Raw genomic sequence first — 47,734 nt, 5'->3', positions numbered from 1 at the left:
AACGTCCGGCGGCGACCACTAGGACCGTCTGGCTCGCGCCGGCTGGGCAGCGCCTCGCGATCCATCAGCCCAGACGCCGCTCCCTGGTCGAACGCCCTCCGGCCAGGGCCGCCCAGTGGCCAGAGCGAGGATCGGAGGGCGGGCGATGGTGCTCAGGTGACGTCGAGGTGAGCCGCGTTCGACGGTGCGCTGCCGGTGCCCACGGTGGTTCCCACCGGGTCGCCACCGCCGGAGCGTTCGTCCGGACGCGCTGGCGCGTCCGGACGCGGGAGATCGTCGAAGTCGAGCGGTGAAGCCTCGTCGTCATCGAGATCCGCGTACGGCGATGTGTCGCCACGGCGGGCCCGGCGCCGGTCATTGACCCAACCGATAATGAGCGCGACCTCGTACAGCAGACACATCGGCAGGCCGAGAGCAATCATCGTGAACGGGTCCTGGCTCGGTGTGACCACGGCGGCGAACACGAACACGAGGAAGATCTCGGCACGGCGCCACGCGCGCAATGTCCGCGTGGGGACCACGCCCGCGAGATTCAGCATCGCTACCAGCAACGGGACCTCGAACGACAGCCCGAACACAATGAGCATGGCGATGACGTAGGAGAGGTACTTGTTGACGTCGAGCAGGCTGACGAGACCGTCTCCGCTGAAACCGAGCAGCAGCTGGAGGCCCTTGTTCAGGGTCAGATAGGCGAAGTAGCCACCGAGGGTGAACAGCACCAGGGACGAGCTGACGAACGCCAGTGACCAGCGGCGCTCGTTGCGGTGCAGCCCTGGCGTGATGAACGACCAGAGCTGGTAGAGCCAGACCGGGGACGAGACCACGGCTCCGGCGATGAGCGAGATCTTCAATCGGATCATGAAAGCGTCGAGGATGCCGAAGAAGTACAGCTGGCATTCTCCGCCACCGGCGCGGGACTTCGCCGGCAACGAGCAGTACGGCTCCTTCAGGAGGTCGAAGATACGCGGTTCGAAGATGAAGCAGACCACGGTGGCGATGGCCAGCGCGATCAGCGCCTTCGCCAGCCGGTCGCGCAGCTCACGAAGGTGCTCGGTGAGCGACATCCGGCTGTCTTCGACCGTCCTGGTACGGCGGAACTGCACCGCCTGCACGATCCGCCGCGGTGTGGGCAACCGGGGCACGGGCGGCGACTCCTGCTCGTGGACGAGAGGGTGATGGATGTGTCAGCGCTGGAGGCCGCTGTCGCCTGCCGCGGCGGAGTGGCCGTTGACCGACGGCGCGCCAGCCGTTGCCTGCTGCGGAGCCGCAACCGCCTGGGCGGGCTCGATCGGCCGCAGTGCCGGTGCCGGTGTCGGCTGGGCCTGCGGTGGCGCGGTCACGGTGGGGTTCTCATCATCCTGGCTGAGGCCCCTGGTTTCGGCCTTGAAGATCCGAAGTGAGCGTCCGACCGAGCGTGCCGCGTCGGGTAGTTTCTTGGATCCGAACAGCAGGATGACCACAAACGCGATAATCAGAAGCTCGGGGGTACCGAGATTGGGCATGGCGTGCCTCCTTCACTTCGATGTCCGGCCCCAACGACCGGTGCGCGCCTGATACTACGTCGGCTTGATGTTACGTCGGCTAGCCTGGCCTCGTCAGACAACGCCCTGATGTTATGCACGTGACGGGCTCATAACCAGGATCTGTCGTCTCGTGACCGGCTGGCCGATGCCCGCTCACCGAGTCTCGCGCTGGCCTCGGCGGCGTCGAGCCGCCCAGCCAACGCGGCCGTCTCGTCGGTGAGGCCGGCCAGCCGGTCCCGCAGCTTCCCGACCTCACTGGTGACCAGGCGCACCCTGCTGAACAGGCGATACGCCAACGCGCCAAGCGCAACGCAGGTCAGCAGGACAACAGCACAGTCGATGAGCAGCCAACGCACGGGATCAACCTACCCCGCTCCCGGCCGGGGCTGGAGGCCGTAGGCCGCCAAGGCACGGACAGCGACAGCGTGCACCTCGGCCGCGAGCTCCGCCGGCTCCACCACCCGTGCCTGATCCCCGAGACCCAGCACCAGTCTGCGTAACCAGCCTGTTTCCGACACCCGCAGTTCGATCAGCAGGCAGCCGGCTCCGATCTCCCGCTGGGACTCGACCGGGTAGTAGTCGGCAACCCAGCGGGCCCCCGGACGCAGTTCGAGCACAGCCCGAAGATCGTACGGCCCGGGCTGGTAGAGGCTGCCCGTGGTCTCGCGCGGCGCCGCCGCGGGCGGCGGTGCCGCCGGGAGGTCGAGAACGGTAACCTCCTGGGAACCGTCGATCCGGTCCAGCCGGAACAGCCGGACCGCCTGCGACCGATGGCACCAGCCCTCCAGGTACCAGCGGCCGTCACGGGCCAGTACCCGCATCGGATCGACATCACGCTCGGTGAGTTCGTCGCGGGACCAGACCAGGTAGCGAAGGTGCAGCCGCCGCTTCCGGGCGACAGCGTCCTGGACGATGCGCAGGACCTCGTCCTGGGCATCGAGCTCGACCCTGACCCGTTCCGCGGGCAGGGCCCCGACCGCTTTCTCCAGTTTCGCCACCGCGCGGTCGAGAGCGTCGCGGGCGGACAGCCCAGGCACCTCGGCGAGAGTGCGGGCCGCGACAACCAGCGCCATGGCTTCGTCCGCCGACAGCCGCAGCGGCCGGTCAAGGGTCTGCGGGTCGACAACGGTGACCTGATCGGCGGAGTAGCTCAGGTCGATGAGGTCACCGGGCGCACCGCCGGGCAGGCCGCAGACGAACAACAGGTCAAGATCGTCCCGGAGCTGCCGTACGCTGATCCTGAAGGTCGCGGCGGCTTCGTCGAGGGTGACGCCCGGGTGCGCCCGCAGCCATGGCACCAGGGCGAGCAGCCGGCTCAGTCGATCGGTCGAGGCTTCGGCGGCCGACGGGCTCACGGTGCCGCCGGTCCCGCGGTCGGCGCCCGCTCCGTGCACGGCCGGGGGGCCAGGCCGCCCGGTGCGCTGTGCGCCCGCGCCGCGTCGGCCAGCCGGCGCACCACCTCGGTGCGCAGCTGCCGGGGCCGTACCACCAGGACGTCGTCGCCGTACCCCACCACCCAGCGGGCCATGCGCTCGATATCGGAGTAGTCAATCTCCACGATGTCCATCCCGGGCATGCCCGGCACCGTGTCCTGCCCGGTCGCCGCGGACAGGACACGGGCGTGCCGGCGCAGCGCGTGGCCCGTCCCCGGACGTATCTTCAGTACGGCGGTGCGGGTCCGTTCCGGCGGCGCGGACGCCGACACCAGCGCCCGCAGATCGACGGTTTCGGGCATCCGGACCACCCCGGGCGGTCCGACCGGGCGAACGGTGCCGGTCACCCGTGACAGCCGGAACACCCGGGCCGCGGCGCGGTCCTGATCATGCCCGGCCAGATACCAACGTCCCCGCCAGGACACCACACCCCACGGTTCGACCCAGCGTTCACTCGGTTCGGTCTCCGTCGGTTTGCGGTAGGGGAAGCGGATCGCCTGCCCGGCCTGGACCGCCGCGAGGCACGGCGCGAACGCCGGTTCGGTCGTGCCGACGCGGGGTTCCAGGCCGTCCGGGCCAGGCAGCGTAGGAGCGCCCCCGGCCGCGAGCTTGAGCAGTGCGCTTGCGCTCGCGGCCGCCAGTGACGTGCTTGACCACAGCCGCGCGGCGAGCCCGAGGGCAGCCGCCTCATCCGGGTCGAGGGATATCTCCGGCAGCGCGTAGTCGCTGCGCCGGATGCGGTACCCGACGTCATCGCTGAGGAACGAGTTCGATCCGGTCTCCAGCGGGATGCCGAGGTCGCGCAGGTACTGCTTGTCCCGCTCGAACATCCGGCGGAACGCCTCCTGCTCCTCGGCGGTCTCGCCCGGGGCGAAACCGTCCACGAGTTCGCCGATTTCGGCCACACTGAGAAAACGTGATGTTGCCATCAGGCACATCGTAAGGTTCAGCAGCCGTTCCAACCGCCGACGGGACACCGTATGAGGCTAGGCCATCCGCGTTGGATCTTCAGGAGCGGCCGGCGAGAGCGACCGCGACAGGAATTGCGCACCTCACACCCCCGCGATGCCGCACCCCTCCTGTCGGTCGCTCTGAGTCAGCGATTCGTCGCCTGCAGCCCGACCAGGTCCACGACGAAGACGAGGGTCGAGCCGCCGGGAATCGGCCCCTGGGCCGTTGAGCCGTAGCCGAGGTCCGGCGGGATCACGATTTCCCGGCGGCCGCCGGTCTTCATGCCGGCGATGCCCTGCTGGAAGCCTGGGATGACACCGCTCAGCGGGAAGATCGCGGCCTGTCCGCGGCTCCAGCTGGAGTCGAACTCCTCACCGGTGGTCCACAGCGTTCCGACGTACTGCACCGACACCGTGCTCTGCGTGGTGGCGACCGCTCCGGTACCGACCACGAGATCCCTGGTCAGCAGCTTGGTACCGGGTGTACCGGAGCCGGCCGCGATCGTCGGCTTGGCCTTGAGGTCGGTCGCGCCGGTGACCGCGGGCAGCCCCACGCCGCTGGCGGCGGGGCCGAGGGTGTCCGTCAGCCGTACCGGCGCGGCCTTGGTCCCGTCGGGCGCGGTGGAGCTGCTGCAGGCGGCGAGTGCGCAGGCAAGCAGAACCGCTGACAGCGCGACGGACAGACGCCTGGCCGCGGCAGGCGTGATCGGCGCTTCCCCCGGTCCGCCGAAGGCCCGGGAGAGGGAGAGCTGGACGCCCTTGACGGGGCGGCGAAGGTCGGTCACAGGCGGGTGGTCCTCACATGCTGGCGATGAGCTTGTCGACTCGGTCGTCGACGGAACGGAACGGATCCTTGCACAGCACCGTGCGCTGAGCCTGGTCGTTCAGCTTGAGGTGCACCCAGTCAACGGTGAAGTCACGTCGCTTCTCCTGCGCACGCTTGATGAACTCACCACGCAGCCGTGCCCGGGTAGTCTGCGGCGGGATGGACTTCGCCTCGAAAATATCAAGGTCACGGCTGACCCGCTCCACCAGCCCGGCCCGCTCCATCCGGTAGTACAGGCCTCGCTGACGGTGGATGTCATGGTACTTCAGGTCCAGCTCGGCGATCCGGGGTGAGGCCAGGGACAGGCTGTGCCGGTGCCGGAACCGGTCGATCAGCACGTACTTCGTCACCCAGTCGATCTCGCGGGCGACCAGCTCCAGATCGTCGGTCTCGATCGCGAGAAGCGTTCTGCCCCACAGGTCCAGGACACGTTTGGCGATCGCATCCCCGCCCCGGCGCTCGATGAACTCGACCGCCTTGCTGAAGTACTCACGCTGGATCTCCAGAGCGCTGGCCTCGCGCCCGCTCGCCAGTTTGATCTTACGCTGGCAGGTCATGTCATGACTGACTTCCCGGATCGCCCGGATCGGGTTCTCCAGGGACATGTCCCGTAGTACCACGCCAGCCTCGATCATGCGCAGGACGAGATCGGTCGAGCCGAGTTTGAGCAAGGTGGTGGTCTCGCTCATGTTGGAGTCGCCGACAATCACGTGCAGGCGCCGGAAACGCTCGGCGTCCGCGTGCGGCTCGTCCCGGGTGTTGATGATCGGGCGGGATCGGGTTGTCGCCGAGGACACCGACTCCCAGATGTGCTCGGCGCGCTGCGAGATGCAGTACACGGCGCCGCGAGGGGTCTGCAGCACCTTGCCCGCCCCGCACAGGATCTGCCTGCTCACCAGGAACGGCACCAGGACGTCCGCGAGCCGGCTGAACTCGCCGTGCCGGCCGACGAGGTAGTTCTCATGGCAGCCGTAGCTGTTCCCGGCCGAGTCGGTGTTGTTCTTGAACAGATGGATGTCCCCGGCGATGCCCTCTTCGCGCAGGCGTCGTTCCGCCTCGACCAGCAGTCCTTCCAGGATGCGCTCGCCGGCCTTGTCATGGGTGACGAGATCGGGAACGGAGTCGCACTCGGGGGTGGCGTACTCGGGATGGCTGCCGACATCGAGATAGAGCCGGGCACCGTTCTTCAGGAAGACGTTGCTGCTGCGGCCCCAGGACACAACCCGCCGGAACAGGTACCGCGCCACCTCGTCCGGAGACAGCCTGCGCTGCCCGCGGAAGACACAGGTGACGCCGTACTCGTTCTCCAGGCCGAAGATGCGGCGATCCACACCGACGACCCTATGCTTCGTACGCGCCGCGGTGTGGCCGGACGCCCGCACCGGCGCTTTCGTCGTCGTGGCGGCGGTATGCGGCAACTGCGCACAGCCGGCCCAGGAGCCGCCGGTCGCCCGGTATGTTCGAATCGGCTAGCCGTGGGCAGGATGGCGGACATGACGTCGGAGATCAACCAGTCGGAGAACGGCCAGCTGCGGACTGTGGCGATGCTGGGCGGCGCTGTTCCCGCCACTGTGGTGGCGCCGGCCGCGGATGACCCGCCGTACGGCGGGGTCATCGTGGTGCACGACGCTCGGGGCATCACGTCCTACCTCACCTCGGTCTGCGCACGGCTGGCCCAGACCGGCTGGCTCGCCGTGGCACCGCACCTCTACCACCGGGACGGCTTCGCCGAGGTCGAGCCGGCGGGTGGCTGGCCTACCGCGGCCGCGCGGATGGGTACCCTGACCGGCCCGGCCATCGCGGCGGACATCGACGCGTGCCTGGCCCATCTCGCGCACAACGGCTTTGGCCCCGAGCGGACAGCGGTGATCGGTTTCTGTATGGGCGGGACGGTGGCGCTGAGCACCGCGGCCCGTCACAGCATGGGCGCGGCTGTGTCGTTCTACGGCGGCGGCGTGAGCACGCCGTACTGGGAGGGGGCCGCGCCCCTGGTGGAGATCGCCCCCTCGCTGCGCACGCCGTGGCTTGGTCTCTACGGTGAGGACGACGCGCTGATCAGCCGGGCGGAGATCGAGGCGCTGCGGGCGGCGGCCACGAGGTCAGCGGTACCGACCGCGTTGATCGTTTACCCTGGCGCGGGACATGCCTTCCACAGCGACGACCGTGCGGAGGCCTACCGCCCCGAGGCGGCCGGGGACGCCTGGAGCAGGACGCTGAGCTGGCTCCGTAGCCAGGTGGCCCCGGGATAGCACTGGGACCGTCGGCGGTGGTGCAGGCACACCCGCCCCTGCACCACCGCCGCCTGCACCGCTGCCCGCCGTACCCCAGCCACCGCTTCGCGCTGGCTGGGGAGCCCGTTGCCCGCCGCCCCGCGGGCCACTTCCCGGATCATCGCCGCTATCAGCCGCATTGGCCGTTGTCGGTGGGCCGGGCACCAGTGCGTGTTGCGGAAGCCCGGCATCCCGGACCGGCCGGTGCCGACAGGCCAGGCGTACGCGATGGCCTGTCGGTGTGCCGCAACATGATCGATTGCGTGAGGCGGCTTTCGGAACCCTTCCTAGCGGCCGTCCTTGTCCGCGGTTTCGGCGAGCAGGACGTCGAGCTGCGTGCCGGAGATGCGCTTGAACAGCCGGCGATTGCGGGTGCGGTCGAGCATGGCCACCTCAAGATTCGCCGAGGACAGGGCGCGGTCACCGTTACCGCCCGCGGGCGTGCCGGCCCGCAGCGCGTTCACGGCTGCCCGCAGCGCGGTGGCAAGCGGCTGGCCGTCCGCGTGATGTTCCTTCAGGGATGCGCTGACCTGCTCGGACTGCCCGCCGATGGCCACGAATCCACGTTCGTCCGCGATCGACCCGTCGTAGGTGAGCCGGTAGATCTGGTCGTCCTCGGCCCGCTCACCGACCTCCGCGACCACGATTTCCACCTCGTACGGCTTGATGCTGTCGGTGAACAGGGTGCCGAGTGTCTGGGCGTACCAGTTGGCAAGCGCTCGCCCGGTCACGTCGCGGCGGTCGTACATGTAGCCGCGGACGTCCATCATGCGCACGCCGGCAGTCCGCAGGTTCTCGAACTCGTTGTACTTGCCGACCGCGGCGAACGCGATCCGGTCGTAGATTTCGCTGATCTTGTGAAGGGTCGACGAGGGGTTCTCGGCGACGAACAGGATGCCGTCGGTGTAGGTCAGCACCACGACGCTACGGCCGCGGGCGATGCCCTTGCGGGCGTACTCGGACTTGTCCCGGACGAGCTGTTCTGGGCTGGCGTAGCCGAAGGGCATGGTCATGTCAGCCTCCCGGGTTCGTCATGCGGTCGGCGACGACGGCCTCGACGACAGCGCCCACCTCGTCGTCGAGGAAGCGGCGGAAGCCATCCGCGGTAACCGAGGCGACCACCGGGTAGAGACGGCGGACGAGGTCGGGACCGCCGGTCGCGGAGTCGTCGTCGGCGGCGTCGTACAGGGCCTCGACACAGACCCGCACCGCCTCGGTCGCGGTCAGGTCCGCCCGGACGAGTTTTTTGAGCGCGCCGCGGGCAAACACCGAGCCGGATCCGATGGCCTGGAAGGAGCTGTCCTCGGCCCGCGACCCGGTGATGTCGTAGGAGAAGATCCTCCCTTTGCCGGTGTCGAGGTCGTAACCGGCATACAACGGGACGACCGCGAGTCCCTGCAGAGCCATCCCGAGATTATTTTTGATCATGAATGACAAGCGGTTGGCCTTGGCGTCCAGGCTGAGGGTCGAGCCCTCGATCTTCTCGTAGTGCTCGAGCTCGACCTGGTACAGGCGGACGAGGTCCGCGCCGATCCCGGCCGTGCCCGCGTATCCGACACAGGAGTACTCGTCGGCGTGGAACACTTTTTCGACGTCACGTTGTGCGATCACATTGCCCATGGTCGCGCGGCGGTCACCGGCCATGATCACGCCGCCGGGAAACGCCACCGCCACGATCGTCGTGCCGTGGGCCACCTCGGTGGCGGCGACCGGCAGCCGCTCGCGCGCGCCCGGCAGCAGATCGGGCGCGGCCGTGGCCAGGAACTCGGTGAACGACGACGTTCCCGGTGTCATGAACACAGACGGTAGACGCCCCGCGACTCCCGCTGGATCAGCCACAAATCCCCCTTCAGATAGTTGATTGCTCCGGCCGGCGGTCGCCGGTCGTCGGTGCGGTTCCCGAGACCAACGGTGCCGTTGCCGCACACGATGTCACGTGATCCAGCCAGCGTCGGAGCCGGCATGTCAGCAGGCTCATTCCCGTGCGGCCTGCTGTGATCAGAGAACAGGTGCCGCTTGCGGGCTCCGGCAGGAGGCCGTTCGATCAGGAAGCGGTGTCCGGGTGGATGGGTCGCGAAGCGGCACAGAGACTCACCGGAGGCGGTAGGGTGGCGACCGACGAGCCGTACCGTGCATCGCGCGGCAACGGACGGGCAGCGATGGCGCGAGGCGCCGACCGGGCGGCGCGAGCCGGACAGCCCTGTTGCCGGAGCCTCTTACTCCCCCCCTTTTTGTACGTAGCCCTTCACGAATTCCTCGGCGTTCTCCTCGAGTACGTCGTCGATCTCGTCGAGCAGGGAATCGACGTCCTCGGACAGCTTCTCGTGCCTTTCCTTGAGGTCGCTGGCGCTGGACTCCTCGACCTCGACCTCGTCGCTCTGGTCCGCCCTGCGCCCCGAGCGCTGCTGGCCGCCGCCGGTGTCCTTGGTAGGCATGAGACCTCCTTCGATCGTGATGAAGCGACACTATCCCCGGGCTCCGCCATCCTGAACCGCTCGCGGGCGCCGCCGTCAACCTCGCCATGGCGGCAGCGACGTCGAGGACTTCACGGGGCCACGTCGAGCACCACTTCATCACGATCCGGCCCGCACGTCGCGACGTCCGCCCACGGCGCAATACGCCGCTGGCCACCTCCCACGCCACCGTGCGGAGGCGCAATCTCCCTTGTCAGGATATGACCGGTTGCCGATGCCCCCGCGGGGCCACGAGGCCGTGGGTCAGCCCTTGGCGAGCGCGTCCACGAGGTCCAGCGCGGTCGGGCAGCGGGCCAGCAGCTCGCCCACGTGCGCCCGGGTTCCGCGCAGCGGCTCCAGGGTGGGTACCCGTTGCAGGGAGTCACGCCCGACATCGAAAATGACCGAGTCCCAGGACGCGGCGGCGACCTGCTGCGGATACAGCGCCAGGCAGCGGCCGCGGAAGAACGCCCGGGTGTCGTGCGGGGGCTCGGTCATGGCACGGACGATCTCGTCCTCGTCAAGGAGCAGGTCGACCCGCCCGCGGGCGGCCAGGCGGTTGTAGAGGCCCTTGTCGGGCCGGACGTCGGAGTACTGCAGGTCGACCAGCTGCAGGCGCGGAGCGTCCCAGCCGACACCGTCACGGGCCCGGTAGCCTTCCAGGATGGCGAGCTTGGCGACCCAGTCCAGCTCCCGGGAGCAGCTCATCGGGTCGTCCTCAAGACGGACCAGGACTGATTCCCAGCGTGCCAGCACGTCCGCGGTCTGGGCGTCCAGGTCGGTGCCGAAGCGGTCCTCGACGTACTTGCGGGCCTGTTCCAGGTACTCCATCTGCAGCTGGACGGCGGTCATCTTCCGGCCGTCCCCGAGGGTCAGCAGGTGGCGCAGGGACGGGTCGTGGGAGACCGCCCGCAGGCCGGCCACGGGGTTGTCGACGGTCAGGTCGACATCCAGCCAGGAGCTTTCGATCATCGCGAGGACAAGCGAGGTAGTTCCGATCTTGAGGTAGGTCGAGATCTCGCTCATGTTCGCGTCGCCGATGATCACATGGAGCCGGCGGTACTTCTCCGGGTCCGCATGCGGCTCGTCCCGGGTGTTGATGATCGGACGCTTCAGGGTTGTCTCCAGGCCGACCTCGACCTCGAAGAAATCGGCCCGCTGGCTCAGCTGGAAACCGGCCTCCCGGCCGTCCACGCCGATGCCGACCCGGCCGGCGCCACACACGACCTGCCTGGAAACGAAGAAGGGCACGAGGTGGCGGACGATGCTGGCGAACGGTGTGGAGCGGGCCATGAGGTAGTTCTCATGGCAGCCGTAGGAGACGCCCTTGTTGTCCGTGTTGTTCTTGTACAGGTGCACCGGCATCGTGCCCGGGACGGACAGCGCCCGCCGGGCGGCCTCGGCCATGACCCGCTCCCCGGCCTTGTCCCACAGCACCGCGTCGCGCGGGTTCGTCACCTCGGGGGTGGAGTACTCGGGGTGGGCGTGGTCGACGTAGAGGCGCGCGCCGTTGGTGAGGATGACGTTGGCGAGCCCCAGGTCGTCCTCGTTGGCGGGAGCCGACGGATCGACCGCGGGTTCGCGGGGAAGCTCGAAGCCGCGTGCGTCGCGCAGCGGTGACTCCTCCTCGAAGTCCCACCGGGCCCGGCTCGTGCCGGTTGCCTGTCGGCTGGCGTAGGAGTTGACCACCAACGACGAGGCAAGCATCTGGTTGGTGGTTGGCTGACCGGGCACCGACACGCCGTACTCGGTCTCGGCTCCCATGATCCGGCGAACGCTCACACTCTCAGCGTAGGTGTTTTGCGGCCGTACCGAGACCTGGATTCGATGGCTGACTGTGCGTGACGGTCTGGCGGATCTCCGGAAACAGGCCGAGCGGCATGCTGCCAACGACATACGAGCCGTTGACAGTCCTGCCCCGGGCATATAAGCGATCAAGGGCGGACGCAAAAATCATGGTCTGCGCGATGCGATGCGATGCGATGCGGCTGAGGGCTGCGGCTGACGAGGGACCGTTGAGCGGCTTCGGCACAGGGGAAATAGATCAACGAGCGGGGCTGGGGGCGCGTCACGAGACGGAGGCAGCGGGGAACACCGGTGGTGGGCAGGACGGGAGGTCCCGTCCTGCCCACCACCGGCACAGCGCCCTGTCACCCGGCGTCCGGGCTTCCACCGCGAAAATCGGTTACAGATACTGGCCCGTGTTGGCGATCGTGTCGATGGACCGGCCGGCTTCGGTGCCCTTGGTGCCGGTGATGAGCGTGCGGATGTAGACGATCCGCTCGCCCTTCTTGCCGGAGATACGCGCCCAGTCGTCCGGGTTGGTCGTGTTGGGCAGGTCCTCGTTCTCCTTGAACTCGTCGATGCAGGCGTTGAGCAGGTGCTGCATGCGCAGCCCCTTCACGCCTCCCTCGATGAGCTGTTTGACGGCCATCTTCTTGGCGCGGGCGACGATGTTTTCGATCATCGCGCCGGAGTTGAAGTCCTTGAAGTACAGGACCTCCTTGTCGCCGTTGGCGTAGGTGACCTCGAGGAAGCGGTTCTCCTCCGTCTCGGCGTACATCCGTTCGACAACCCGCTGGATCATCCCCTGGCAGGTCGCCTCCCGGCTGTCACCGTGCTCGGTGAGATCCTCCGGATGCAACGGGAGATCCGGCGTCACATACTTGGCGAAGATGTCCTTGGCCGCTTCGGCGTCCGGGCGTTCGACCTTGATCTTCACGTCCAGCCGCCCCGGCCGCAGGATCGCCGGATCGATCATGTCCTCGCGGTTGGAAGCGCCGATCACGATCACGTTCTCCAGCTGCTCGACGCCGTCGATCTCACTGAGCAGCTGCGGAACGATCGTGTTCTCGACATCCGAGGACACTCCTGAGCCGCGGGTCCGGAAGATCGAGTCCATCTCGTCGAAGAACACGATCACGGGCATGCCCTCGGACGCCTTCTCGCGCGCCCGCTGGAACACGAGCCGGATCTGCCGTTCGGTCTCGCCCACGTACTTGTTCAGCAGTTCCGGGCCCTTGATGTTCAGGAAGAACGCCCGTCCGCTGCCCTGGCCGGTCTGTGCCTCGACCTTCTTCGCGAGCGAGTTCGCCACCGCCTTGGCGATGAGCGTCTTGCCGCAGCCGGGCGGGCCATACAGCAGGACGCCCTTCGGCGGCTTCAGCTTGTGTTCAAGGAAGAGATCCTTGTAGAGGAACGGCAGCTCGACGGCGTCACGGATTGACTCGATCTGGCCCTTGAGGCCGCCGATCTGTTCGTAGCCAATATCCGGGACCTCCTCGAGAACCAGCTCCTCCACTTCGGACTTGGGGATGCGCTCGAAGGCGTACCCTGACCGGGTCTCGACCAGCAGTGAGTCACCGGCCCGCAGCCGTCCGTCCAGCAGTGGCTGGGCGAGCATGACCACGCGCTCCTCGTCGGTGTGGCCGATGACCAGAGCCCGATCGCCGCTCTCAAGAATCTCCTTGAGCAGGACGATCTCACCATGGCGTTCGAACGCCCGTGCGTCGACGACGTTGAGGGCCTCGTTGAGCATGACCTCCTGCCCAGGGCTCAGATCGACCACGCCAACGTTCGGCGACACCGTTACCCGCAACTTGCGGCCCTGGGTGAACACATCGACCGTGCCGTCGTCGTAGGACCCGATGAAGATCCCATAGCCGCTCGGCGGCTGGGCAAGCCGGTCGACTTCTTCCTTCAGCGCGATGATCTGGTCGCGAGCTTCGCGCAGCGTGGCCACGAGCTTGTCATTCTGCCCGCTGACACCGACGAGATCCGCCTGTGTCTCAGCCAATCGTTCCTCAAGAGCACGGACCTGCCGCGGGGATTCGTTGAGTCTCCGCCGCAGCATGGCCACCTCCTCCTCAAGGAAGGCGACCTGAGTTGTGAGCTCGTGCACTTCCTTCTCGTATGCCGACGCTCGTGAATCTCCATCACCTGGACGACCCGAGCTCCCACCGGAGCCAGAGCCCGAACGGGGACCGGACACCGCGCCTCCACCTCCCCCGTGCTGACCGGGACGCACCCAACACTACCGTTGTGACCGCCGCTGGCACGCCTGTCTGACGACTACGAGCCTGCTTTGCCGTAAACAGCGAGTTACGGTGCCATGGTGACAGAAGATCGGAGCTCTGTGGCAACGCCCAGGAATCTCACCGGACCAACAACAGCGCCGGCGTTGCGGGTGCGCATCGACCAGGACGCCTGTACCGGAGACGGACTCTGCGTCCAGTTCGCTCCGACCGTCTTCGAGTTCGATGTTGACGGGCTGGCGTACGTGAAGGGGCCGGACGGGCTGCTGCGCACGAAACCCGGTGAATCGGTACCGGTACCACTGCCACTGGTAGGCGATGTGGTCGCGGCAGCGGACGACTGCCCGGGCAGCTGCATCTACGTGCAGCGTCCCGACGGCACCCTCGAGGCCGGGCCGGGCAGCTGAACCGTCTGTTTCGCAACGCGCTGTCGCGCGACGCGCTCCCCGGCGGGGAGCCGTAGCGTGGATCAACTTACGACAGATTCTGCCCCCTGTCGGGAATCCGACAGCGCGGAACCGGGCGTTGGGGACGTCTGCTCGGTCACGTCGGGTCGTGCGCCCTTCGCCGGGCGCCGTCGCCGCGGTGGCGGGGTGACCCCGTCCGCGAGCCGCCGGGCTGTCACGAGGAAGCCGGTGTGCCCGACCATCCGGTGGTCCGGGCGTACGGCCAGCCCATCCACATGCCAGGTGCGCATCATCGATTCCCACGCCGCCGGTTCGGCGAACGTGCCGTACTCGCGCAGTGCCTCGACCACCCGCGCGAGCTGGGTGGTGGTGGCCACATAGACGCAGACGACCCCGCCCGGCACCAGCGCGGCGCTGACCGCGTCCAGCACCTCCCACGGGGCCAGCATGTCCAGCACCGCCCGGTCCATGTCGCGCTCGGTCGCCTCGGCCAGATCCCCCACCCGCAGCGTGTGGGCGGGATGCGGCCCGCCGAAGAAGGCCTCGATGTTCTTCTGGGCGATCTCGGCGAAGTCGGGCCGCCGTTCGTAGGAGACCAGCTGCCCGGTATCGCCGACCGCCCGCAGCAACGAGCATGACAACGCGCCCGAGCCCACCCCGGCCTCCAGCACCCGCGCGCCCGGGAAGAGGTCGGCGTACGCCACGATCTGCGCGGCGTCCTTGGGGTAGACCACGGCGGCGCCGCGCGGCATCGACAGGACGAAGTCGGTCAGCAGCGGACGCAGCGCCAGGTACGGTGTCCCGCCTGTGCTCGTCACGACCACGCCGTCGTCCCGGCCGATCAGGTCGTCGTGCTCGATGGCGCCGGAGTGGGTGTGGAACTGGCGGCCGGGCTCGAGCAGGACGGTGTGGCGCCGCCCCTTGGGGTCGGTCAGCTGCACCCGGTCGCCCTTGGTGAATGCGCCGCGGCGGTGCGCCGCGCCGGTCGGCGGCCGGTTCACGAGCGGACCGCCGACCGGGCAGCGCTCGCTGGGTCGATGCGAGCGACCAGATCGACCATGGCGAGGACGCCGACCGGGCGGCCGCCCTGCGTCACCAGGTATTCGGACGCCGGTGTGCCGCGCACAGCTGCCAACAGATCCTCGCCTTCCAGCTCAGCGTCGAGCACCATGCCGGGCTCAAGCGTCCGGCTCACCTCGTCCACGGTCATCCACGGCCGGCGATGCTCGGGCAGGGCGTCCACGGCCGACCCGTTCATGACCTTGAGCGGTGTCCCGTCGGAGCCGACGACGGCCACCGCGCTCGCGCCGAGCTCACGCGCCCGCCGCAGTGCCTCGGCGAGCGGCACGGCACCCTCCACCGGCAGCGTGCGACGCGCGAGCCGGCCGGCGGATACTCCGGGCAGGCGCATGTGGATCTGAGCCTGCCGCAACAGCTGATACGCCCCAACCGCGATGAACGCGCTCACGCCGAGCAGGTAGACACCGCCGAAGTCGCTACCGGGGGCGAACAGGCCCCACAGCGCCAGCAGGACGGCGACCAGGAAACCGCCGTAGGCGCCGACCCGGATGCCTTGGAGCTTGTTCTTGGTGGCGCCCCAGACGGCGGCCACGACCAGCCGGCCTCCGTCCAGGGGCAGGCCGGGCGCGAGGTTCAGCACGCAGAGAGCAAGATTCGTCACGGTAAGGTCAAGGATGACGACACCGGGCTGCGTACCGCTGTCCACCACCGTCAGCAGAGCGAAACCCACACCCGCGAGCAGACCGTTGGTGGCCGGACCCGCACCGGCCACCAGGAATTCACGGACCGGTGTCTGCGGCTCCGGCGATATCTCGGTGAACCCGGCGAATCCGTGCACGGTCACCGCCCGGACGCCGAGACCGAACCCCAGCGCCATGAGGCAATGGCCGAGCTCATGGATGACCAGGGAGGCGACGAATCCGGTCGCGGTGATAGCGGCCAACAGATACAGGCGGCTGTCGGCGACATCCGGCAATCGGTCCCGATTGGGACCGATCAGCAGCCAGCAGATGATGACGGCGAACACGAGCGCCAACGGAGACAGGTACACCGGTACGCCGCGGACCCGCCCGATGAGCAGACCGGGTGCGTGACGGGGCTGGTCACCACCGCTGCCGCTGCCTGCGGCAGGGGGGGTGACACGGTGGATCCGGTCCGGCTGATCGGCCATGTGTGCGATGCTACGGCCTCCCCCGGATAGCGGCTCCGCCGCGATCCGGGGACCCCGGGCTTGATGGTGGGTCGTTGTTCGGGGGGCGCGTCATCGCCGTTGGCGATGGCGCTTGATCGGGTTGGTGGTGGGTGGGGGCTCCGCCGCGATCCGGGGACCCCGGGCTTTATGGTGGGCCGTTGTCCGGGGGCGCCGGCTGAGCGGGCTGCCGCCCCAGACGGCGGCTGGATTGTCGGAGCGGCGGCTTATGGTCCACAGCCATGAAGCCTTCTACGGCGGCTGCCGGCACATCCGGTGGGCAGACTCCGTCTCCATATGATCATTCCTCGCCGGATCAGGTTCGCGTCGTCGGTTCGCTTTCGCCCTCGCGGGCGGGTGACTTCATGAGCTGCCCGCTGCGTTACCGGTTTCGCGTGATCGACCGGCTGCCCGAGCCCCCGAGCTCGGCCGCGGTGCGCGGAACGGTCGTCCATTCCGTGCTGGAGCGGCTGTTCGATCATCCTCCGGCCGGTCGCACGATCGCCACGGCCGAGGCGCTGCTGGAGCCGGCCTGGCGTGATCTGGTCACTCGGGAACCAGAACTCGGCGGTTTGTTCGCCGACGACGCCGAGCGGGCGGTGTGGATGGATTCGGCCCGGGTGCTGCTGGCCGGGTACTTCAGCCTGGAGGATCCGGCCCGCCTGGCGCCGGCCGCCCGGGAGCTCTACATCGAGCACGTGCTCGATTCCGGAGTACGCCTGCACGGATATATCGACCGGCTTGACGAGGCGACGACCCCGGACGGGGTGGCGCTACGGGTCATCGACTACAAGACCGGGCGCGCGCCGGGGCAGGCGTTTGAGGGCTCGGCGTTGTTCCAGCTGAAGTTCTACGCCTACCTGGTCTGGCGGATCCGCGGTGTGGTCCCTCGTGAACTGCGGCTTTACTACCTGGCGGACCGTACCTGGCTGCGGGTCGCCCCCGATGAGGCGGACCTGCGGGCGACCGAACGGAAGATAGGCGCGCTGTGGTCGGCGATCAGCCGGGCACGCCACACGGGTGACTGGCGGGCAACCCCGAGCAAGCTGTGCGACTGGTGCGATCACAAGGCCCGGTGCCCGGCGTTCGGTGGCACGCCACCGCCGCTGCCCGTATCCGATGGCGAGGGCGGCGCGGGTGCCCATGAACCCGCGCCGACGGTGTGTGAGGCAGCTGGCTGACAGTGGGGGGACAACGACGCGCGGCGGGGATTCACTGAAGTCCGCGGCAGGCGAATCTTCGGTTCTTCTGCCGTCTGGCGGCAATGCGGATCCGCCTCTGCCGGGGCAACGGTGAAGCGGCTGACGGGACGGGCGGGCGTGGATGGGACAGTACCGGGGACGGCGGTATCGCGGTGGTATTGATGATCCGCCGGACAGGATCTTGCGCATAATCGGCCAAAGGTGGCGTCACCGTGGCTTTCGAAGGGAGCTTTTTTCATGAGCCGAGCGGGCCGGGCTTCCGGCACTGATCCTTCCGCTCCTTCCGCCAGGCCGGTGGCCTCCTCGAATCCGGCCCACGGCGGGCTCGGTACGGGAATGGAGGCGGTTCCCGCGGCGCGGGCCGCCGGGCTGGTCAAGATCTATGGATCCGGGCAGACCGCGGTCACCGCGCTGCGGGACATCGATGTCTCTTTTCCCCGCGGGCGATTCACCGCGATCATGGGGCCGTCCGGGTCGGGGAAATCGACTCTGATGCACTGCCTGGCAGGCCTTGACACCGTGACCCGAGGCCAGGTCTTCGTCGGTGATGTGGATCTGTCCCGGTTGTCGGACAAGCAGCTCACCCACCTTCGCCGTGACCGCATCGGCTTTGTGTTCCAGCAGTTCAACCTGCTGCCGACGCTGACCGCCGCGGAGAACATCACGCTTCCCCTCGACATCGCCGGACGCAGGCCCGACCAGGCGTGGATGCGGCAGGTGATCGATGCGATCGGCCTCGCGCCACGTCTGGGACATCGCCCGTCCGAGCTTTCCGGCGGCCAGCAGCAGCGGGTCGCGTGCGCCCGCGCGCTGGTCACCCGGCCGGATATCATCTTCGCGGATGAGCCCACCGGCAATCTGGACTCCAGGTCCGGCGCTGAGGTGCTGTCGTTCCTCCAGCATTCCGTGCGTGATCTCAAGCAGACCGTCGTGATGGTCACCCACGATCCCACCGCGGCTTCCTTCGCCGACGAGGTTGTCTTCCTCGCCGACGGAAAACTCGTCGGCTCGATGCCGGACCCGACCGCCGAAAGCGTTCTTGACCGGATGAAACACCTCGACCAGCTCCAGCAGAAGGCCGATACGGGGGAGGATGGCCGGGCGGACCAGGCCGCGGGGCAGGCCTGGCCGGATGAGGAACCGGCGGCCCTGGACGGAAGTGCCGGCCACGGACCAGCGGGCAGGGCCTGAACAATGTTGCGTACCACCCTCAAGATCCTGCTGGCCCGCAAGCTCCGATTGGTGTTGTCCGCCCTTGCGGTCGTGGCCGGGGTCAGTTTCGTCACCGGCACGCTGGTGCTCACCGACACCCTCAACCACACCTTCGACACGCTGTTCGCCAACGTCACCAAGAACATCAGCGTGTCGGTTCGGACGATCAACGCAGTGGACGGTGATTCCGCTGGGAACAGCCCCAACCGGCCTGTTCCCGGCTCCCTGCTGGAAGTGATCAAAGGCGTGCCGGGTGTCCGGGCGGCCATCGGCGATGTTGATGGAACAGCCGTGTTCGTCAACCCCCGCACCGGCAAGGTCCGTGACACCGGCGGCGCGCCTGGGATCGGCACCAGCTGGGATGGTGGCACGCCGCTGTCCGCGGTCGACATCGCCTCGGGCCGGGAGCCGCACGGCCAGGAGATCGTCGTGGACAAGGGCAGCGCGGACAAGGCAGGGCTGGTGATCGGCGACCAGGTGACGGTGCTGACCAAGGGCACGCCCGCCGTCTACACCCTGGTCGGGACGTTTCGGGTGTCCGGGCAGGACAGCGTCGGCGGTGCTACGGTGATCGCCTTCGACACCCCAACCGCGCAGCGCGTGCTGCTGGCTCCGGACGAGTTCACCTCGATCAGAGTCGCCGCCGTCGCCGGGCTGTCCCAGACCGAGCTTCGCGATCGGATCGCCAGGGTCCTGCCCGCGGGCGTCGAGGCGATCACGGGCAAACAGCTCGCCGATGAGAACGCGAACGCGGTACAAAAAGCCGTCGGCGGTTTCTCCACGTTTTTGCTGGTGTTCGCGGGAATCTCGGTTTTCGTGGGTGCCTTCATCATTTTCAACACCTTCACGATGCTGGTGGCCCAACGGGTCCGGGAGCTTGCGTTGCTGCGGGCGCTGGGCGCAAACCGGCGCCAGGTACGGCTTTCAGTCCAGTTTGAGGCGGGCGTCGTCGGGTTCGTCGGCGCGACTGCCGGGCTGCTGCTCGGTGCGGTGCTGGCCCTTCTGCTGCGCGTGGCGATCGCGGCGTTCGGGGTGTCACTACCCAGCGGAGGGCTGGTCTTCCGGCCCCGAACAGTGATCGTCGCCTATGCTGTCGGAATTGTCGTCACGGCGGTCGCCGCCTTCATTCCCGCGCGCAAAGCCGCGTCGGTCCCGCCGGTGGCCGCGATGCGCGAGACCTTCGTCCTGCCCACGCGTTCCCTGCGTATCCGTGGCATGGCTGGGTGCGCCCTGAGCGGGATCGGCGCGCTTCTTCTCGTATACGGGCTGACCGCTGTCACCGGGAAGTCCGGGGCCGCGGTGGTCGGCATCGGTGCCGGATTGTGCTTCCTCGGTATCGCCACCCTCTCCCCGCTGCTTGCCAGGCCCATCACCAGGTTCATCGGCGCTCCCCTCCCCCTTGTGTTCGGTGCCACCGGCCGCCTCGGCCGCGAGAACGCGATGCGTAACCCGCGCCGCAGCGCCTCGACGGCATCCGCGCTGATGATCGGCCTTGCGCTGGTCAGCGCTTTCTCGGTACTCGGCGCATCTATCAAGTATTCAGTCAAGGAAACGGTCAGTAACAGCCTCGGTGCGGACTTCTACCTGGCTGGTTCGGGCTTCGGTCAGGGGTTCAGCCCCGAGATAGCCCGTTCCCTGCGGGGCAGGCCGGGTATCGACCTGGTCACGGGGCTGCGGTCGGACATCGCTGAAATCAAGGGGAAGAAGACGACGCTCCTGGCGGGTGACCCGGTCGCCCTGCCGCAGCTGCTCGCGTTGCACCAGGTGAACGGGGATCTCGCCAAGCTTGGCAACGGGACCATCATCATGGATAGTGACACCGTGACGGCTGACGGGTTCGCCGTCGGTCAGCAGGTTCCGGTGCTTTTCCCGGATGGCCCGACCACGCTCACCCTCGCCGGGACGTACAAGAAAAGCCAGGTAGCTGGCAAGTACCTCGTCTCCCTGAGTGAGTTCAGCCGACACTACAATTCCGACCTCGACATGTTCGTCATGGTCAGGATTGCTTCGGACGCGAAAATCGACCAGGTGCGGAATGAAATCAGCTCCGTTACTCGGTCGTATCCCAACGTGCAGGTGCGTGACCAGTCCGAGTTCGTCCGGCAGCAGGAGAAGCAGGTCGACCAGTTGCTGGGCTTCGTCTACGTCCTGCTGGCGCTAGCCGTCGTGATAGCGCTGTTCGGGATCGTCAACACGTTGGCTCTCTCCGTCATCGAACGGACCCGGGAGATCGGGCTGTTGCGCGCCGTCGGCATGAGCAGACGCCAGCTACGCAGGATGGTACGGCTCGAGGCGGTGGTGATCGCCGTGTTCGGAGCGGTGCTCGGGGTCGCCGTCGGTAGTTTCTTTGGCTGGGCGTTGACCCTTGCTCTCAAGGATCAGGGTATCAACGCGTTCGCCTACCCGCTGGGGACGATCGTCACCGTCGTGATCATAGGCGGTCTACTCGGCGTCCTCGCGGCCATCTTCCCAGCCCGCCGGGCCGCGAAGATGGACATCCTGCGGGCAATCGCGACCACTTAGCGCGCCCGAGGATGGGACTGTCCGGCTGTGTCATCGCGCCACTGGGGCGGCGCGATGACACAGACAGGATCCCACGGGTTGCCCGAAATTCATGACGTCATAGGGCAGCCTGCGTCCAGGAGGCTTCTATACTGACCTGTCGCCGGACGAAATAGTCCAAGGCATCGCAGACGACGTCGACACCGTCGAGGAACTCGTCGACCGTCTTCTTGGAAATGCCCTCGAGCTTCCGGATCCGTAATTCCGGGTTGATGGACAGGAGACGTTCCTCAAGCACGTCCGCCTTACGTGCTCCCACCGTGTGCACGGTGGCGCCGAACTGGCGGCTGAAATTCTCCGGGCCGAAAGTGTCGAAATCGGCGATGTGCACCCCGCCGACCCCCATGCGTACCAGTGTCTCGGCATGGGTATAACCGACACCGCCGCAGCCCGGTACCGCGATTGTCTTCGTGGCCAGGGTCTTCAGTTCGGTCTCGTCGATGATTCCCAGCATCCGGCTGAACAGGACGTCACGCGCATAGGGGTTCGCCGTGGCGGTCGGATCGGTCATGATCTCGGCCTTATCATCAGTTGAAGTCAGGTGAAGGCTGCGGACAGTTGTGTTCGAGACATGCTTGTCGAGGTCGCCGCGTGGAGTGTCGTTGTCTGACGTGCTGGGTGCCGCACCGAGTCCTCGGCGCCGTATGCACGGATCAACGGGTATCCGCAAGGCAGCTCAGGACGTCCTGTTGCCTGCCCACAGTGGGGCCACGGGCTTGGTTTTGTTGCTTGCCAGTGGCGAGGCCGTGGGCTTGGTGAGGTCCAGGACGAAGTGGAGGCCGACGTTTTCGAAGCCAGCACGATGCCCGAATTTCTGCCCTCTTTCGTTGGCGATGAAGGAGTCGAAACAGGCCGTTTCGCAGTTCTCGTCGCGGGCCCGCTGCAGGAGGTGGTCGAGCAGCGCTCTGCCGACCCCCAGCGAACGTCGTGATTTGTGCGTCACGAAGTGGTCAAGGTACATGTAACGCCCGCACCAGAAGCGAGTCTGTATCCAGTAGCCCCCGAGCGCGGTCGGCACACCGTCAACGAGCACCACTGTGCAGTGCCACCCGGCGGAGGAAATAGTGCTGAAGCGCTTACGTAGGACCGCCTCGGACACCATCGGGTAGAGTTCGACGAGAAATTCGATGACCAGGTCCTCGTCATCGTGTGCCAGATCCTGGAATTTTATCTCCATATTTGTCATCCCGTCAGTGGAATTTTGCCGTCTTCCATGTGGGTAAAAATTGCTATCAGGACATCCCGATGCCCTTCGGTTGGCGGCGAGATGTTGTTGATAGGCGTAACGGCGTGCAGGGTCGTTTTGTCGTTGTTGAATAAAAATCTGCCCGCTTCGTCGAGCTCTAGCTCCAGGAGCTTTCTGTGGTCGCTGTCGTGGTAAAGGACACTGACACCTCCCACTACCTGGTGGCGTTCGACCATAACCGTCAGGACGTAGTCGACACCGTCATGGTGGGCGCCTTCTGGCGTTGGCTTACCGATGAGTCCGGGGCCGCAGATGATCCGGTTCTGGAAGACCTGGGCGAACCAGGCCGGGTGGCCTGTCAATGCCTGCAGCTCGCCGCAGGCCCAGCAGAGCGCTGTACGAAGCACCGGGCTGCTGGCTGTTACGGCTTTCATGGGCGCGAAAAGCCGTTCAATCCCGCCGTTAAGATAGTTCGTCGTCGTGGTCTGTGTGTAGGCGCGGCGCGGCAGCAGCTCGACGGTGCCGCTGACCGGAACGACGTGGAACTCGGCGTATCGACGCTGCCGGTAGCGGCCGTGGTCGGCCATGTAGCGGTCGAAGGGCAGGTCGTTCCAGGACCGTGCGAAGGAGTCCCAGGGTGACCCCGGCGTGGCGGTGACCCCGAGCTCGGCGGCGATACTGCCGTGTGCGTAACCGACCGTACCCAGCTCCCGGGTGACAGAGCGGACCGGTCCCATTATTGTGGCCTCACGGATACATACGCCGAGACAGATCTCCCGAAGGACCGCCGGTGACGTGCCGGCGAGCGCTAGAAGCACGTTCTCAAGCCATTCTTTCCCATGGTCCGCGTCGACATTGATGTGTAGGCGCTGGTATTCGATGGCCGCATCCGGCACCCCGGCCCGAGCACAGCCGCGGACCATGGCCTCGAAGCGCGGCGACGCGCTCTGTTCCAGCACTCCCATCGCGCCCAGGCCACGCGGGATGAGATGGCGGTGGATGCCATAGGACATCAGCAGGCAGGCGTTCTCGTAGATTTCGGCGCACTCCAGATCATCGATGCCGGCGCCGTGGGCGGCAAGCAGGCTCGACATGTAGGCGCTGGAAGAGGCGAACAGGCGTGTGTGGACCTGGCTCGGATCGCCACGCCCCATCTCGTCCCAGTAGTTCTCCGCGATGGTCATCTTTGCCGCGCCTGAAAGACCTACCTGAGCCAAGGCGACCAGATCGTCGAATCTGCCGTCGACCAGTTCCTCGGCCGCTACGAAAAGCGCGATCTCGGGCAGGCTGGCCTCATGCTCGAGGTAGCGGCAGAAGTCGGGCTGCTCGTGGTTCCTGGCGGTGGTGAGAAACCACTCCTGGAACTCGTCGACCGAGCGGGGTAACCTCGCCAGGTCCACCCGCGACTCACGCGACGTGTGCCAGGCCCGTTCGATCTCCCGAATCTGTGGATCGGTGTTGAGGCACGGGACGCGCTCGAAGTCCTGCGCGCCAGCGAGGTAAGCCGTGTAGTAGGCATGCAGATGCCGCAGTATGTCCAGTCGGCTGGCCGGATCACCGTCACCAGCTGTTGGGAATGCACGTTCGATGACATCGGGCCGGGCTAGCGGCGCGGTCAGGACGTGCCGGGGCGATGCTGAGCCAATTAGCATAAAAAATGTCATTCCGATCCGCGTTGATCGAGCATAGAGACAGACACGATTCACCTCCTTGGCGCGGCGCGCCGGATGATGCGCACCTGTTCGACGCTCTTCCTTTGCTGCTCTTCCTTTGCTGAGGTAGTGGACACAGGCCTACTACGTCCCTGTCCTGCCTATCCATAGTGGAAGAAAATCGTCTCAGACGCATCAGAAACCCGTGACCAGCGGCATCACCACCAGCCCGCTGGCAGGTAACTGTGTCAGCGGGCTGGTGGGGCATGGGTTTCCCGGTGGCTGTCGACCGTATCCCACGGCGGGAACACGGGCGTGGGCATGCCGGGGTGACCGGTTGGCGGCACGGATGTGACTACCGGGGCCCTTAGCTTAAAAATCAGTATAAGAATATTTCTTATATAAGAAAAAGTGTGCGAATAAAAAATCGCGTTACGACTCGGACGCCTGCCACGCGAGGGGTACCTGCCAGGTCAGCGTGCTTCCGGTGCCGTTGTTCCCTGGCCCGAACTCCATCCGGCCACCGAGGCCAAGCGCCCGTTGGCACAGGTTCGCGAGACCGCCGGTGCGGGCCGCCCTGCCCGGTCCGCGTCCGTCGTCGTGGACCTCGACCAGGACGTCATCGCTGCTGACGCTCACCCGGACGGCGATGTGGTCGGCCTGCGCATGGCGGGCGATGTTGGCGAGTGCCTCGCGCAGCGCGGCCAGCAGATGCTGATGTATCGGCCTGGGCACGCCGTCATCGATCGGTCCCTCCAGACGGACGATGGGCGTCAGGCCCAGGTAGGCCTCCGCCTGTGTGACGATCCGCTGAACTTCGGCCCGCAGGTCACCGATGTGTGTGCTCAGCGGACTCAGCGCGAAGATGGTACGGCGGATCTCGTCGATCGTTTGATCCAGTTCCTCGACCGCCCCGCTCAGGCGCACGCCCGGTTCACCCGCGACAGCCCTCCCGACCGCCTGGAGCTGCAGCCCGGTCGCGAACAGCCGTTGGATGACGACATCGTGCAGATCTCGGGCGATACGGTGCCGGTCCTCGTAAACCGCGAGTCTCTCCCGATCGTTTTGAGCGCGGGACAACTCGACGGCCAGCGCGAGCATATTCGCCGCGGCCTGGACGAAGTGCACTTCGTCCAGCATGAACCGCCGTGGCGTGGTGCTGTGGACGGCCAGCACCCCGAACGCGCGCCCGACCGGGCCGATACGCGCCCCGACGGTGGCGCGGCAGCCGTCCATCCACGGCCACTGCCCGTCTTCGCTGTTCCCGCGGGTGGTGGGATCCGACTTGTCGATCAGCAATGGCTGATCCCCGCTGAGGATCTGGCCCAGCAGCGATGTCGGGGCAGCTGGCAATGAGCCGAGGGATCGCGCGCCCGCCGGCCGGCCGACGGATACCCGGGCGGTCATCCTGGCTTCGCCGTCCGTGGCCTCCTCAGTTTCGAGGAGGTCGCACAGCGCGGCATCAAGGGTCGACGTGACCAGTTCGCCGGCTTTGACGAGCAAGGCCGGCAGACCGAGACCGGACAGCGCGTGCTGGCCCAGCAGAGCCAGACCCGCCTGGTGGCGCTCAGCCCTGCGCAGGTCGCTGACGTCCGAGAAGATGACTGCCAGCGCGATCTTCTCCTGATAGGAGAACGGGATCACTGACAGCCGCAGTGACCGGCCTGTTCCAGCACCGTGGATCAGGTCGAAGTCACCGAGCTGAGGCATGCCGGTTTGCAGCGCGACCGCAACCATCCCCCAGTCGCCCCCCAGCGTCTGCCCCTTGTTGTCGCTCGGCCGCAGGAGGTCAACGAGCTGCTGGAGCGGGTCGCCGCAATCCTGCGGGACACCAAGAAGCTGGTTGACCACCAGGGAGCTGCGCGCTATCCGCAGGGTATGGTCGTAGATGATCACCCCTACCGGCACCCCGTCGAGCCGGAGATTCTGGGAGACCAGCTCCAGCATGGCATTGTGCTCACCGATCGCCACCGAGCCGGCTCGAGTGCCGGTGGTGTCTATGATTGTCCCGACGTTGCCGATCACTTCACCGTCGGGGCCGCGCTGAACGCTGGCCCGTATCTGCACCCACCGGTAGCTTCCGTCCCGGGTGCGGTACCGGGTCTCATGATGGCAGTGATCGGCTCCGCCCTCGACCACCGCCATGAACAGCGCGATGGTGTGCTCCACTTCGTCTGGATGGACGTACTCCAGGAAACCGGTGCCGAGGCTGGCATCGACCTCGAACCCGGTCAGCGTCGTCCAGGCCTGGTTGAGGTAGGTCCAGTGGCCCTGCGCGTCGGTCCGGAACACAACCTCACTCAAGGTGTCCAACAGCGGAGGAGCCGTGGCCTGTTCGGTGGTGTGGCCCTGACCGATCGCGGCTCCGCCACGGTCACCTATGCCACCCGCGTCCGCGGAGTGATTCGATCCAGGCTGATTTAAGACAGACACTGCGCAACACCGTCCCCCATGTCATACGGACCTCTACACGGATTCTCCGACATCCGCGCAACTGCGTGTCCCACCCCCGTGCACCAGGCGTCGCAACCAGCCAGGCAGCGCAACCAGCCCAGACCGGCGGGGTCAGCCGTGATGGACAGCGCAGTAGGAATCGCGGCTGGTGCTGCTGGTCAGGGGCGGATGGTACGCGTAGGTCGCCTTGACGGTGGCGGCTGTCGTCGCCGCCGTGGCCTCGATCTGATTGGCCACGGCTGCCCAGTCCTGCGGAGTCTGCGCTCTGACGAGCCGCTCGGCGTTCGTCCACGCGGACTCTCGCCATGTCTCCAGAATCTGCATGAGCGCCGTCCAGCTGATCCCGAGCGGAGTGGACAGATCGTTGGTCGACGGGTCGAAGCGGGCCGCCAGTTCGTCCAGCAGCGGTTCCACGACCTGGTTGAGGAAGACGTTGACCTTGTCATGATCCGGTTTGCGGCTCGCGCCATCCGGCGTGACCAGGCCCAGCGCGGCCAGTACATATGGCAGGTCGCGGTTGACATGGGCGTTCATGCCAAGAAGAAGGTCGCCGGCACCGGACACGGCGGAGGTGTCAGCGGCATCGAAGGCGATGCGCCACGCGCGTGGCACCTGTGCGGTGTCGCCGCGGGCCCAGGCGTCGTAGGCATCGAAGTACTCCCCCGCGAACATTGTGTCCTCGGTGGTCACATAGGCGACGTCGGCGAAGAATCCGGGCTGGGCCGCGGCTCGCCGGTATTCCTCGGTCGTACGCAGATAGGCGAGTGAGAAGACGGCGCTGTGGGCGCATCCGGCGGCCAACGGCGCGAATCGATTAATCATATTACTTATTGTGGTGTCGACGCAGCTGAGGCTGCCATCCGCGCAGGCGGTCGGGTGCGGCGATGTGTAGGGGATCGGAAGCGCTGGCAGCAGTGCCGGCGTGTTGACAAGAATCGGTGCGGAACCGCTTATGTCCACCGGCCCCACTGTCGAGGCCGCGGCGGGCCGGGCGGCTGGCACTATGGTCGCGACCAGGGCGACCGGGAGCAGCCCGATCGTGCATATCGCGAGGGCGAGCGCGCGGAAACCGGCCGCTATATCCGTTAAGCGAGGTAAGGATGGCATGGATCAAGTATAGGATTATTTGTCCGTAAAAAGTCGTGATTTTCCAGCTGGTGGCGCGACCAGCCCGCCGAGCAGGCCCATGGTGACTTCGTGCAGACTCGACAGCACGGTCGAGCGGGCGGTGACCGCTGATGGCGCGAGCGGGAACGACGGGACGAGAACGGTCGCGCAGCCCGCGTCGATGCCGGCGCGGGCACCGGCCTCGCTGTCCTCGAGGACCACACAGCGGTGTGCTGCCACCCCCAGCAGCCCGGCTGCCCTCAGGTACGGCTCGGGATGCGGCTTGCGCAGGCTCACCTCGTCCCCGGCGACCGTCACCGCGAACCGGTCGAGGCCGATCACGGCGAGGACGGGATCCATCAGCACGCGGAACGACGACGACACCAGCGCGGTCGGGATCCCCGCGCCAGCCAGCGTGTCCAGCAGCGCGATGGAACCCGGCATCGGGACGATCCGGTCGGGCTCGCCCAGCAGTTCGGCGGTCCGCTCGATCAGGAAGCGGGCGGCCGCGTGTGGGTCGGCGTCGGGTACCCCGAGCATCGACAGCATCAGCGGCAGGGCGGTGTCGACGCCGTGCCCGATCATCGCGGCCTTGATCTCGGGAGTGAACCGGGCGCCGAGGCGTTCCGCCAGCTCGTGCTCGGCCACCGTCCACAGTGGCTCGGTGTCGACCAGCAGGCCGTCCATGTCGAACAGGACGGCCGCGACAGCATCGTCAACGCTCATCTGCCCTGAATATCAGGTCGCGTCAGGTCGCGAAGTACTTTGCCTCGGGATGGTGCGCGATGATCGCGGAGGTGGACTGTTCCGGCACGAGCTGGAACTCCTCGGACAGCTCCACACCGACCCGTCCCGGATCGAGCAGTTCGAACACCCCGACCTGCTGCTCCAGATCGGGGCAGGCCGGGTAGCCGAAGGAGTAACGGGATCCGCGGTAGTTCTGCCGAAAGACCCCGGTGAGATCGTCGGCATCGGCGGCGCCGACGGGCGTGCCATCCGGTAGCAGCAGTTCGGAGCGGACCCGCTTGTGCCAGTACTCGGTCAACGCCTCGGTGAGCTGGACCGAGAGCCCGTGCAGCTCCAGGTACTCCCGGTAGGAGTCGGCGGCGAACAGCTCGGCCGCGGCCGCACTGATCCGCCGGCCCATGGTGATGATCATAAAGGGGACGACGTCCACCTCGCCGGATTCCTCCGACCGGTAGAAGTCGGCCAGGCACAGCCGGCGGTCCCGGCGCTGGCGCGGGAAGCTGAAACGGGCCCGCTCGCCACCGTCGGCGGACAGGACGATCAGATCCTCGCCCTTGCTGACACACGGGAAGTACCCGTACACGACGGCGGCTTCCAGCATCTGTTCGGAGGCGATGCGGTCGAGCCACATCCGCAGCCGAGGACGTCCCTCGGTCTCCACCAGTTCCTCGTAGGACGCTCCTTCGCCGCCGCGGGTGCCGCGCAGCCCCCACTGGCCGAGGAAGGTCGCCCGCTCGTCGAGGAAGGAGGCGTAGTCGGCCAGCGGGATGCCCCTGACGATCCGGTCCCCCCAGAACGGTGGCACCGGCACGGGGTTGTCGATCGCCACGTCCGAACGCGGCGGCAGCTCGGCCACGGGCTCTCCCGCGCGGGACGCGGCCCGCGTGGCCTTGATCCGTTCGGTGCGCTCCCGGCGGGCGCGGCGTTGCGCCATGTGCGGGTCGTCCCCGAGTGGCGGCGCCTCGCCCCGTTTGGCCGCCATGACCGCGTCCATGAGGGACAGTCCCTCGAAGGCGTCCCGGGCGTAACGGACGTCGCCCTCGTACAGCTGGGCCAGGTCCGCCTCGACGTAGGCACGGGTGAGCGCGGCGCCACCGAGCAGCACCGGCCAGGTGGCCGCCACCCCGCGGGCGTTCATCTCCGCGAGGTTCTCCTTCATGACCACGGTTGACTTCACCAGCAGCCCGGACATGCCGATGGCGTCGGCGGTGTGCTCCGCCGCCGCGTCCAGGATCGCGCTGATCGGCTGTTTGATCCCGAGATTGACCACGGTGTAACCGTTGTTCGACAGGATGATGTCCACTAGGTTCTTGCCGATGTCGTGGACGTCGCCCTTGACCGTGGCCAGTACCAGCGTGCCCTTGCCGCGGCTGTCGGTCTTCTCCATGTGCGGCTCGAGGTGGGCGACCGCGGCCTTCATGACCTCCGCGGACTGCAGGACGAACGGCAGCTGCATCTGGCCGGAGCCGAACAGGTCGCCGACGACCTTCATACCGTCGAGCAGGGTGTCATTGATGATTGCCAATGGGTCCCGCGACCGCATCGCCTCGTCGAGATCGGCTTCCAGGCCGGTCCGCTCACCATCGATGATCCGCTGCTTGAGCCGCTCGTCCAGCGGCAGGGCGGCCAGTTCCTCGGCCCGGCTCGGCCCACCTCCGCCGCTCTCGATACCGGCGAACAGGTCCAGAAAACTGGTCAGCGGGTCGTAGCCGTCCCGACGCCGGTCATAGACCAGATCGAGCGCGACCGCACGCTGCTCATCCGGGATGCGTGACATCGGCAGGATCTTCGAGGCGTGCACGATCGCCGCGTCCAGCCCGGCGCCGACGCACTCGGCCAGGAACACCGAGTTGAGCACCACCCGGGCCGCCGGCTTCAGGCCGAAGGAGATATTGGACAGCCCGAGGATGGTCCGCACGTCGGGATGGCGTCGTTTGATCTCCCGGATGGCCTCGATGGTGGCGGCGCCGTCACCGCGTGACTCCTCCTGCCCGGTGCCGAGGGTGAAGGTCAACGCGTCGATGAGGATGGCGGACTCGCTCATCCCCCACTGCCCGGTCAGGTAGGTGATCAGACGTTCGGCCACCCGCACCTTCCACTCGACCGTGCGGGCCTGGCCCTCCTCGTCGATACACAGCGCCACAACGGCCGCGCCGTGTTCGCGAATGATCGGCATGACGGTGGCGATGCGAGACCCTGGCTCCGCACCGTCTTCGAAGTTGACCGAGTTCACCACCGAGCGCCCGCCGAGGCATTCCAGCCCCGCCTCGATAACCGCGGGCTCGGTGGAGTCGAGCATCACCGGCAGCGTGGATGCGGTGGCGTAGCGGCCGGCGACCTCCCGCATGTCGATGCTGCCGTCCCGGCCGACATAGTCGACACAGACATCGATCATGTGTGCGCCCTCACGGATGGCGGTGCGGGCGATCTCGATGATGTCGTCCCATCGGCCGTCGATCAATGCCTCGCGGAAGGCCTTGGAACCGTTGGTGTTGGTGCGTTCGCCCACCATCAGCACCGAGGTGTCCTGGCGCAGCGGCACAGCCTGGTAAAGCGATGCCGCGGCGGCTTCAGGGGCTGGTCGCCGTGGGGCCACGCCCCGGCCGGAGATCCGTTCGACGACCTGGCGCAGGTGTTCGGGCGTGGTCCCGCAGCAGCCGCCGACCAGCACGGCGCCGTAGTCACGGGTGAAGGTGTCCAGCGCGTCCGCGAGCTCGGCCGGGGTCAGCGGGTAGGTGGCGCCGTCGCGGCCGAGCACCGGTAGGCCGGCGTTCGGCATGACCGAGAGCCCGGCCCGGGCGTGCTGGGCCAGGTGACGCAGGTGTTCGCTCATCTCGGCCGGCCCGGTCGCGCAGTTCAGACCGATCAGGTCGATGCCGAGCGGCTCAAGCGCCGTGAGCGCGGCGGCGATCTCTGAACCGAGTAGCATCGTCCCGGTCAGTTCCACGGTGACCTGCGCGATGAGGGCGACCTGCCGGCCGGCGGCGGCCATCGCGCGGCGCGCCCCGATGATCGCCGCTTTTGCCTGTAGGAGGTCCTGCGCGGTCTCCACCAGGACGGCGTCGACGCCCCCCGCGAGTAACCCGGCGACCTGCCGCTGATAGGCGTCCCGCAGCGGTGGGAACGTGATGTGCCCCAGCGTGGGCAGCTTCGTCCCAGGGCCTACCGAGCCGAGGACGAACCGGGGATGGCCGGCCGTGCTCCAGAAGTCGGCAGCTTCACGGGCGATCCGGGCGCCGGCCTCGGCCAGTTCCCCGATACGGTCAGCGATGCCGTACTCTCCGAGATTGGCGAGGTTAGCTCCGAACGTGTTCGTCTCGACTGCGTCACACCCGACAGCGAAGTAGGCGTCGTGTACTGCCCGCACCACATCTGGACGGGTCACGTTCAGGATCTCGTTGCAGCCCTCGTGGTTCTCGAAGTCGTCGAGGCTGAGATCAGCGGCCTGCAGCATCGTTCCCATGGCGCCGTCGGCTACCAGCACGCGCTCAGCCAAGGCGGACAGCAGGTCTTCTCGCACCGGGAAAGCGTACCGGTAGTGCCCGTGTCAATCGCGGTGGTGACCCATGGCCATCATCGTGTTTGCCCGGATCACCAGCCATTTGGCCGGCGTGGCCGCGGCCTGTCGCCCGGCGGAGCGAGGCGGGTCGGGCCGGCCAGCGGGTACTGCTGGAACAGCGGGTCGCAAGGATCCACCGGCACGTACCAACGTAGGACGTACCGTTGCACTGTCACGGGGGCAGTGGGCCGCCGCGGGGCGGCAGGAGGTGGCAGGTGATCGAGTTCTCCGGTGTCGGGCAGCTAAGGTCGCCGATCGTAGTGGCTGCCTTCGAGGGGTGGAACGATGCCGCGGACGCGTCGTCCGCGGCTGTCGAACATCTGGAGTCGGCATTCGACGCGAAGGTGATCGGTGCCATTGATCCGGATGACTACTATGACTTCCAGGTCAACCGTCCTACGGTGAGTGGGATCGACGGCGCGTCGCGCAAGATTTCCTGGCCGACGACACGCCTGTCGGTCGCCCGTCTCGACCGTGGTGACAACGATCTGGTCCTGATCCGTGGTCTTGAGCCGAACATGCGCTGGCGGGGTTTCACCGAGGAGCTGATCGAGGCGGTCCACGCGCTCGGCAGCGAGATGGTGATCAGTCTCGGCGCGCTGCTCGCGGATTCTCCGCACACCCGCCCGGTGCCGATCAGTGGCACCGCCGGGGACCCGGCCACCGCTGCCCGTCTCCGGCTGGAGCCGTCGAAGTACGAAGGCGCCACGGGCATCGTCGGGGTGTTCGCGGAGGCATGCGCCCGCGCCGAGCTCGCGTCGGTGTCCTTCTGGGCCGCTGTCCCCCATTACGTGGCGAACCCGCCGTGCCCGAAGGCGACGCTGGCCCTGCTACGGCGGGTCGAGGACCTGCTGGACATGGAGATCCCCCTGGGTGACCTGGCCGAGCGGGCCCGGGCGTGGGAACGCCAGGTGGATGAGCTCGCCGCGGGCGACAGCGAGGTTGCCGAATACGTCCGTGCGCTGGAGTCGAGGGAGCCCGAGACCGAGCTGCCGGAAGCCAGCGGGGACGCGATCGCCCGTGAGTTCGAACGGTACCTGCGGCGGCGACGCCAGTGACTACTCCTCGACGATCTCAGCATCGATGATGTCGTCTTCGCCACGGTACGCCGGTCGGGTGCTACTCGCCGTGGTCGACGCCCGGATGAAGAAGCTGGCTCCGGCCGTGTCCGGTGCCGAGCCGCCGGCCGGATGCTTATGCGCCACGGGTTCATGGGCGCCATGACTGTACGTCACGCTTTCGTCCGCGCTGTGCACCTCCGTCGGCATATATGCTCCGGGCTGCTCGGACGGCTGCGCGGGCCCGGTAGCGGCCGTCGTCCCGGCGCGAGCCAGGTCCATGACCGCACGGTCGATCTCACTGGAGCCCATCAGGCTCCGCACGCGCAGCAGCGCGCCGAGCACCTCACCCTGCTGGTGCCGTAGCCCCTCGAGGATCCCCGACACCCGCTCGATCTGTGTCTCGATCTCCTCGCAGCGTTGCCGGGCACGCTGGCGCGACTCCTCGACCGCGTCGAGGAGCAGTTTGTCCGCTTGCTCACGAGCCTTGCGCACGATCGGGTGGTTGGCGGCGGCGTCCTCGACCGCCTCCTCCAGCGCCTGCTCCGCGATGCTGCGGGCACCTGTGACGATCTCGTCGGCTTCCTGCTGGGCGATGGTCAGCATGAGGCCGATCCGCCCGCCTGCCTGCGCGGCGAACCGGTCGGGCAGGCGCGTCTCGTCCTCGCGGCGGCGGCGGTCGGCCTGCAGCGCAGCCTCGGCCGCGGCCGCTCGCCGCGTCACCTGGCTGGCATACCGCCACAGCGTGGCCAGGTACTCCTCAACCTGACGTGGATCATAACCCCGCGCCACCTCATCGAACCTCGGCCGTTCGGCGTCGGTGCCGGTGTCGGCCCGGCGGTAGTCGGCACCCATCAAACTGAACTTCCTCCAGCCATGATCGGCTCAACGTCCACCCCGAGTAACGAGTCGATGATTGCACGCGCCAGAGCGGGGGCCTGCGGGTCATCGCCTCCTGTGCTGAGCGCTGCGCTCGCCCAGCGGTCGACAGCGGCGACAGCGGCCGGCGCGTCGAGATCATCGGCCAGGTGCTGGCGCACATCGTCGAGCAGCGGCCGGGTATCCGGGCCACGCTCGTGACCGATCGCGGCTTGCCAGCGGGCCAGCCGCTCGCGGGCGAGGCCCAGCAGCGAGGGAGCCCACTCCCACTCGGCCGTGTGCCGGTGGCCGAGGAGCGCGATCCGGATCACCGCCGGTGGCACGCCACGGACCAGCAGCCGGGACACGAACTCCAGGTTCCCTCTCGACTTCGACATCTTGTGACCGTCAAGGTGGACCATGGCGGTGTGCACATGGGTACGCGCGAACGGCCGGACACCGCTGGCCACCTCCGCGTGGGCAACGCCACATTCGTGGTGCGGAAACATCAGGTCCGTACCACCGCCCTGGATGTCGATCCGCTCCCCCAGATGGGCCAAGGCGATCGCGGCGCACTCGATGTGCCAGCCCGGCCTGCCCGGCCCGAACGGCGACGGCCATGCCGGCTCGCCAGGGCGCTCCGCCCGCCACAGCAGGGGGTCGAGCGGATTCCTCTTGCCGGGGCGGGCGGGATCGCCACCATTGCCGGCCGCCCGGTCGACCATCATGTCGTGGCTCAGATGGGAGATCTCGCCGAAATGGGGAGCCGCCCTGATCGGGAAATAGATGTCCCGGTCCACCTCGTAGGTGGCGTCCCGGCCGCGCAGTTTCTCGATGAGTTCGATGACCAGCGGGATCGACTCGACCGCTCCCACATATACCGTTGGTGGCAGGATGCGCAGCGCGGTCATGTCCGCCCGGAACAGGTCGATCTGGGTTCGGGCGATCTCCCGCCAGTCCTGGCTGTCCCGCCTGGCGCGTTCGAACAGCGGGTCGTCGACGTCGGTGACGTTCTGAACATATCGGACGTCGTGGCCGGCGTCCAGGAGAACCCGCGCAAGGAGATCGTAGGTAAGGTAAGTGAACGCGTGCCCGAGATGCGTCGCGTCGTACGGGGTGATCCCACAGACGTACATACGGGCTGTCGGCCCGGCCGCGAGCGGGCGCACCGATCCGGTGGCCGTGTCGAAAACCCGGAGCGGGAATCCTCGGCCGGGAAGCCGAGAGCGTGCGGGGGCCGGCCAGGATTGCATGCGTGCCAGCGTAGCCGGGTCTGTGTCAGACGGGCCCAATTGCCGTAAGAGCGACCGACAAGAAGGGCGTGGATCAAAGAGCGGGGCTGGGGTGCGTGTATCGCGAGGCGGCGGAGGGAGTCACCGGAGGTGTTGGGTGGCGACCGACGAGCCGGGGTACCCGTGCATCGCGCAGCGATGGATGGGGAGCGATGCGGTGAGGTGCGTGCCCCAGCCCCGCGACGCCGCGCCCCTATTGCCGGTCGCTCTTAGAACGGCGGCCAGGGGATAGGCGGCCAGTCGCCGGACGGAACCGGAAAGCGGCGTTCAGTCAGCAGCTTGTCGATCCGAGCGCGCAGGCTCTCGATCTCCGTTTGCGTGAGCAGGCCGACGAGTGCCGTCGCGAGCCGGCCAGGCGATTCCGCTTCTGGGGCCTCCGGCGACGCGAGAGGATCATTGTCGCGTCGCCTTTGGCCATCTGATTCCGCTTTTGGGGCCTCCGGCGACGCGAGAGGATCATTGTCGCGTCGCCTTTGGCCAGGTGGCTCCGCTTCTGGGGCACTGAGCGCCACCCGCAGGCAGGCCAGCAGTTCCACCTCGTCGGCGCGCAGCCGCTGCCCCCGCCACGTCCACAACAGCGTGCGCAACTTGTTCTCGGCATGAAAGGTCACTCCGTGGTCGATGCCGTAGATCCGGCCGGACGGGCCAGGCAGCAGGTGACTGCCTTTGCGGTCGGCGTTGTTGACCACGGCGTCGAACAGCGCGATTGCCCGCAGCTGAGGATCATCGGAGCGGGTCAGCGCAACCAGGTCGACGGTCTCGTCGGTATCGATCCACAGTTGGACCATGCCCGCGCCGAAAGGGCCGTCCCGCAGCACCGTGGGTGGCACAATCCCCGCGCCGGTCGCCTCGGAGACCAGATAGGCGGCCTGTTCACGGCCGGCGAGCGTCCCGTCGGGAAAGTCCCACAACGCACGCTCGCCACGGACCGGCTTGTAGACGCAGTGCCCGACGACACCATCGTGGCTGATCTCGCAGTACAGGGTCGCGTTACTGGCGTCGACCAAGCGGCCCGTGACGGTTATCGCGCCGGCACACAGGAGCGCAAGGGCGCCGGCCGCGTCGAGCCCACCCGCGTCAATCGGCTCGAGCGGCGGACGTTCATCGGGCGCAATGCCGGAAACAGACTCACTCACGTCTCTTAGTCTCGCCGCCCGTTCATGACCCCCACGGTCCGCGGCCCCTGAAAGAACTCATGAGGAGCCGTGACCGCGCGTTGAGACCGCCTGGCACCCTCGCGACGCACACGCCCCAACCCCGCTCTCTGCCCCCACCCTCCTGCCGCCGGGCGCTCTTATTGGTCATATTGATCATTCGGCCGTTCCGGCGCCGCCACCGACGATGGCGTCACCGTCGGTCGCGCCATCGGCAGTGCGTGGAGCTGGCAGCAGGTCCGCGACCCCGTCACCCCGGTCATTCACCCTTATCACGAACGGCCGGCGTTCGGTATAACGGATGACCGTCAGCGAACAGGGATCCACCGAGATGCGCTGAAAAAGATCCAGGTGCATGCCCATGGCGTCCGCGATGATCGCCTTGATCACATCGCCGTGGGAGCACGCCAGCCAGACGGCGTCCGGCCCGAGTCTCGCGTTCCAGTCGCGGATCGCGGTGACCGCGCGATGCGCGGTATCACGCAGGGCCTCTCCCCCGGACCCGGGGAAAACCACCGCGCTCGGGTGCTCCTGGACAGTCCGCCACAGCGGATCAGCGGCCAGGGTCTTCATCTCCTGGCCCGTCCAGTCGCCGTAGCGGCACTCCCCCAGCCGGTCGTCGAACGTGATGCTACGTGCCTGGTCCGTACCGTCCGCGGGTTCGGGCCGCTGGGCTCCGATAGCCGCGGCGGTTTCCTGGCAGCGCTGTAGCGGGCTGGACACGATCGCGGCAAGCGGAACCGGCGCGAGCCGGCGCGCGAGCGCCCGTGCCTGTTCCCGGCCCCGGTCGTCAAGACCGACGCCCGGGGTCCAGCCGAGCAGGACGGTGCCTGTCACGGCGGTAAGACCATGGCGGACGAGCAGGACGGTGGTCATCGGGCACCCACAGAGCGGATCGTCATGGGATGGCCGCAACGGCTCCGGTGGCCACCAGGAGCCGGACCCGGCTGCCCAGCGCCACCCGGTAGGTGACAGACACCAGCGTGCTGTGGTGGGCGAGGAATCTCAGCGGGCCGGCTATGGAGGCGTAACCCCCGGCAGCGGCGAGGACGGCGGCAAGGAGCGCCGGAGCCACGCCCACGCCCAGGCATTCCGTCAGCCCCCGCACAGTGCCCAGCACAACGGCTTCCAGCATGTTCAACGGCAGTCCCCTCCACAAGCGGCGTCGAACGGTGAACGGGAAGCCCAGTGGCTTGAGGGGTGTACGATCACGATCTTTTGATCGTCTGCTCAGCCGTCCCGGGAAGCATAGCCCGACGCATCGAACTGATCGAACGGCGACTTCCGAAACAGCCGTAGGCTGCCGGCATGCAGGCCGAGACAGTGCCGACTGACCAGCCTTCCGGCGTGGCCCCGACCGAGGTGCCGCTGGCCGATCCTGCCGTCGTCTTCAGCGCATTCTGCGCGGCGGGACTGTGGCCGGGGCTCGGCCGGACAACCGCTGCTCGGCTCGCCGATGCCGGGATCCGCGGCCCGGCGGACGTTGAGGTGACCCGGCTGGCAGCGGTCGAGGGTGTCACCCCCGCCCGGGCCCAGCGGCTGGTCGACTCCTTTGCCGCCGCTGAAGGCGCCTACCGCGCGGCCGAGCTGCTGATTGCGGCTGATCTGCCGGCACGCCTGGTGCGCGGGCTGACTGACGAGCTCGGCCCGGGGGTCGCGGACGCGTTACGCGCGGACCCCTGGGCGTTGCTTGCCGCGGGCGAGGCCGAACTCACTCAGGCGGACCGCCTTGCCCGCGTGGCAGGCGCGGGGCGCGACGACCCCCGGCGTGGCCCGGCCGTGATCGCCTATCTGCTCAGCCGGGCGGCCTTCCGCTTTGGCGACACCGCGGCACCGCTGGACACGCTCATGCGGGCCGCGGCCCGCGATGGTGTCGCGGATCCGGCCGCGGCGCTGCGCGCCGCGGTTGAGGACGGCCACGTGGTCATAACCGGTGAGCTGGCCGCGCTCGAGCGGTTCGCCGTGGCCGAACAGACACTGGCCGAAGGCATCGCGCGGCTGCTGGCCATCGCCGAGCCGCTGCGCCTGGGGAACACCCGGCCAGGGGGCGGGCGGCCGGCGTCGACGGCCCCCACGGGGCCGGATGCCCATCCGGACATGTTCGATGGTCTGGACGACGACGAGCCCGACGAGCCCGACCCGGCCGAGATCCCCGCTGATGACCGCGCACAGGACCCGGCCGGGGATGACCCCGAGGAAGATCTTGCCGCGGTCCTGGCCAGTCTTGACCAGAGCCAGCTGTACGCGGCCCGCACCGCTCTCGACATCGGCGTGAGCATGCTCACCGGCGGACCGGGGACAGGCAAGAGCCGAACCGTGGCCGCGGTTGTACGCCTCGCGCAGGCGGCCGGCGCGCGGATCGCCCTGGCCGCTCCGACCGGCCGGGCGGCCAAGCGGCTGGAGGAGCTGTGCGACTGGCCCGCGAGCACGTTGCACCGCCTGTTGCAGGCACAGGGAACCTCCGGGGCCTTCGCGCGGGACGGGGACAATCCCATCGAGGCCGACCTCGTCGTCGTCGACGAGGCGTCCATGCTCGACGCCGAACTCGCCGCCGCGTTGGTGGATGCCTGCGCCGACGGTACTCATCTGCTGTTCGTCGGAGACCCGGCCCAGCTACCGAGCATCGGCCCGGGCCGGGTGCTCGCTGACCTGCTCGACGCCGGGGTGGCGCCCGTCACCGAACTGCGGCGGCTCTACCGCCAGGCCGACGGCGGTGGGATCGCGACGCTCGCGATGGCGGTCCGCGCGGGTGAGCTCCCGCCACCACCTCGCGGACCGGACCGCGAGGTGGTGGCGGTTCCCGCCCGCAGCGCGGGGGAGGCAGCCCACCGGGTTGTCCAGCTCGTGACCGACTCCATCCCACGGGCGCTGGGGATCCCGGTGACCGACGTTCAGGTCGTGACTCCGGTCCACGGGGGCCCAGCCGGGACGGCCGCGCTGAACAAGGCGCTCAAGCAGGTGCTCAACCCCGGCGCGGGGGCAGCAGGCGGATTCGACGTGGGTGATCGGGTGGTTGCCACCGCGAACCATCTGGACGACGGGTTCGCCAACGGGGAGATCGGGGTGGTACGCGGTGTGGGCGACCGGGGCGCGCTCACGGTCGCCTTTCCCGGTGGGGATGTCGATGTCCCGGGCGGGGCTGTCGGGGATCTGCGGCACGGCTGGGCGGTCACGGTCCACCGGGCGCAGGGCAGCGAGTGGCCGGCCGTGGTGGCGGTGTTCCCGCCAGAAGCGGGACGGATGCTGACCCGTCCGTTGATCTACACCGCGTTGACCCGGGCCCAGCGCCATCTGTCGGTGGTGTCGGTGAGCGGCCCGGCGCTGCGGGGCGCGGTGCGCCAGGCCGGCGGCCGGCGCCGTAACACACTTCTTCCCGCCCTGCTCGCGCAGGAGATCGAGGCCGCGGTCGAGCCGGATGACTCCGCTGCTCAGGGCCGGTGAGCCGCCGCGCCGTGCCCGCGGTTCACCGGCCGGCCACGGCACGGCGCGTCGAGCGGCTGACATGGACGATCGGTCTGGTGACACTGTGGGTACCGTCTCGTTGGTGAGCACCGACCTTTCTGGGAGCCCGGTGGCGGACCTGCCCGCATCCGCGGCTGTGTCCGTCATGCCGGCCGTGGCGGCATCGACGGCGGCCGTCCCGTCCGCGGCACCGATCATCGATGCCGCGCGGTCACGCACCAGCGTCCCAAAACCGCGGGCGGAGGTTCACGGCGGGCATGACCTCGCGCGGCCGGGCGGTCAGCCGGCGCAGGTGCCGCGGCCGGGCGGTGCCAGCGGGCGGTCAGCGCCAGCCGGCTGGGCACCGCTGTGGGACCGGTGGATCCGCAGGCTGCTGATAGCCGTCCTGCTGGGTGCGATCGGGGCTGGCGCGTCCCTGCGGTTCGTGACGCCGAGCCACCTTTGGCTGGACGAGTCACTCACCGTCGAGATCTCTCGCAGACCGGTCGGTGGGCTGCTCGACGCACTGCGCCACGACGGTTCGCCGCCCCTGTACTACCTGCTCCTGCATATGTGGATCAGGCTGTTCGGAACGGGGGATGTCGCTGTCCGGGCGCTGTCGGGCATCCTGTCGCTGGGCACGCTGCCGGTTGCCTGGATTGCCGGTCGCCGGGTCGGCCGGGTGGCGGCGATGTTCGGCAGCGGTGACGCGGCCACGCCCGGCCGGGTGGGGACGGCGGCCCTGCTGCTGTTCGCGTGTTCTCCGTACGCGATCCGGTACGGAAGCGAGACCCGGATGTACTCGCTGGTGGTTCTGCTGGTGCTGCTGTTCGGGCTGGCGTTGGTGCGGGCGCTGGAACAGCCGTCCCGCCGCCGCCTGGTGCTGCTGACCGTGTCCACCGCCGCGCTGGTCTATACGCATTACTGGACGTTTCTGCTGGTCACCACGGTTGCGGTGTTCCTGGCGGTACAGACCCGGCGGCGGCCTTCCTATCGCCGCTCCGCGCTGTCCGCGCTGCTGGCGATGATTGCCTCGGCTGTGCTGTTCGCGCCCTGGATGCCGTCGTTCCTGTTTCAGATGCTGCACACGGGCACCCCGTGGGCGGCGCGGGTACAGGCCCAGGTGCTGCTGGACACGGTGTTCGACTGGGCCGGGCCGACGTCGACGGGTGCGCTGCTCGGAGTCGTTCTGCTCGGAGCCGCGCTGCTCGGCCTGACCGGCCGGCCGCAGGACGACGGGCTGCACATCGTCCCGACCGGGCGGCTGCCAGGACGCTACCTGGTCGCGTTGTGGCTGGTTCCGCTCGCCCTCGCCTACCTGGTCAACACCACGGGTGGCAGTGCCTACACGGAACGCTATACGGGGATATCTCTGCCGGCCTTTCTGCTGCTCGCCTCGCTGGGCATCGGCCTGCTGCCCGGACGGGTGCGGACAGCGATCATAATGATCGTCTGTGTGACAGGCCTGTCCGGCGGCTGGAACATGGCACGGCAGGAACGCACGCAGGCCGGGGAGATCGCGAATCGGATCTCAGCGCTGGCTCGGCCGGGGGACGTGGTCGCCTACTGTCCCGACCAGCTGGGCCCGGCGGTGTTCCGGGCCATCGAACGCCATGGCGATCCTGATCTCAGGCAGATCGTCTACGCGGACGCGAGCGGGCCTGCGCTGGTCGACTGGGTCGACTACGCGGCCCGGATGAGACGCGCCAGCGGTGCGGACTTCGCGGCCCGGGTGAACACCTTGGCTGGCCCCAGCCATGCCGTGTTCCTTGTGCGCGCGGACGGTTACAAGACCTTGGAAGGTGCCTGCGCGGTCGTTTCGGACCAACTTGCCGCTTTGCGTGACCGCACTCTCCAGGTCGACCGGCGCATGGTCTACGAGGGCGCCGCGCTGGAGCGTTTCTCCACGTTGCGTTGAACAGGCGCGGCTGGCGCTCCTGGGCCGCGCTCGCCCTGGGCGGCGAGCGCGGTCACCAACAGCGCCATCGGCAACGTGTAGTGGTTGAAATAGGACTGTTTGTTCATGACGTCCAACGTGAGCAGCACCACGCCCGCGCCCGCGCAGAACCCGGCGGCGTCGGCCCGCGCCCGCCAGGCGAGCCAGTAGGCAAGTATCAGCGCGGCCGCCACAGGCCCGAAACCGGTTGTGACTCCCGCGTGGGAGAGCACGCCGGGCACGGACAGCGCATCGCCGCGCACCGGATAGCGAAGATTGGTCATCACCGCGTCCCGCCAGAAGTCCGCCGGGCCGACGGCCACCCAGGGCAGGACGGCAGCCGCGGCGACGGCGACCGAGGCGAGCGTGCGCCTGGGCCCGAACGCCGGCCAGAACGCCGCGACCGGGACCAGCAGCGCCAGGTGCTGCTTGCTGGCGAGAGCCACAGCGAACGCGACGACCGCCCAGCGGGCCCGGCCCGCGGCCACCGCCCACACCATCACGCTGACGCATGCCGTGAGCAGCGGCTCCGTCCAGGACTGCTGAAGCGCGTACATGGATCCGGGAAAGGCCAGCACGAGCAGCGGCAGTGCGGGCGGGAGCCCGGTATCCCCCGGTGCGCCGTTGCGAGCCATGATCCGGCGGATGGCGACAGCTGTGATCACTGAGGCGAGCAGCAGGCCATAGCGGACGTCCGCGAGCAGCAGGCGGAAGGGCGCGAGGACGAGCGTCGTCCCCGGCAGATACGGGTAGACATCGAACAGCTGGTTCACCGGATACCCGGTGTGGCTGGGGGCCCACTGCTGACGGTACATGTCCGCGCCCGCGAACAGACCGTCGGCGGACACCTGGAGGAGGTAGAAGACATCGATACGCGGCCGCGGCGCCGCAATGATCATTGCAATCCCGGCGCCCGTCATGAGACCGACAACCGACCAGAAGCAGGATGGCGACACGAGCCACCGCGCTCCGGCGCGGTCACTCGGCACCCGGCGTAGCCACCACAGGATCGACCCCGCGGTGAGCAGCCCGCCGGCCACGCCGAGCGCGTCGGAGACGTCCGCCCACCCGCCGGCGGCGTAGTAGCGAGGCCGCATCGTCACACCGGCCGCGAGGACCGCGGCCAGCGTCACCCAGACCGCTCCGCGGCCAGCGCGGACATCCCTGCCGGCCATGTTGCCGACGACCACGTTGCCGACACCGACGAGCACCGCGCCCCACCCGGCCAGCACCAACGCCAACGGCCAGGGACCGCGCCCGTCGCCCGCGGCGATGCCCGCCGCGACGGCACACCAGCCCAGCAGCAGCGGACCCACCTTCCCGCCGGCCTGGAGATCGTGCCGAAACCACCCGGATGCGGTGGTCGGATTGTTCGCCCGGCCGGGTAGGAACGCAGCCATGACCCGCACCATGCCAGAAGCCTTACCCAGCCGCCGGGCTGACGCGGAACGGGTTCGGCCGGGAGATCGTGCCGGGCAATCGCGAGGGGGCGCGGGCAGGTGCCCGCCTGGCTCATGCCAGACTGAGAAGCCGAGCCGGACTATTGTCCACCGGCTTCTTGGTGTGTCGCGCGGATGACCATCGCGTGCGAAGTTGAGGAGAGGTCAGGCACAGTGGCCGAAAAGCCCGAGGTCATCGTTATCGGAGCCGGACCGGCAGGTCTAACAGCTGGCTGGGAGCTGGTGAAGCGGGACGTGCCCGTGACGGTCCTCGAAGGCGACTCGACGGTGGGGGGCATCAGTCGCACCGCGGAGCGTGAAGGCTGGCGATTCGACATCGGCGGGCACCGCTTCTTCACCAAGGTGCCCGAGGTCGAGGCCCTCTGGCACGAGATTTTGCCTGATGAGGACTTTCTGATGCGCCCGCGGTCGAGCCGCATCATGTACAACGGGAAACTATTCGATTACCCGCTGCGTGCCGGTAATGCCCTGCGCGGCCTCGGTGTGCTCGAGGCGGTGCGCTGCATCCTCTCCTACGGCTGGGCGCGGGTCCGGCCGCCCCAGGATCAGACGAAATTCGAGGGCTGGGTCGCGGCCCGTTTTGGCTGGCGCCTGTACGGGATCTTCTTCAAGACCTACACCGAGAAGGTGTGGGGGGTGCCGGCCAACACGATCGAGGCGGACTGGGCCGCGCAGCGTATCAAGAACCTCTCGCTGCTCAATGCCATCGTGAACGCGGTCATGCCGAAACGGAACCAAAAGGACATCGCCTCTCTCATCGAGGAGTTCCAGTACCCGAAACACGGGCCCGGAATGATGTGGGAGGCCGCGGCGGACAAAATCTCCAAGCGTGGCGGGAAGATCGTTTTTGAGGAGAAGGTCCGCAGGATTCACCATGCGGATGGCCGGGCCACCGGCGTGACCACCGTGGTCACCGGTGGGTACGGTCCCGGAGCGGGCGCGCCGGAGGCCTCCCGGACCGACATCGGGTCCGAGCACCACTACAGCGGAGACGAGATCATATCGTCGATGTCGTTTTCCTCGCTGATCCGGGTCATGGACCCGCCCGCCCCCGACCATGTGCTGGCCGCGGCAAACGCGCTGCGCTACCGTGACTTCCTCACCGTCGCGCTCGTGGTGCCCGAGTCCGCTGGTTTTCCGGACAACTGGATTTACGTGCACTCCCCCGAGCTGCTGGTCGGGCGCATCCAGAATTTCGCCTCGTGGTCGCCGTTCCTGGTGAAGGAGGGGCGCACCTGCCTGGGCATGGAGTACTTCGTGTTCGAGGGCGACGAGACCTGGTCGATGCCGGACGAAGACCTGATCGCGCTCGCCTCCAAGGAGCTCGCGCAGCTGGGTCTTGTCCCGGCGGACCAGGTGGAACGCGGTTTCGTGGTCCGCATGCCCAAGGCCTACCCGTTCTATGACGCGGACTACAAGAAGAACGTGGAAATCATGCGTGGCTGGTTGGCCGAGGCCACGCCAAACGTCCACCCGGTAGGCCGCAACGGTATGCACCGGTACAACAATCAGGATCACTCCATGTACACCGCGCTGCTTACCGTGCAGAACCTCGTTGACGGAGCCGAGCACGACGTGTGGGGCGTCAACGTGGAGGAGGACTACCACGAGGAGGTCTCTCCCGGTTACGCGAAGGCACCGCGTTAGCGCAGTCGCGGGAGCAGAAGGGGGGACTTGACCGTGACTGACGTGGCCGTGCGGCCGCTGGAGAACATCCCGGGGCCGGCCGCGGAGAGCCGGCCCCGCGCGAAACGGGCTGGCCTTGCTTTCAAGGCGGTACTTTTCGTTTTCCTTGCGGTAGCGGTGGTGGTGCGTTTTTCCGCCCGCCAGGCGTTGTGGCTGGACGAGGCGCAGAGTGTCGCCATTGCGCGGCTTCCGTTGACCGGGCCTGGCACGACGCTGTTCGACGGACTTCGCCAGGATGGCTCGCCACCGCTGTACTACCTGTTGTTGCACGGCTGGATCGAGCTGTTCGGCGTCGGCACGTTCGCGGTGCGGGCGCTGTCGGCCCTGATGAACCTGGCCGCTGTCGGGCCGCTGTTCCTGCTGGCTCGGCGGGTCGTGGGCGTCCGGGCCGCACGGGTCACCGCAGTGCTCTACCTCACCTCACCGTTCGCGTTGTACTTCGCCACCGAGACGCGGATGTACAGCCTGGTGGTGCTGCTGACCGCGGCTGGCGGACTGGCGCTGGAAGCCACGCTGCGGCGGCGCTCACCAGGCTCGGTCGCCGCGTTGGCGCTGTGTTCGGGCATGCTGGCGCTCACCCACTACTGGTGCTTCTACCTGCTGTTCACCGTGGCTGGCTGGCTTCTGCTGGTCCTGGCGAGGCCGCGGCCGGCATGGGGTGTCCGGGCGCCGCTGGTGGCGCTCGGTGGTATCGCCGCCGGGAGCCTTGTGTTCGCCCCCTGGCTGGGAGGTTTCTCCTACCAGATGGCGCACACCGGAACACCGTGGGGAGAACCAGCGACGTTCGCGGCGATCGCGCACGCCTACGGGCAGTGGGCAGGTGGTCCCACCACCCAGGGGCGGACACTGCTGTTCCTCATCACGGGGCTTGCCGCCGCCGGTGTCGCGGGCCGAGCGGTCGACGGCCGGTACGTGCTGTTCGACCTGAAGGGCATGGAGCCCGGCCGGACGCTGTTCCTCCTGGCCACCATGACGCTGTTCGTCGCCGTGGCCGCGGGGAAGGTGGTGGGCAACGCCTGGGCGGATCGTTACACCGCCACCGCGTTCGTTCCGTTCCTGCTGGTCATCGGGCTTGGCGCGACTGTCGCGGTGGACAGTCGGCTGTTCCGCGGGATCATCGTCGTGTGCGCGCTGCTCGGGCTCGTCGGTGGTTACGGCGACCTGTCCCGGACCCGCACCCAGGCGAGCGAGGCCGCGTCGGCGCTGGCACGTCTTGGCCGTCCCGGTGATGTGCTGCTCGTCTGCCCGGACCAGCTCGGCCCGGGACTCTCCCGCACCGTCCCGGCCTGGATGCACGTACATGTCGTTCCGACCTACGCGCCGCCGGACCGGGTTGACTGGACGGACTACCAGGAGCGCAACGCGAAGGCGAACGGTGTGATCGTCGCGGACAGGGCGCTCGCCGAGGCCGGCCCCGCCAACAACGTGTTCCTCGCCGGCTCAGGTGCCTATCGGACGTATGAGACCCTGTGCACTCAGGTCCGTGGCCGTCTCCAGGACAGCCGTCCGCGGGCTGACGAGGTCATGCGGCAGGGCACACCGGCCAGGGTGTGGGAGAACTTCACCCTCCTGCGCTTCCAGCCCTAGGGCGTGATGGTTGTCCGCGTCGCCGTCGCAACCGCGGGCCGCGCTCCACGTGCAGCCCCATCCCCATCCCCATCCCCGCCAGGGCACGCCGAGCACACGGGGATGGCGGACGCTGCCCCTGCGTGACATAGTCCTTGCCTGGTGTGCCACCCGGGTCGTCACTGGCGCGGCCTATGCCCTGGCCCGCTACATCACCGGGCAGCTTGGCGCGGGGCAGCCAGCCACGGGCAGACCGTTCACGCTGACTGGGCTGCTTGGCTGGGATGCCGGCTGGTACGCGGGTATCGCCGAACACGGGTATGCCGGAGCCGGCGGGCAGGGGCTGCGTTTCTTCCCGTTGTTGCCGCTGCTGGTCCGTGGGGCCGCCCTGCTTCCCGGGCTGGGCGGTCACACCGGCATCACGCTGCTGCTCCTCGTGAACGTGATCGCCCTTGTTTTTGTGACAGCCCTCGCCTGGCTGGCCAGGTATGAGGGCTTCGACGCGGCGGCAACGTCTCGCCTGGTGTGGTTGGCCTCGCTGGCGCCGCCCGCATTTGTGCTGGTCATGGGCTATACCGAGGCGTTGTGGGGGCTGCTGGCCGTTGGCGTGTTCGCGGGCCTGCGCACCCGGCGGTGGGAGCTCGCCGCCGCCTGCGGGCTGCTGGCGGGGCTGTGCCGTCCCGTTGGCATCCTGTTGGTCGTACCAGCGGCTGTCGAGACCGTTCGCGGGCTCGGGACAGCCGCTGTCGCGGAGCGGCTGCGGCGGGCGGCTGCGGTTGTCGCGCCCGCGGCCGGGTGCGCGCTGTTCGGGCTGTGGTCGTGGATCGCCTACGCGGACGCGCTGCTGCCGCTGCGGGTGCAACGGCAGCAGTCGTTGCATGGCAGCTCGTCGAATCCCGCCGCTGTGCTCTGGACGGCGGCCCGGGGAATCACCCACGGCGAAGTAGGCACCGGCCTGCACGTTCCATGGCTGGCGCTGTTCGCGCTGCTGCTCGTCATGATGGCGCGGACGCTACCGGCCTCGTACACGCTGTGGGCCGCCATGACGATGGCCGCCGTACTCACTGGTAGTAATCTTGATTCGAGTGAACGGTATGCGTACGGAACCTTCCCGTTCCTGTTTGTCGCGACCGCTCTTACCCGGCGTGATGATGTCTGGCGTCTTGTCCTGACGGTGAGCGCCGCGATGATGGTGGTGTATGCCGCGCTTGCGTTCCTTGGTCTTTACGTGCCGTGACAGGCAGGGTGAACCCGAGGGTTCGTCACTCTCACCGTCCACCGTGTCGTTACGGTGGCGCCATGGACGTGGAGTATCAACGTTTGTACCTACCGCCCGGAACTGATCGACTTCAGGCGCTGGCGGTACTCACCCTGCATGCCGAGTTCGGTGACTGGGAGCTGGAGCGGCTCCGCCTGTTGCCAGACGGTTCCCGGCGGGTGGTCCTGCGCCGCCCGCGGTGCCGGGGCGGGCTCCCCGGCTATCTGCCGACCTGAGAG

At 68.0% G+C, this 47,734-nt stretch carries 39 protein-coding genes; 12 read left to right on the top strand and 27 right to left on the bottom strand.

Going from position 1 to position 47,734, the window contains the following annotated elements:
• Positions 1–152: 152 nt before the first annotated feature.
• The 7 genes from tatC to pafA form a co-directional block, all read right to left on the bottom strand.
• Positions 153–1,142 (bottom strand): twin-arginine translocase subunit TatC, encoded by a 990-nt coding sequence (tatC, locus tag MJ797_RS13850; protein ID WP_239334811.1) that lies wholly within the window; start codon positions 1,140–1,142, stop codon positions 153–155.
• 42 nt (positions 1,143–1,184) lie between these two features.
• On the bottom strand, positions 1,185–1,502 hold the full coding sequence (gene tatA, locus MJ797_RS13845) for a Sec-independent protein translocase subunit TatA (protein ID WP_239334810.1): 318 nt from the start codon (positions 1,500–1,502) through the stop codon (positions 1,185–1,187).
• Between the two features lie 128 nt (positions 1,503–1,630).
• Positions 1,631–1,879 (bottom strand): hypothetical protein, encoded by a 249-nt coding sequence (locus MJ797_RS13840; RefSeq protein WP_239334808.1) that lies wholly within the window; start codon positions 1,877–1,879, stop codon positions 1,631–1,633.
• Positions 1,880–1,888: 9 nt separating this feature from the next.
• Positions 1,889–2,878: a YafY family protein gene (locus tag MJ797_RS13835; protein WP_239334806.1), complete on the bottom strand. Its 990-nt coding sequence runs from the start codon at positions 2,876–2,878 to the stop codon at positions 1,889–1,891.
• Positions 2,875–3,933, bottom strand: coding sequence for a helix-turn-helix transcriptional regulator (locus tag MJ797_RS13830; protein WP_374582171.1), 1,059 nt, complete (start codon positions 3,931–3,933; stop codon positions 2,875–2,877). Before MJ797_RS13830 ends, MJ797_RS13835 begins: the two co-directional genes overlap by 4 nt.
• 119 nt (positions 3,934–4,052) lie before the next feature.
• The gene (locus MJ797_RS13825; protein ID WP_239334802.1) at positions 4,053–4,691 is read right to left on the bottom strand and encodes an FKBP-type peptidyl-prolyl cis-trans isomerase; all 639 of its coding nucleotides are present in this window, start codon (positions 4,689–4,691) and stop codon (positions 4,053–4,055) included.
• A 13-nt stretch (positions 4,692–4,704) separates the two neighbouring features.
• Positions 4,705–6,063, bottom strand: coding sequence for a Pup--protein ligase (gene pafA, locus MJ797_RS13820; protein ID WP_239311189.1), 1,359 nt, complete (start codon positions 6,061–6,063; stop codon positions 4,705–4,707).
• A gap of 162 nt (positions 6,064–6,225) precedes the next feature.
• Here pafA and MJ797_RS13815 point away from each other — a divergent pair, with 162 nt between their 5' ends.
• Entirely contained in the window at positions 6,226–6,981 is a 756-nt protein-coding gene (locus MJ797_RS13815) for a dienelactone hydrolase family protein (protein WP_239334800.1), read from the top strand.
• Positions 6,982–7,289: 308 nt separating this feature from the next.
• On the opposite strand, the gene prcA is transcribed toward MJ797_RS13815, so the two are convergent.
• The 5 genes from prcA to arc all read right to left on the bottom strand — a co-directional run bounded on the left by prcA (position 7,290) and on the right by arc (position 13,446).
• A complete protein-coding gene (gene prcA / locus MJ797_RS13810; RefSeq protein WP_239334798.1) occupies positions 7,290–8,015 on the bottom strand; it encodes a proteasome subunit alpha in 726 nt (241 codons plus the stop codon).
• A gap of 1 nt (position 8,016) precedes the next feature.
• Entirely contained in the window at positions 8,017–8,841 is an 825-nt protein-coding gene (gene prcB / locus MJ797_RS13805) for a proteasome subunit beta (protein ID WP_239311192.1), read from the bottom strand.
• A gap of 377 nt (positions 8,842–9,218) precedes the next feature.
• Positions 9,219–9,437 carry a ubiquitin-like protein Pup gene (locus MJ797_RS13800; protein ID WP_239334796.1) on the bottom strand — a complete coding sequence of 73 codons (219 nt, stop codon included), beginning with the start codon at positions 9,435–9,437 and terminating at the stop codon, positions 9,219–9,221.
• A 282-nt stretch (positions 9,438–9,719) separates the two neighbouring features.
• Complete coding sequence (dop, locus tag MJ797_RS13795) at positions 9,720–11,237, bottom strand: depupylase/deamidase Dop (RefSeq protein ID WP_374582167.1); 1,518 nt, start codon at positions 11,235–11,237, stop codon at positions 9,720–9,722.
• A gap of 403 nt (positions 11,238–11,640) precedes the next feature.
• Complete coding sequence (arc, locus tag MJ797_RS13790) at positions 11,641–13,446, bottom strand: proteasome ATPase (protein ID WP_239311194.1); 1,806 nt, start codon at positions 13,444–13,446, stop codon at positions 11,641–11,643.
• 120 nt (positions 13,447–13,566) lie between these two features.
• Between arc and MJ797_RS13785 the strand changes: the two genes are divergently transcribed.
• Complete coding sequence (locus MJ797_RS13785; RefSeq protein WP_239334793.1) at positions 13,567–13,896, top strand: ferredoxin; 330 nt, start codon at positions 13,567–13,569, stop codon at positions 13,894–13,896.
• 62 nt (positions 13,897–13,958) lie between these two features.
• Here the strand turns inward: MJ797_RS13785 and MJ797_RS13780 are convergent, their stop codons facing one another.
• Both MJ797_RS13780 and MJ797_RS13775 read right to left on the bottom strand, forming a co-directional pair.
• Positions 13,959–14,897, bottom strand: a complete 939-nt coding sequence (locus tag MJ797_RS13780) for a tRNA (adenine-N1)-methyltransferase (RefSeq protein ID WP_239334791.1) — start codon at positions 14,895–14,897, stop codon at positions 13,959–13,961.
• Positions 14,894–16,087 (bottom strand): site-2 protease family protein, encoded by a 1,194-nt coding sequence (locus tag MJ797_RS13775; RefSeq protein WP_239334789.1) that lies wholly within the window; start codon positions 16,085–16,087, stop codon positions 14,894–14,896. Before MJ797_RS13775 ends, MJ797_RS13780 begins: the two co-directional genes overlap by 4 nt.
• Positions 16,088–16,470: 383 nt before the next feature.
• On the opposite strand from MJ797_RS13775, the gene MJ797_RS13770 reads away from it, so the two are divergent.
• From MJ797_RS13770 to MJ797_RS13760, 3 genes are all read left to right on the top strand, one after another.
• Positions 16,471–17,286 (top strand): RecB family exonuclease, encoded by an 816-nt coding sequence (locus tag MJ797_RS13770; protein ID WP_374582164.1) that lies wholly within the window; start codon positions 16,471–16,473, stop codon positions 17,284–17,286.
• A gap of 258 nt (positions 17,287–17,544) precedes the next feature.
• Positions 17,545–18,498 (top strand): ABC transporter ATP-binding protein, encoded by a 954-nt coding sequence (locus MJ797_RS13765; RefSeq protein ID WP_239334787.1) that lies wholly within the window; start codon positions 17,545–17,547, stop codon positions 18,496–18,498.
• A gap of 3 nt (positions 18,499–18,501) precedes the next feature.
• Positions 18,502–21,042, top strand: coding sequence for an ABC transporter permease (locus MJ797_RS13760; RefSeq protein ID WP_239334785.1), 2,541 nt, complete (start codon positions 18,502–18,504; stop codon positions 21,040–21,042).
• A 97-nt stretch (positions 21,043–21,139) separates the two neighbouring features.
• Here MJ797_RS13760 and MJ797_RS13755 read toward each other — a convergent pair whose 3' ends face one another.
• From MJ797_RS13755 to metH, 7 genes are all read right to left on the bottom strand, one after another.
• The gene (locus MJ797_RS13755; RefSeq protein ID WP_239334783.1) at positions 21,140–21,592 is read right to left on the bottom strand and encodes a ThiF family adenylyltransferase; all 453 of its coding nucleotides are present in this window, start codon (positions 21,590–21,592) and stop codon (positions 21,140–21,142) included.
• Positions 21,593–21,757: 165 nt separating this feature from the next.
• On the bottom strand, positions 21,758–22,258 hold the full coding sequence (locus tag MJ797_RS13750) for a GNAT family N-acetyltransferase (RefSeq protein ID WP_239334781.1): 501 nt from the start codon (positions 22,256–22,258) through the stop codon (positions 21,758–21,760).
• Positions 22,259–22,263: 5 nt separating this feature from the next.
• A complete protein-coding gene (locus MJ797_RS13745) occupies positions 22,264–23,919 on the bottom strand; it encodes a 2OG-Fe dioxygenase family protein (protein WP_239334779.1) in 1,656 nt (551 codons plus the stop codon).
• 432 nt (positions 23,920–24,351) lie between these two features.
• Positions 24,352–26,352, bottom strand: coding sequence for a PAS domain-containing protein (locus tag MJ797_RS13740; protein WP_239334777.1), 2,001 nt, complete (start codon positions 26,350–26,352; stop codon positions 24,352–24,354).
• 132 nt (positions 26,353–26,484) lie between these two features.
• Positions 26,485–27,480, bottom strand: coding sequence for a DUF5995 family protein (locus tag MJ797_RS13735; protein WP_239334775.1), 996 nt, complete (start codon positions 27,478–27,480; stop codon positions 26,485–26,487).
• 15 nt (positions 27,481–27,495) lie between these two features.
• Positions 27,496–28,206: an HAD family phosphatase gene (locus MJ797_RS13730; RefSeq protein ID WP_239334773.1), complete on the bottom strand. Its 711-nt coding sequence runs from the start codon at positions 28,204–28,206 to the stop codon at positions 27,496–27,498.
• Positions 28,207–28,228: 22 nt separating this feature from the next.
• On the bottom strand, positions 28,229–31,690 hold the full coding sequence (gene metH / locus MJ797_RS13725; RefSeq protein WP_374582177.1) for a methionine synthase: 3,462 nt from the start codon (positions 31,688–31,690) through the stop codon (positions 28,229–28,231).
• A 311-nt stretch (positions 31,691–32,001) separates the two neighbouring features.
• On the opposite strand from metH, the gene MJ797_RS13720 reads away from it, so the two are divergent.
• Positions 32,002–32,844 carry a PAC2 family protein gene (locus tag MJ797_RS13720; RefSeq protein WP_239334769.1) on the top strand — a complete coding sequence of 281 codons (843 nt, stop codon included), beginning with the start codon at positions 32,002–32,004 and terminating at the stop codon, positions 32,842–32,844.
• On the opposite strand, the gene MJ797_RS13715 is transcribed toward MJ797_RS13720, so the two are convergent.
• The 5 genes from MJ797_RS13715 to MJ797_RS13695 all read right to left on the bottom strand — a co-directional run bounded on the left by MJ797_RS13715 (position 32,845) and on the right by MJ797_RS13695 (position 37,289).
• Positions 32,845–33,699 carry a hypothetical protein gene (locus MJ797_RS13715; RefSeq protein ID WP_239334767.1) on the bottom strand — a complete coding sequence of 285 codons (855 nt, stop codon included), beginning with the start codon at positions 33,697–33,699 and terminating at the stop codon, positions 32,845–32,847.
• Complete coding sequence (gene mshC, locus MJ797_RS13710; protein ID WP_239334765.1) at positions 33,699–34,955, bottom strand: cysteine--1-D-myo-inosityl 2-amino-2-deoxy-alpha-D-glucopyranoside ligase; 1,257 nt, start codon at positions 34,953–34,955, stop codon at positions 33,699–33,701. Before mshC ends, MJ797_RS13715 begins: the two co-directional genes overlap by 1 nt.
• A 248-nt stretch (positions 34,956–35,203) precedes the next feature.
• Positions 35,204–36,130, bottom strand: a complete 927-nt coding sequence (locus tag MJ797_RS13705) for an SCO1664 family protein (RefSeq protein ID WP_239334763.1) — start codon at positions 36,128–36,130, stop codon at positions 35,204–35,206.
• Between the two features lie 174 nt (positions 36,131–36,304).
• Complete coding sequence (locus MJ797_RS13700) at positions 36,305–37,024, bottom strand: MSMEG_4193 family putative phosphomutase (protein WP_239334761.1); 720 nt, start codon at positions 37,022–37,024, stop codon at positions 36,305–36,307.
• 22 nt (positions 37,025–37,046) lie between these two features.
• Positions 37,047–37,289, bottom strand: a complete 243-nt coding sequence (locus MJ797_RS13695; protein ID WP_239334759.1) for a hypothetical protein — start codon at positions 37,287–37,289, stop codon at positions 37,047–37,049.
• A 167-nt stretch (positions 37,290–37,456) separates the two neighbouring features.
• On the opposite strand from MJ797_RS13695, the gene MJ797_RS13690 reads away from it, so the two are divergent.
• Both MJ797_RS13690 and MJ797_RS13685 read left to right on the top strand, forming a co-directional pair.
• Positions 37,457–39,589 carry an AAA family ATPase gene (locus MJ797_RS13690; RefSeq protein ID WP_239334757.1) on the top strand — a complete coding sequence of 711 codons (2,133 nt, stop codon included), beginning with the start codon at positions 37,457–37,459 and terminating at the stop codon, positions 39,587–39,589.
• Between the two features lie 61 nt (positions 39,590–39,650).
• Positions 39,651–41,507 carry a hypothetical protein gene (locus tag MJ797_RS13685; protein WP_374582175.1) on the top strand — a complete coding sequence of 619 codons (1,857 nt, stop codon included), beginning with the start codon at positions 39,651–39,653 and terminating at the stop codon, positions 41,505–41,507.
• Here MJ797_RS13685 and MJ797_RS13680 read toward each other — a convergent pair.
• Positions 41,465–42,925 (bottom strand): glycosyltransferase 87 family protein, encoded by a 1,461-nt coding sequence (locus tag MJ797_RS13680; protein WP_239334753.1) that lies wholly within the window; start codon positions 42,923–42,925, stop codon positions 41,465–41,467. The two genes, MJ797_RS13685 and MJ797_RS13680, sit on opposite strands and share 43 nt — an antisense overlap.
• 213 nt (positions 42,926–43,138) lie before the next feature.
• On the opposite strand from MJ797_RS13680, the gene MJ797_RS13675 reads away from it, so the two are divergent.
• The 4 genes from MJ797_RS13675 (at position 43,139) to MJ797_RS13660 (ending at position 47,731) form a co-directional block, all read left to right on the top strand.
• Complete coding sequence (locus tag MJ797_RS13675; protein WP_239334752.1) at positions 43,139–44,632, top strand: NAD(P)/FAD-dependent oxidoreductase; 1,494 nt, start codon at positions 43,139–43,141, stop codon at positions 44,630–44,632.
• A 33-nt stretch (positions 44,633–44,665) separates the two neighbouring features.
• Positions 44,666–46,258, top strand: coding sequence for a glycosyltransferase family 39 protein (locus MJ797_RS13670; RefSeq protein ID WP_239334751.1), 1,593 nt, complete (start codon positions 44,666–44,668; stop codon positions 46,256–46,258).
• Between the two features lie 10 nt (positions 46,259–46,268).
• Positions 46,269–47,474: a hypothetical protein gene (locus MJ797_RS13665; RefSeq protein ID WP_239334750.1), complete on the top strand. Its 1,206-nt coding sequence runs from the start codon at positions 46,269–46,271 to the stop codon at positions 47,472–47,474.
• 62 nt (positions 47,475–47,536) lie between these two features.
• On the top strand, positions 47,537–47,731 hold the full coding sequence (locus MJ797_RS13660) for a DUF5703 family protein (RefSeq protein WP_239334749.1): 195 nt from the start codon (positions 47,537–47,539) through the stop codon (positions 47,729–47,731).
• The last annotated feature ends 3 nt before the right edge of the window (positions 47,732–47,734 follow it).

This window comes from Protofrankia sp. CiP3 (genome assembly GCF_917627345.1).
Taxonomy (GTDB): Bacteria; Actinomycetota; Actinomycetes; order Frankiales; family Frankiaceae; genus Protofrankia.
This window is presented reverse-complemented; position numbering and strand designations above follow the sequence as displayed.

Coding starts and splice junctions, on each gene's coding strand:
- tatA (WP_239334810.1), bottom strand. CDS start 1,502: ATGCCCAATCTCGGTACCCCCGAGCTTCTGATTATCGCGTTTGTGGTC.
- MJ797_RS13815 (WP_239334800.1), top strand. CDS start 6,226: ATGACGTCGGAGATCAACCAGTCGGAGAACGGCCAGCTGCGGACTGTG.
- prcA (WP_239334798.1), bottom strand. CDS start 8,015: ATGACCATGCCCTTCGGCTACGCCAGCCCAGAACAGCTCGTCCGGGAC.
- MJ797_RS13800 (WP_239334796.1), bottom strand. CDS start 9,437: ATGCCTACCAAGGACACCGGCGGCGGCCAGCAGCGCTCGGGGCGCAGG.
- MJ797_RS13785 (WP_239334793.1), top strand. CDS start 13,567: ATGGTGACAGAAGATCGGAGCTCTGTGGCAACGCCCAGGAATCTCACC.
- MJ797_RS13775 (WP_239334789.1), bottom strand. CDS start 16,087: ATGGCCGATCAGCCGGACCGGATCCACCGTGTCACCCCCCCTGCCGCA.
- MJ797_RS13770 (WP_374582164.1), top strand. CDS start 16,471: ATGAGCTGCCCGCTGCGTTACCGGTTTCGCGTGATCGACCGGCTGCCC.
- MJ797_RS13765 (WP_239334787.1), top strand. CDS start 17,545: ATGAGCCGAGCGGGCCGGGCTTCCGGCACTGATCCTTCCGCTCCTTCC.
- MJ797_RS13760 (WP_239334785.1), top strand. CDS start 18,502: ATGTTGCGTACCACCCTCAAGATCCTGCTGGCCCGCAAGCTCCGATTG.
- MJ797_RS13755 (WP_239334783.1), bottom strand. CDS start 21,592: ATGACCGATCCGACCGCCACGGCGAACCCCTATGCGCGTGACGTCCTG.
- MJ797_RS13750 (WP_239334781.1), bottom strand. CDS start 22,258: ATGGAGATAAAATTCCAGGATCTGGCACACGATGACGAGGACCTGGTC.
- MJ797_RS13745 (WP_239334779.1), bottom strand. CDS start 23,919: ATGCTAATTGGCTCAGCATCGCCCCGGCACGTCCTGACCGCGCCGCTA.
- MJ797_RS13735 (WP_239334775.1), bottom strand. CDS start 27,480: ATGCCATCCTTACCTCGCTTAACGGATATAGCGGCCGGTTTCCGCGCG.
- MJ797_RS13730 (WP_239334773.1), bottom strand. CDS start 28,206: ATGAGCGTTGACGATGCTGTCGCGGCCGTCCTGTTCGACATGGACGGC.
- metH (WP_374582177.1), bottom strand. CDS start 31,690: ATGGGAACGATGCTGCAGGCCGCTGATCTCAGCCTCGACGACTTCGAG.
- MJ797_RS13715 (WP_239334767.1), bottom strand. CDS start 33,699: ATGGGTGCCGACTACCGCCGGGCCGACACCGGCACCGACGCCGAACGG.
- mshC (WP_239334765.1), bottom strand. CDS start 34,955: ATGCAATCCTGGCCGGCCCCCGCACGCTCTCGGCTTCCCGGCCGAGGA.
- MJ797_RS13700 (WP_239334761.1), bottom strand. CDS start 37,024: ATGACCACCGTCCTGCTCGTCCGCCATGGTCTTACCGCCGTGACAGGC.
- MJ797_RS13690 (WP_239334757.1), top strand. CDS start 37,457: ATGCAGGCCGAGACAGTGCCGACTGACCAGCCTTCCGGCGTGGCCCCG.
- MJ797_RS13685 (WP_374582175.1), top strand. CDS start 39,651: ATGGACGATCGGTCTGGTGACACTGTGGGTACCGTCTCGTTGGTGAGC.
- MJ797_RS13680 (WP_239334753.1), bottom strand. CDS start 42,925: ATGGCTGCGTTCCTACCCGGCCGGGCGAACAATCCGACCACCGCATCC.
- MJ797_RS13660 (WP_239334749.1), top strand. CDS start 47,537: ATGGACGTGGAGTATCAACGTTTGTACCTACCGCCCGGAACTGATCGA.